The organism is Arthrobacter sp. 10L424, from assembly GCF_056395325.1.
The window spans coordinates 113169-170120 of the sequence record NZ_JBFTJH010000008.1; the positions used below are offsets into that span (position 1 = coordinate 113169).

Sequence of the window (56952 nt, forward strand, 5' to 3'; positions counted from 1 at the left end):
CGTGGCCCTGGCCGATGCCATCCGCTTTGCCCGCGAAAACAAGATGATCGCCCGCAACGCCCAGCCCCTGACCGACACGATCGCCGCCGTCTCCGTCGGCATCATCGACGGCGTCCCGATGCTGGACCTGCCGTACGTCGAAGACGTCCGCGCCGAGACCGACATGAACGTCGTTGTCACCGGATCCGGCAAGTTCGTCGAGGTCCAGGGCACCGCCGAAGGCGCCCCCTTCGACCGGGACGAGCTCAACAAACTCCTCGATCTCGCCCTGATGGGCACCGAGCAGCTCGCCGCGATCCAGCGCGAGACCCTGGCGGAAGCCCCGTGACAGGGGGCACAGCGCCGCGGCTGGTGCTCGCCACCCACAACAAGGGCAAACTCCGGGAGCTCCGCGAACTGCTGCGCGGGCAGGTGCCCGGCCTCGACGTCGACACCCAGGTGGTGGACGCGGGGGCCGTGGGTGCCCCCGACGTCGCCGAGACCGGCGTGACGTTTGCCGAGAACTCGCTGCTCAAGGCCCGCGCGGTGGCGATGGCCACCGGGCTCGTGGCCATCGCCGACGATTCCGGGCTCGCCGTCGATGTGCTCGGCGGGGCACCCGGGATCTTCTCGGCCCGCTGGGCCGGCCGGCACGGGGACGACGCCGCCAACCTGCAGCTGCTTCTGGACCAGCTGGCCGACGTGCCGGATGAGTTCCGGGGCGCCGCCTTTGTCTGCGCCGCGGCGCTAGCCGTACCCTCTTCCGGCGCAGGTGCGACCCCGGAGGAGGGCCGGGAAGTCGTGGAATACGGGCAGCTGGAGGGTACGCTGCTGCGCGCACCGCGCGGGACCGGGGGATTCGGCTACGACCCGGTGCTTCAGCCCACCGGGCTGGACCGCAGCTGCGCCGAGCTCAGTCCCGAGGAGAAGAACGCCATCAGCCACCGCGGGCACGCCTTCCGGGCGCTCCTCCCGGCGATCATCGAGGCCCTGTCCGGAAGGTAGCCGGCAGCCGCACTGACAGTTAACAAAGGAAGGCGCCCCACGACGTGGGGCGCCTTCCTTTGGCTTGTCCGTCCGGGCTGCTGTCCGGACTGCCGCCCGGAACGGGAGCTACGGCGTCTTGCGTTCCTCTTCGGGCTCGTGCTCCTCGATGAACTCCTCGACGACGTCGGTGCCGTACTTTTCGGCCTGGCGCTTGGCGATGAAGCCGCGGGCGACCTCAATGCCGATCGGGATCACCGAGACCAGGACGATGATGATGAAGATGATGTCCAGGTTGTCGCGGACCCACGGGAACGTGTCGCCCAGCAGGTAGCCCAGCAGGGTCACGCCGCCGCCCCACAGCACCGCGCCGATGACGTTGAACAGGAAGAATTTGCGCTTGTCCATCTGGGCGACGCCCACAATCACCGGGACAAAGGTCCGGATGATCGGCACGAAACGGGCCAGGATGAGGGCCTTGCCGCCGTGCTTCTCGAAGAAAGCGTGGGCGCTTTCGACGTTTTCGCGCTTGAAGAGCCTGGAATTGGGCTTGTTGAAGATGGCCGGGCCGGCCTTGGACCCGATCAGGTAGCCGACCTGGTTCCCGATGATCGCCGCGGCGATGATCAGCGCAATGAAGGCCCAGATGTTGACCTTGATGGTCCCGGTGGCAACCAGCAGCCCGGCCGTGAACAGCAGTGAGTCGCCCGGCAGGAAGAAGCCGACCAGGAGGCCGGTTTCCGCGAAGATGATGCCGCAGACCAGCAGCACCACCCACGGTGCGAGGGCGGGGTCGGCCAGGAAGATCTGGGGGTTCAGCCAGTCGGGCAGGAAGGAGGCCAGCTGTGGCTGGACCGGTCCTGCACCGCCGATCGTGGACACGGCAAAGTCATTCAAAGCTAGAAGGTTCACTTGTTAAGGGTACTTGACGGCCGGCGCGCCAGCCTTCCTTCCCGGGTCCACGGCGCGCGAAGGTGGCAGTCCGGTGCGGGCCGGCCCGGATTCGGGCGGTAAAGTTTGGGGCGTGGGTTTGGACTTTACGGCGATCGACTTTGAGACGGCGAACGGCTTCCGGGGTTCACCCTGCGCTGTTGGCCTCAGCAAAGTCCGCGGCGGCGTCGTCGTGGAGGAGGCGTCCTGGCTGATGCGCCCGCCGGAAAACCACGACCGCTTTGACCACCACAACGTCCGGATCCACGGCATCCGGCCCGAACAGGTGGCCGGGCTGCCGCGCTTCGGCGAGCTGTTCCCGGAGATCGGCGCCTTCATCGGCGGCGACATCCTGGCCGCCCACAATGCCGCCTTCGATCTCGGGGTGATCCGCTCCGGCCTCGAGGTCTCCGGCCTCGCCGGCCCGGCCTACGACTACGTCTGCACGGTGATGCTGGCACGCCGCTGCTACTCACTGGTGTCCAATTCCCTGCCGTATGCTGCCGAGGAAGCCGGTGTCCCGCTGGTCAACCACCACGACGCCGCCGAGGACGCTCGGGCGTGTGCCGGGATCCTGATTGACATTGCCGCGCGCAACGGCGCGGGCAGCATCGCCGAGCTCTACCTGTCCCTGGGCCTGGCGGTGTCCCGCCAGCCGGCGTTCGACCCGCGGCGCGACCCGCTCTCCAAGGCCAGCCAATCAGCAGTGGAGGCACTCGCCGGCGGAGCTGGCGCGGCCGTCCCGGTCCGGGACTACCGGCCGGGCTGGCCCGAGGAGGGCGCCAACCCGCTGCCCAACGCCTTCGCCGATCCCGGACACCCCCTGTTCGGCCAGACCGTCGTGTTCACCGGTGAACTCGCCATGCCGCGGCCCGAGGCCAAGATCCGTTCCGCCGAGTTCGGCGCCAGTCCGGAAAGCCGGGTCACGGCCCGCACCACGGTCCTGGTGGTGGGCGACGGCTTTGTGGCCGCCGATCTGCGCTCCGGCCGCCTCACCGGCAAGGCCCGGCGCGTACTGGAGCTGCACGAGCGGGGCCGGCGGATCGAGGTCCTGTCCGAAGGCGAATTCCTGCAGATGGTGGGCGGCCACGTCGCTTCGGCCGCGATCGCCTGAACGCCCGTTCGGACATGCGAGGCGCACAGCACGACGGGAGCCGGGCGCGCCAGGGGTCATACGGAGCAACAAACATTCCGCCCGGGCGGGCCCGCTCCTAGCCTTGGACGATGAGCAAACCCACCTCGGCGCCCTCCGGGATTCCGGCACCCGCAACCGCCCGGAAGAGCGGAATCGACTGGCGGGCGGTCTTCGCGTTTCCGAACCCGGTCAATGAGTATGCCGCCCGCATCACGGCCGGACTCGTGGTGATCCTGTCCGTGGTGACGCTGCTGACCGGCTTCGGCTGGGGCCTTGGCGTCATTGCCGCCGGGTTCTGGCTGCGCGTCCTGTTCGGCCCGCGGATCTCGCCGCTCGCCCAACTGTCCGTCAAGGTCCTGACGCCGCGGCTGGGGAAAACCCGGCTCGTCCCGGGCCCGCCGAAGCGGTTCGCGCAGGGCATCGGTGCCGCGATGTCCACCGCCGCCGCCGTCCTGCTGGCCGTGGGACTGGCGCCGGCCGCCTGGATCCTGCTCGCGGTCCTCATTGTTGCCGCGTCCCTCGAAGCGTTCGCCGGCTTCTGCCTGGGCTGCGCCATCTTCGGTTTCCTCCAGCGCCGCGGCCTGATCCCCGAGGACGTGTGCGAGGCCTGCAACAACATCACCCTCCGCAGCGCCTAGGTGTCCGGGGCGTCCGGCACTTGGGCGCGGACTTAGGAGCCGGTGACCGCCGCCAGCTGTGAGGCCATGCCCCGGATGAGCTCCGGGGCCTCGAGGACGTCGAGCCACTCCGCCGGCAGGCAGGCCTCGCCGTAGAACGTGCCCAGGATGTTGCCCGCAATCGACGCGGTGGAGTCACTGTCGCCGCTGTGGTTCACGGCAACGGCGATGGCCGCACGGAAGTGGGCCTCCGGGTGGCCGGCAGCCGCCGTCGGATCCTGTGCCGTAGCCAGCACCGCGTAGAGCGCGACGGCGAGTGCCTCCTCCGCCACCCATCCCTCGCCGAGTTCCCGGACCAGTTCCTCAGGGTCGAGCACTGCGCCGGCGGCGCCCAGCCGGAGGGCTGTCTTGAGCCGGGCGACAAGATCGGCGTCGGGCTTTTCACCCTTGCGCTGGTGCCCCGCGCCGAGTTCTCCGAGCGCGAATTCCGCAGCCTCACGCAGTCCGCGGCCGGCGGCCAGGGCGTGGATGAGGAGGCTGAAGACGCCGGAGCTCTGCCGCGCCGCAGGATGCCCGTGTGTGAGCGATGCCGCATCGGCGCTGAGCTTGTAGACGGCTTCGGCCGGGATGTAGGGGACCAGGCCGAAGGGGGCAGAACGCATAACGGTGCCGCAGCCCTTGGAGTCCGGATTGACTGGCCGGTAGAACGTTCCCATCTCTCCGGTGGCCAGTCCGCTCAGGCAGGCGTTTCCCGGAGCGCGGCGGTGCTTCAGGACGCCGTGGGAATCGATCCAGCGGGGCGGCTGGAACGGTGCCGCGTCCGGTACCGGCACACCCTGGGTGGCGAGCCAGCGCAGGTACGCGAGCCACAGGCACGCGTTGGTGTCCGCGGCCACGCCCGAATTGGCCCATTCGAGCGCCTCGAGCAACCCGTCAACGGTGTAGAGCGTGAGTTGCGTGTCGTCGGAGAAGTGGCTGCCGCCGTCGAGCGCTGAAAAGTCCTGCAGCCCGTCCGGGCCGTACGTCGAACGGATCGTGGAGATGTCGTCGAATTCGACGGCGTACCCCAGCGAATCACCGAGGGCGCCGCCCAGCAGGCACCCGTGGATCCGGGATTCGCGGGACGGTGTTGACGGCAGTGCGGGGGTGATGACGGGCTCATTGCTCATGACTTAGAATTTTACCCCGGCCCCCAGTCGGAGCCGGTGCCACAAGTCAACAGCGGACAGCAGGCGACGAATGCGCGAACCAGCATGGCGGAAGACCGGATCCACCCCCGACTACCGGTTCTCGCTCGCCAACGAAACGACGTTCCTGGCCTGGATCCGGACTTCGCTGGCCCTGATTGTGGGGGCCCTGGGCATCGATCAGCTGTTCCCGGAGATTGCCCCCGCCCCGCTGCGGATCGCCATGTGCGTTGCTTTGGCGTTCATCGGTGCCGTCCTCGCCGTCCTGGCCTACCGCCGCTGGGGGCAGATGGAAGAAGCCATGCGCAACAACCGTGAGCTGCCGTTTTCCGGTGTGATGCTCGTGATGACGGTAGGGGTGGCGGCGGCCGCGTTTGTGCTGGCCGTGCTGCTCGTGGTGGCCCGGTGAGCGCCGCCGCCGTGCGGGACCCCGGATTGCAGCCGGAGCGGACCGAGCTGTCCTGGGGCCGGACGCTGCTGGCCATCCTCGCCGCGGACCTGCTGATTTGGCGCAGCTGGGCGGTCGCGGCGTCGCAGCCCGTCCCCGCCCCGGACCCGGCCTCCAACTACATCAGGTGGGCAGGGGCCGCAACCACTGACTTTCTCGGGGTTTGTGCCCTGGCAGCGATGGTCGCCACCGTGGTGCTGTGCCTCTGTGTGCTGGTCCGGGTGCGGCAACTCCGGCACTCCTCCCACGCGCCGCCGGCCTCCCTGATACGCTGGGCCGCCGCCGGCGTCATTGTGCTGGGCGCCGCCGCCGTCGCCGCGATTGCGCTGGGCCGCTAAGCCGGGGTCCAGCGAACGTCCAGACTCCGCTGGCAGACTGCTCGCTGACCCCAAACAAAGGAATTCCTGAAATGACTACGCCCGCGACAGCCCACGTGCCTGCCGCCACTGATGATTCGCCGCGTACCGGGCTGCCGGGCCGGCTTTCCGCCGAGGCCCTCGGGACGTTCTTCGTGGTGGTCGCCGGCCTGGGCGTTCCGTTGTTCACGATTCCGCAGTCGAACCCGCTCTCCGCCTCCCTCGCGGCAGGCCTGGCGGTCACTGCCGCGATGCTGGCGTTCGGGTACATCTCCGGCGGCCACTTCAATCCCGCGGTGACGGCGGGACACGCCATTGCGGGCCGGATCCGGCTTGCTGACGCCGGAGCGTACGTGGGCGCGCAGCTGGTGGGCGCACTGCTTGGCGCCGTGGCGCTCTTCGGTATCCTGCGCACCGTCCCCAACATCGCCGACACCAGGGCGGCCTTCGACACGGTTTCCGCCGGGTTCGGCGAGAATTCCGTCATCCAGGTGCCCCTGGCCGGCGTGCTGCTCCTGGAGGTGCTGGGCGCAGCCCTGCTGGTGGCGGTATTCCTGAGCGCCACCTCGGCGCGGAACCCGTCGCGGCTGGCGGCGCCCTTCGCCGTCGGCCTGACCATGGCCGTCCTGCTGCAGTTCGGCCAGGCGCCCGGCAACATCCCCTTCAATCCCGCGCGCGCCACGGCGTCCGCGCTGTTCAGCAGCCCGGACGTCCTCGGGCAGCTGTGGCTCTTCTGGCTGGCCCCGCTGGTGGGCGCGGCCCTCGCCGGGCTGGTGTACCGCGGCTTCGCGCACGTCGCCCCGGCCGCGGCGGTGCCGGCCGCGGCAGTGCCGGCCGCTGCGGCGGGCGAAGAGGCGGACGGGGAGGAAGCCTTGTTGGCCGGGCCCGGCGAAGAGCCGGAGTCCGACGCCGGAACGCCGGCCGCAGCGACGCCGGCACCTGCCGAACGCCAGGCGGGCGGGGACGAGGCCCGCGATTTCTTCGACAAGCGCGGGCAGTAACCCGCACCCGGCATCGAGTCCGCACATCCAACGCGGGGTCACCCCCGGCCCATCCCGCCCGACGAGGCTTCTGGATGGGCTCGGAGTGACCCCGCGTTTGCCGTTCCGGAGCGGTGGCGCAATCCTGTCGGTGGCAGCCGATACCGTAGGAGCATGCGGTTATTGCACACCTCGGACTGGCATTTGGGCCGGTCGTTCCACGGCGTCGGGATGCTCGACGCCCAGCGCGCCTTCATCGACCAGCTCGTCTCTTTCGTGCGGGACGAGGCAGTCGACGTCGTCCTGATCGCCGGCGACGTCTACGACCGCGCCCTGCCGGGTGTCGACGTCGTCCGGTTGCTGGACGACGCGCTGGTGGGCCTGACCGGCGCCGGCGCCCAGGTGGTGCTCACCAGCGGCAACCACGACTCGGCCATCCGTCTCGGCTTTGCCTCCCGGCTGCTGGAGCGCGGGGGAGTGCACCTGCGCACGAGGCTCTCCGAGCTGGACCAGCCCGTTCTGTTCCCGCTCGACGCCGCCCGCCCGGACGCCGGGCCGGTGCTCGCAATCTATGGCATTCCCTGGCTGGAACCACGGCTCGTAGCCGAGCAGCTGGGGGTCGACACCGCCAGCCACTTCGAGGTAACCCGGGCGGCGACCGCGCGGATCCGGGAGGACCTGAGCCTCCGTTCCGCATCCCGGACCGTCCATTCCGTGGTCCTTGCCCACACCTTTGCCAGCGGCGGGATCAGCTCGGACAGCGAACGGGACCTCAGCATCGGCGGCGTCGGCGCTGTCCCGTTGGATCTCTTCGACGGCTTCGGCTACACGGCGCTGGGCCACCTGCACGGCCGGCAGGAGCTCTCGCCGTCCGTCCGCTACTCCGGTTCGCCGCTCGCGTACTCGTTCTCCGAGGCGCAGCACAAAAAGGGCAGCTGGCTGGTGGACGTCGACGCTGACGGCGTCGGCGCTGCCCGTGAAGTGCTGTGGGAAGCGCCCCGGACTCTGGCCGTGCTGCGCGGCAAACTCGAGGAGCTGCTTTCCGCCGAGGACCATGCCTGGGCTGAACCCGCCTATTGCCAGATCACCCTGACCGACGCGCAGCGTCCGGCCCAGGCCATGGAACGGCTGCGCGCGCGGTTCCCCGACACCCTGGTGCTGGGTTTTGATCCGGAAGGTGCCGGGACCGCGCCGAAGACCAGCTACAGCAGCCGGCTCGCCGAGGCCGAGGATGACCTGTCCATCTGCTGCGGCTTCCTGGAGCACGTCCGCGGCCGGGCAGCAGACGACCGCGAGGCAGCCGTCCTTGCCGAAGCCCTGGAAGCCGTGCGGCTGGAAGGAGTCTCACTGTGAGAATCCATCGCCTCGAGATCTCCGCCTTCGGGCCCTTCGCCGGCACCGAACACATCGATTTCGACCGTCTGAGCGCCCACGGGCTGTTCCTCCTCAACGGTCCCACGGGCGCCGGCAAAACCAGTGTCCTGGATGCCATCTGCTTCGCGCTTTACGGGTCGGTGCCCGGGGCGCGGCAGGACGGAAAGCGGCTGCGCAGTGACCACGCCGAGCCCGCGGCGGAGCCGCGGGTCACGTGCGAGTTCTCGGCGCGCGGGCGGCACTTCGAAGTCTCCCGCTCTCCCGCCTGGGACAAGCCCAGCGCCCGCGGGAAGAACGGCTTCACCGTGCAGCAGGCCAACACCCTGCTGCGGGAACGCGTCGACGGCGAATGGATCGAGAAGTCCGGCCGCAACGACGAGGCCGGCGCCGAGATTACCGATGTCCTCGGGATGAACCGGGAGCAATTCACCCGCGTCGTGATGCTGCCGCAGGGCGATTTCGCCGCCTTCCTGCGTTCCAAAGCCAGCGACCGCCTCGACCTGCTGCAGAGCCTCTTCGGCACCCAGCGTTTCGAGGCCGTGGAACAGGAACTTGGCCGGAAAGCGCAGGCTGCCCGCACCGAGGTCGCCAGCCTCAACGGCCAGCTTGAGCTCCTTCTCGCCCAGGCGGAAGCCGAAACTGCCGCGCTGGAGTTCGACCCGGCGGATGCCCCGGACCAGTCTGACCCTGACTCTTTCCTTGCCTGGCTGGAGACCAATGCCGCCACGGCTGCGGAGCAGCGCCGTGCGGCAGCGCTCGACGCCGATGGGCTGCGTGCCGGCCTCTTGTCCGCCAGGGACGCCGCAGCAGCGCGCGCCGCCCGCCAGGCCAAGCTGGCCGGAGCCGAACGCCGGCTTTCCGAGGCTGAGGCTGCCGCCCCCGCCATTGCCGCCAAGAGCGCTCAGCTGGGCCTGCACCGAAAGGCGGAAGTCCTCGGCGGGCAACTGCAGGCCGTGGACAGCGCCGGGACGGCGGAGGACCTGGCGGCGGCCGCCATGGCCGCTGCCGCAGAAAATGTGCGCACCGCTGCCCTCACCGATCCCGAACTTGCCGCTCTGCGGAACACGTCCGCGGGTGGCAGTCCGGACCTGCGGTTCGCCGACTCCAGGGGTAGCTCCGGTGTTGCGGACAGCCCCGCCCTGGACGGTGAAGCCTTGCGGTCCGCGCTGACAGGACTTCGCTCACTGCGCGCGGTGCTGGCGGAGCGGCTGCCTGATGAGGCCAGGCTGGCCGGCCTCCGGAGCCGCAGCACCCAGCTTCGCCTGGGCCTGGCGCAGCTGGAAGACGGGCGGGCGTCCGGCGCCGCGGCCCTGGTCGCCCTGCGAAATGAATCCGATGCACTGCTCGCCGCACTGCTTCCGCTCGAAGAACTCGCCGCGGAAGTCCAGCTTCGGACGAAGGAGGCCGCCGCGGCCGAGGAACTGCTGGTCCTGGTGCGGCGTTACGCTGCTGCCGAGCAGGCCCGCACAGCCATTGCGGAACACCATGCCGGCGCCCGGTCGGACTACCAGGACCGGCGCCAGCGCTGGCTCGATCTCCGCGAGGAACGGCTGGCCAACGCCTCGGCCGAGCTCGCTGCCCAGCTGCAGGCGGGCGTCCCCTGTCCGGTCTGCGGCAGCCCCGAGCATCCGGTCCCCGCCCCGGCCGCGGCGTCCGCCCTGGACGTGGCCGAGGCCGAACAATCCGCGCAGCACGCCTGCGAGGCGGCGGAGTCCGCCCTCGCGGCGCTCGAACGTGAACTCGCCGAGGCGCTGCAGGAGGTTGCCGTTCTGGCGGCACAGGGCGGGGACACCGCGCCCGAGGACGCCAGCCTGGACGCCGAACTGGCGGGGGAACGCGCCGCCGAAGCACGCCGTGCGGCGGCTGACCTCGACGTCAACCGCGCGCGGTACTCCGCACTGGGCGAAGAAATCGCCGGCGCGGAGGCGGCCCAGGCGGCCACGGCATCAAGCATCGCCCAGACCGAATCCACCCTCACTGAAGTCCTGGAGCAGGCCGATTCGCTCGAACTGGCCCTCGACAATCTTCGGGCGGGCCACCCCGTTCTGGCGGACCGGATCACGGCGCTGGACGGCACCGCGTCCGTGCTTGAACACGCCGACGCGGCACGGACCCGGCTGGAACAGGCCGTAGCCCGCTCGGCGGAGGCCCGGCAGCAACTGGAGCTGGCGCTCCCTGGCACTGGTTTCGACTCCGCGGAGGCGGCGCGGGCCGTCCTGCTCCCGGCAGCCGATTCCGCGGCCCTGGAAGCCGCCATTCGCGCCGGCCAGAACGAAACGGCCCGGATCGAGGAACTTTTCGCCAGCGAGGAACTCGTCCTGGCACTGCACGAGCTGGCAACGGAAGGCGGCCCCGTCGCCGGGGAGCTGGTGGAACAGCTCCGTGCAGACGCGGCCGCGGCCGAACGCTCCGCCCGGGACGCCGAACTCGCGGCCGGCCTCGCGGAAAAGTCCCTGCGGACCCTGGGCACGATCGCCGCGAACTATAAGCAGCTCGCGGCGGACGGACGGGAGCCGCGCGAACGGGCGCAGCTGCTGGCCGCCGTCGCCGACGCGGCCCGGGGCGGGGGAGACAACAACTACCGGATGAGCCTGAACAGCTATGTGCTCGCCGCCCGGCTCGAACAGGTGGCTGTCGCGGCCTCGGAACGGCTGATCGGCATGAGCGATGGCCGCTACACGCTGCAGCACACCGATGCCAAGGCGGTCCGCGGGCAGAAGTCCGGCCTCGGCCTGGAAGTGGTGGACCAGTGGACCGGTCAGCGGCGCGACACTGCCACCCTGTCCGGCGGTGAGTCCTTCATGGCCTCGCTGGCCCTGGCCCTCGGACTGGCGGACGTGGTGCAGCAGGAATCCGGCGGCGTGGACATCGAGACGCTGTTTGTGGATGAGGGCTTCGGCAGCCTCGACGAACAGGCCCTCGAGCAGGTCATGGATGCCCTCGAGGGGCTCCGGGACGGCGGGCGTGTGGTCGGTCTGGTGAGCCACGTGGGGGAAATGAAACAGCGCATCAGCACCCAGCTGCAGGTGGTCAAGGGACGCAACGGGTCCGTGCTGCACATCTCCGACGACGCCCGGGGCTGACACGCGTCTGCAGGCCCGGCCGCCCTCGGTTTCCGGGGAGGGCGGGGTGCCGGGCCTGCAGAGTTCCGGGCTGCCCTTACGGCCGCAGTTGCGGCTATAATTGGAGCGTTACCGGGTCGCGCGCATCGGGAGGAGGGACGATGCGCACCATTGAACGAACCCGGAATCATGACTCTCTCAACGACTTCCCAGGCGCCCGTTTCTTCCGCGCCGCATTTTCCTGACACCGCTGCCCTTGGGCCGGTCTCCCCGCCGGAACCCGCCGCCGCACCACAGCCGGCACTGCGCACTGGCGGGCGGTTCGCCCGTTTGCCCCTGCTTGCGGGGAAAACCTTCATCCCGATCGGGCTCTTCGCCCGGCTTCCGCTCGCCATGCTCACCGTCGGGGCGCTGACCCTGGCCACCGCCGTCACCGGCTCCTACGCCGTCGGCGGGGTGGTGGCCGGAGCTGTTGGCATCGGCTCCGCGCTCGGCGCCCCGGTCTTCGGCGCGCTGGCGGACCGGCTGGGCCAACGCCCGGTGCTGCTGTTCGCCGCCGTCTTCAACACTGTGGCCGTCATTGCCCTGATCCTCGCCGCCTACCTGGTCCCCGGCGGAGATGAGCTGGCCGCCGCTGTCCCGGTCCTGGCCGCCGCCTTCGTGGCCGGTGCGAGCTGCCCGCAGGTCGGCTCCCTGGCCCGGGTCCGCTGGATGGCATTGACCTCCCGCGGCGGACGCGACGCCAACCCGGCAGACCTCGACACGGCGCTGTCCTACGAAAGCACCGCCGACGAGCTGACCTTTGTCCTGGGACCGGCCCTGGTGGGCATCCTCGCGAGCCTCATCGCACCGTGGCTGCCGCTAGCCCTCGCAGCGGCCCTGACCATCACGCTCGTCCCGGCCTTCGCGGTGCACTCCACGCACCAGGCGGTGGTCCGGACACCGGCGCGGACAGCGGCCGGAGCGGCTCACCGGAAACAGCTCCGGGCAAACCTGACGGCCGGGCAGCGGGCAGGTGCCTTCGCAGCCGTCGGGCTCCCGGTGCTGGCCATGGTCTGTATGGGCACTTTCTTCGGCTCCACGCAGACGGCGCTGAGTTCCTTCTCCGCCAGCTTTGCCACGTCCGAGCTGGCGGGCCTGCTCTATGCGGTGATGGGGCTGAGCTCCGCGGCGGCGGCCTTGTCGGTGGCGTACTGGCCCCAGCGGTTCACGGTGAACGCCCGCTGGCTGGCCTGCGCCGCGCTCATGGCAGGCCTCGCACTGCTGCTGTTGCTGCCCTCGACGGCGCTTCCCATGATCCTCGTGCTCCTTGTCCTTGGCCTGCCGGTGGGCCCGCTGATGGTCACGGTCTTCGCGATCGGCGGTCAGGTGGCCCCTGCGGGCAAACTCGGCACGGTTATGACCGCGCTGGCCAGCGGCATTGTCGCCGGCACCGCGATCGGCTCGTCCATCGCGGGGCAGCTGGCGCAGCACCAGGGCTACTCCACGGCCTTCGTGGTCCCGGTGTGCGCCGCCGCGGCGCTGTTCCTGCTTGGTGCGGCAGCCGCCGTCGTGCTCCGGCGGAAGAAAGCCCCCGCCCCCACCAGTTGACGGTGACGGCCTTGGCGGCCACGGCATGCGGGGCCGCCGCCCAGCCCGTTGGGGCACCGCCCCCGGGGACCATTGACGGCGGTGGGGCTTCGGAGGACATTGAGGAATCCGGGACGTACGGGAACGGTCGCCACGAGGTATTCCGTCGGAGGACGGCCTGGCGTGCCGCTCAGGTGGCACGCGTTCCAAGGAGGTCGGCATGCCCAAAAAGCCCGGACTTATCGCGGCGGTTGCTGCATTGTTCTGCCTGGCCGGCGCCATGCCGGCCGGAGCATCCACGGAACCACACGGTACGCCGGGCAACGGGCCCATAGCCTTCGGCCGGGCCAATCCCCAGCTGGGAGGCGATGCGAAGAGCCTGTGGGTGGCGCGCGCCGATGGCTCGCATCAGCAGCAGCTCACCCGGGACGAGACGGGCTTCTCGGACTGGTCTCCGGACGGACGCCGGATCGCGTTCGACTTCGTCAGTGACACCGGGGTCCACATTGCCACCATGTCGCCCAACGGCAAGGGGCGCCGCTCCTTGACGTCCGCTCCGGGGGTTCAGGAAGGCCCCAAGTGGTCGCCGGACGGACGCCTGATCACCTACGACGCGTTTGCGGCCGGGCAGGATCCGTTCGCTGTTTCCATCTGGGTCATGCGTTCGGACGGTACCGACCCGCATGAACTCACGCAGGGCTTCATAGATGTGGAACCTGTCTTCTCGCCGGACGGAACAAGGATTGCGTTCGGCCGCATTACGGGAGACAGCCCGGAGGGTCAGCTGGAGGCCGTCTATGTTGTGAACGTGGACGGCACCAGGCTCCATCAGATCCTGGCTCCGCGGGCCGGTCTGGAGCATCCCGACTGGTCGCCGGACGGACGCTTCATCTCCTTCAATATTGCTCCGGAAAGCGGTTCGGCGCCGGACTCCGGAGCGATCATGGCAGTCCGCCCCGACGGGACCGGGCTTAAGGTCATCCGACCGCCGACTGACGAATTGCGGTTCTTCAAGCCCGTCTGGTCGCCCGATGGGCGCCAACTGCTAACAGGCTGCTTCGATACGACCGTAGGGAAAGACCGCATCTGCACGATCTCCGAGCAGGGTAAGGGAAAGATCCGCGTTGTCGTAGCGGGTGACACCCACGTCAACCTGCCGTCATGGGGTGCGCGGCGGAGCGGCTGAGTTCTGCACCCGCGGACATTCGGGCTGGACCGGTCTTAGCCCAGCTGGCTCTCGATGCGCTCGGCGCCTGCGGCCAGGGACGCGGCGACCTCTGCCGGATCCTGGGCAGCGCGGATATAGACGACGGCGAGAGCGGCCGGCCGTCCGCCCGGAACCCGGATCGGGACCGCGAGCGATGAGACGCCGGAGATGACCTCGTCATGGCTGGCGGCATAGCCCCGGCGGCGGGCCTCGGCCGCCTCGGCCCGGTAGGGGATGCCGGGTGCTGCGGCGGTCCATTCCTGTTCCGACATGGCCGACTGGATCGCGATGCCGGGGGCTCCGGCGCTGATCGGATGCCGGGAGCCGGGGTGCTGGACCACCGTGGCCCCGGTGTGCCGCGGATCCACGGTGACCAGGGTGACGCACTCCTCGTGGTCCCAGACGGCAACGAAGGCGCTCATCGTCAGCGCGTTGGCGAGCTGGGTGAGTTCGGGCAGGGCCGCCGTCTGCAGGTTCCGGGAAACTCCGCGGGCCAGGACGGCAAGGCCAGGTCCGGGCTGGACCCGGCCGCCGTCGTCGCGCACCAGCAGGGAGTGGTCCTCCAGCGTGCGGAGGATCCGGTAGGCGACGGAGCGGTGCACGCCCATCGCGTCGGCGAGTTCGGCGATGGTGAGCGGGTTCGGGGCGTCGGCCAGGATCTCCAGGGCGCGGATGCCGCGCGACAGCGTCTGGGACGGGGAGGCCTGCGTGCTGCCGGCGGTCGGGGTCATTGGTCCATCCTAAGTGCGGGCGGCGACGAATCCGGGATGCACCGGGCGGCCCTTGTGCTCCGACTCACGGTGCGCTAGCGTTCTATATAGGAACTATATGTTCGATTATAGAACACATACCGGACAAGTCCCAGAGCATAGCCCAGAACATTCGCCTTTGCAGTGCATGTGAAAGAGCCATCACCAGACGCAGGGATCAACGATGATTGCCAAGCCCCGCACGGAGCCTGTCCGGGTTGTTCCGGGCCGCACTGCCGCTGCGCGTGCCCACCGCTTCCGCGGCAGCCTGGGGCGGTTCGCCACCGGCGTCGCGATCGTGACCTTTGACGGCGCCACCAAGCGCCACGGCATCACCGTTAACTCCTTCACGTCGGTGTCCATGGATCCGCCCCTGGTGCTCGTGAGCATCGCCCGCGCCTCGAAGGCGCACGACGAGCTCGCCGGGCGGCCTTTCACTGTCAACATCCTTGGTGCCGAGCAGCGGCAGCTCGCGCTGCACTTCGCCGGGCGGCCCGGACCCGAGCCGCTCTGGGTCGAGGGCGAAAACGCGCCGCGGCTGTCCCGGGTGCTCGCCTATTTCGAATGCAGGCCCTGGGCGGCATACGACGGCGGCGACCACACGCTCTACGTCGGCGAGGTGACCGACTTCAACTACCGCAACGGTGATGCGCTGGCCTTCGCCAACAGCGCGTTCACCACCATTCCGGAAAGCCAGCTGGGCATGGAGGACCTGCTCTGACCCCCGCAACACGACGTGCCAACCCTGACGCTCAGTTCAACGACGACTGGAGAAACAACCATGGGTATCCGTACCGGACAGCAGTATCTGGACAAGCTCAACAACATGACGCCCCATGTGGTGATCGACGGCGAGGTTGTCAGCGAGAAGATCGCAGAGCACCCCGCGTTCCGCAACGTCGCGCGCTCCTACGCCAAACTCTTCGACATGCAGCATGACCCGCGGCACCAGGACGCGCTGACCTACACCTCGCCCACCACCGGAGACCTGGTGAATGCCTCCTTCCTGGTGCCGAAGACCGTCGAGGACCTTGAGCGCCGGCGCCGTGCCATCTCCACTTGGGCCGAATCCTCCAACGGCTTCCTGGGCCGCTCCGGCGACTACATGAACTCCTCGCTCACCGCCCTCAGCACAGCCGGGAAGTGGTTTTCCCAGGCCGACCCCAAGTTCGGCGAGAACATCCGCAACTACTACGAGTGGGCCCGGGAAAACGACATCCTCGCCACGCACACGCTGATCCCTCCTCAGGTCAACCGGTCCGTTTCCGGCTCCGAACAACTCGGCGGCCAGCTGTCGGCCCGGATTGTGGAGGAGCGCGAGGACGGCATCGTCATTACCGGTGCCCGCATGCTCGCCACCATCGCCCCGATCGCTGACGAGCTCCTGGTCTTCCCCTCCACGGTGCTCCGCGGCACGCCCGAGGATGCCCCCTACTCGTACGCCTTCGCCATCCCCAACGACACTCCGGGCCTCCGCTACCTGTGCCGCACCTCGCTGTACAACGGCGGCAGCACCCACGACGAGCCGCTGGCCTCCCGCTATGAGGAAATGGACGCCGTCGCCGTTTTTGACAACGTCTTTGTGCCCAACGAACGCATCTTTATGCTCGGCAACCCGCAGCTGTGCAACGCCTTCTACTCCGAAACCGGCGCGGGCGCCCTGATGACGCACCAGGTGGTCACCCGGACCATTGCCAAGAGCGAATTCTTCCTGGGCCTGGCCTCCGAACTCGCCGATTCGATCGGCATCGACGGTTTCCAGCACATCCAGGAGGACATCGCCGAACTGATCGTCGACGTCGAAATCGGCAAGGCGCTGGTTCGGGCCTCCGAGGCGGATGCGGAACTCAACGAGGCCGGCGTCATGCTGCCGAAGTGGTCTACGCTCAACGCCGCCCGCAACTGGTACCCCAAGGTCGCCCAGCGTTTTCCGCAGATCATCCGGAAGTTTTCCGCCTCCGGGCTGATGGCACTTCCCGGCGAAGCGGATGTCAACAGCGACGCCCGGGCAGACATCGAGATGTACCTGCAGGGCAAGTCGCTGACCGGCCCCGAGCGTGTCCGGCTGTTCAAGCTGGCCTTCGACGCCTCGGTCTCCGGCTTCTCCGGGAGGCAGTCGCTGTACGAGTATTTCTTCTTCGGCGATCCGGTCCGGATGGCCGGGGCAATGGTGAACGCCTACGACCGCGGGCCCGTCCGTGCCCGCGTCCGTGAGTTCCTGAACCGCACCGACTGACAGCCGCAATAAACTCGCCGTCCATTCTTGGCGCGGCGAGGCTTTTTCCCAGCATGTGTGCCCTATCACACATTTCATAGTATGATTCTGAATACTAACTGACCGTTCGATCAGTAAATCCAGAGGCATTCAGTTATTCACTTCGCAACCATCCCCGGGCAGGATTTCTGCCCCCAGCAACGGAGTTTCAATGACCGCAACTTCAAGTGTCGATTCTGAGGCGGGCCCCAGCAGCAAGCATGAGGAACGCAAGGTCCTCGCGGGCACGCTTGTCGGTACCACCATCGAGTGGTACGACTTCTTCATCTTTGCCCAGCTGACGGCAACGCTGCTGTCGCCGCTGTTCCTGGCTCCCCTGAACGCCTCCAACCCGGGGCTGGCGCAGATCCTGTCCTTTGCCCTCATCGGCATCAGCTTCCTGTTCCGCCCGCTCGGCGCCGTCGTCGCCGGCCACCTGGGTGACCGACTCGGCCGCAAGGCCATGCTGGTCTTCACCCTCATCATGATGGGTGCCGCCACGGCGCTGATCGGTATGCTGCCGACCTACGCCCAGATCGGTTTCTGGGCTCCGGTCCTGCTGATCCTGCTCCGTATCATCCAGGGCTTCTCCGCCGGCGGTGAATGGGGCGGCGCTGCCCTGATGGCAGTCGAACACGCTCCCAAGAGCAAGCGCGGCCTGTTCGGCGCGTACCCGCAGATCGGCGTTCCGGTCGGCATGATCCTCGCCACCGGTCTGCTGTACTTCCTCAACACGTCCATGTCCAAGGAAGACTTCGCGTCCTGGGGCTGGCGTGTGCCGTTCCTGCTCTCCATCGTGCTGATCGTCGTCGGCTACCTGATCCGCCGGGCGGTTGCCGAGAGCCCCGTCTTCAAGGAAATGCAGGAGCGCAAGGAAGAGAGCAAGGCTCCCCTCGGAGTGCTCTTCCGCAAGCACAAGAAGGCCGTCCTCTACTCGACGATGATCTTCATCGGCAACAACGCTGCCGGCTACTTGCTGATCGCGTTCTTCATCTCCTACGCCACCAAGTCCCTGAAGATGCCGACTCCGCAGATCCTGCTGGCCACCACGCTGGCGTCCTTCGGCTGGCTGATCTTCACCCTGGTAGGCGGCTGGCTGTCCGACAAGATCGGCCGCGTCAAAACCTTCCTGATCGGCTATGGCATTGTCTTCGCCTGGATGATTCCGATGTTCGCCCTGATCGACACCAAGAACATCTTCCTCTACGGCGTCGCGCTGTTCGTCCTGACCATCGGCCTGGGCCTCTCCTACGGCCCGATGTCGGCGATGTACGCGGAGATGTTCCCTGCGAACGTGCGCTACTCGGGGATCTCGATCGGCTACGCCTTCGGTGCCATCCTGGGCGGCGCGTTCGCTGCCACCATCGCGGAGGCCCTGCTCCAGGGCACCGGGTGGACCGGTTCCATCGGGATCTACATCATGATCCTCTGCGTCATCTCCGCGGTCGGCGTCCTGCTGGCCGGGGAGACCAAGGGCCGCGCGCTCGGCGCCAGCCACCACGCGCCGGCCGCCACGGCCAAGCACTAGTCACCAAACAGACAGAAGGGCACGGACCGCTCGGTCCGTGCCCTTCTGTCGTTAAGGCGACGCGTCGTTGCTGTTCACGCGGGCCGGGCACCCAGCAGCCGGACGACGTCGTCGTCCCCGACCTGCCGGAAGGCGCGGTAGTAGCTGCCGACGGCGCGGAACTGGCCGGGGATAAACAGGCTGAACACTGCGTCCGCGAGTTGCTGCAGTGACGACTGAGCCTCCAGGGACGCGACGGGAACCCCGACGACGACGGTTGCCGCACCGGCCGCCCGGACGGCCTCGACGGCGGCCCGCATCGTCGCCCCGGTGGCCAGACCGTCGTCGGCCACAATCACGGTTTTGCCGGTCAGGGGATGCCGCGGACCAAGATACGCTGCGGCGCGGCGCCCCAGCTCTGCCCGCTCTGCGCCTTCCACGGCGTCCAGCGCCGACTGGCGGACCCCGATGTCCAGGAGCCGGGCCACCAGGGGACGGTTCAGTACGCGCACCACCCCGCCGCCGGCCGAGGCCAGCGCGCCGAACGCCGTCTCGTCGAGGCCGGGTATCCCCAGTTTTCGGACCGGCAGCACGTCCCAGGGCAGCCGAAGCGATGCCGAGGCCGCGGCCGCCACAGGAACCCCGCCGCACGCGAGGCCCAGCAGCACTGTGTCCGGGCGTCCGCGGAACTGGGGGAGGGCAACGGCCAGAAGCCTGCCGGCCTGCTCGCGGTTTGTAAAGCGCATGCCCATGGCGACCCTCTCCCGGTTTCCGCCCACTCTGCTGCGGCCAGCCTACGTCCGCCGGGGAAAGAGCGCGAGGGAATGGCCGGCCGCGCCCCCGGAAACCAGCGCGGGTTCACTTGACGTCCGTCCGGGTCGATCGGATGGGCTTCAAGTGACCCCGCGTTGCAGGTGAACGGCCGGGAAGCTACACGCCCAGGAAGCTGACGGCCCCCTGCTTGAACGCGCGGCTGGTGATGGCGTTGGTGTGGTTGCGGCCCGGCAGGACCAGCTGCTCCACCATGGCCCCGGCTTTGGCGCCCAGCGCCGCAAGCTCCGGCATGGACACGGCCCGTTCGTCCTTCTCGCCGGCCACCAGCAGCATCGGCATGTGCGGCACGGCCTCGGCGGGATCGAACGGCTCGCTCTTGATCGCCTCCACGAGGGACAGCAGCGAGAAAATGTTGTTGCTGGGCAGCATCTGGGCCATCTTCAGGAGCCCGGCCGTGGACGCATCGGCAATCGGGGTGCCGTCGGCGAGGTAACGCTGCGCGGCAACGAGGTCGAAGTCGGCCAGCGGATCGGCGACGTTCGGCCCGCCCAGAACCAGCCGGTGCACCAGCTCGTGCTGGGTGGCGCCGAACTCCCAGGCAAGCCTCGAACCGAGCGAGTAACCGATCAGGTCGAGTCCGCTGGACGGGTCGCCGTCGCGCAGGGGACGGACACCCGAGTCGAACGCGATCTGCAGCAGGTCCGCGCGGATCCTGCTGGGGGCGTACGAGTCCATGTCCTCGGGGGCGCCGCTGCGGCCGTGGCCGGGCAGGTCCACCGTGATGACACGGCGGCCGGCCTCCAGTAAGGCGGCGATCCAGCCGGTGTCTTCCCAGTTGAGCTTGGACGAGGAGGAAAAGCCGTGCAGCAGCAGCACCGGGCGCAGTCCGGCGTCGGACGCGGGCTCGTGGACACCCACATACAGCTGGGGATCGGTGCCCTCCACGGTGTGGGAATGCAGTTCGCCGGTGTGCCTGCCGCTCATGCTCTCAGTCCTCATCAAGTACGGCGCTCAGGCGGACCCGGCGCTTCGGTGCCTCTTCCGTCGGGACCGTGCCCACGATGCCGGCGGTGTTGTCCGGCACCTCAAACACAATCAGGGGCTCGCCGACATTGATCTTGTCGCCGGGCCCGCCGTGGATACGCACCACCTTACCTGCCTGCGGGCTGGGCAATTCAACCGCCGACTTGGTGGTTTCCACCTCGACGAGCGGCTGGTTGCGCTCCACCTGGTCGCCGGGGGCCACGAGCCATTCCAGCACGGTGGCCTCGATCAGGCCCTCGCCGAGATCCGGGAGGGGGAATGAAATTTCAGCCACGTTTGTACTCCAATACTCGCTGGATCCCGAAGAGGATCCGGTCAATGTTCGGGATGTATTCGTCTTCCAGGTCCCCCGAGGGGTACGGGACGTCGAAGCCGGTGACGCGCTCCACGGGCGCCTTGAGCGTGTCGAAGCAGGACTGCGTGATCAGCTGCGCCACCTCGGCGCCCAGCCCGGAGGTCAGTGGAGCCTCATGGACGACGACGGCGCGGCGCGTCTTGCGCACGGAGGCGGCCAGCGCCTCGGCGTCGATCGGCTTGAGCCAGCGCAGGTCCAGGACCTCGACGTCAATCCCGTCCTCGGCGGCGAGCTCGGCCACCTGAAGGCAGCGCGAGACCATGGCGCCCCACGCGACCAGCGTAAGGTGGCGGCCCTCGCGCATGACCTTCGCTCCGGTGGGGGAGCCGCCGTCGGCGAGGTTCACCTCGCCCTTCTGCCAGTAACGGGACTTGGGCTCCATGAAGATCACCGGGTCCGGCCGTGTGGCGGCGTATTTGAGCAGGTGGTACGCCTCGTTCGGGTTCGACGGCGAGACCACCTTGAGCCCGGGTACGTGCGCGAAGAGGGCCTCGAGGCTCTCGCCATGGTGTTCGGGGGCGCGGATGCCGCCGAAGCTGGGAACACGCAGGGTGATGGGCATCGGCATGGTGCCGCGGCTGCGGTAGTTCATCCGGGCAATCTGGCAGACGATCTGGTTGATGGCCGGGTACGCGAAGCCGTCGAACTGGACCTCCGGGATGGGGTGGAAACCGGCCATCGCCAGGCCCACGGACATGCCGAGGATGCCGGACTCCGCCAGCGGGGTGTCAAAGACGCGCTGCTCGCCGTGCTTGGCCTGCAGCCCGTCGGTGATGCGGAAGACGCCGCCGAGCCGCCCGCAGTCCTCGCCGAAGATGACGGCCTTCGGGTTCTCGGCGAGCACCTCGTCGAGGGCACGGTTGAGGGCCTGCTGCATGGACATCACGGAGGTGGTCGCGGCGGCAGTGTTTTCCGGAGTGCCCCCGGCAATGGCGGGGGCGCTGCTCTCGCCTTCGAGAATCGAGTTAGACATGTTCGGACTCCTCGCGCCAGTTGGCGGCCTGGGCCTGCAGTGCAGGGGTGGTTTCCTGGAAGACCAGGTCAAACATTTCGGTGCCGGGGCGGGATCCGAGGGACTGGATGCCGGTGCGGATCTGTTCCTCCTCTGCCTTGGCCGCCGCGAGGGCCTCGGCGAAGAACGCCTCGTCGGCGATGCCGTCGGCGAGCAGCCGCTGCCGGAAACGCTCCAGCGGGTCGGTGCCGGCGCCGTCGCGCTCCTCGTCGAGCGAGCGGTAGCGGCCGGGATCATCGGAGGTCGAGTGCGGGCCGCGGCGGTAGGTCATCGCCTCGATGAGCACGGGGCCGTTGCCGGCCCGGGCGTGCGCAAAGGCGCGCCGGGTGGCCTCGACGACAGTGACTACGTCGTCGCCGTCGATCTGCAGGGCCGGCATGCCGTAACCGGCGGCGCGGGCAGCGACGGAGCCGCCGGCGACCTGGCGTTCGGTGGGGACCGAGATGGCCCAGCCGTTGTTCTGGACGAAGAACACCACGGGGGCCTTCATCACCGCGGCAAAGTTCAGGGCCTCGTGGACGTCGCCCTGGGAGGAGGCGCCGTCGCCGAAGTACGTCATCGCGACGCCGTTCATACGGTCCAGCGTCTGCCCGTGGGCCCATCCGACGGCGTGCAGCACCGAGCCGCCCACGACGGCCTGAATCGGGGCGAGCCGGGATTCCAGCGGGTTGTAGAGGCCGCCGTGCCAGGTGGCCTTGTGGGTGGACATGTACGCCACCATGTCCACGCCCATGGTGCGGGCGACGCCCATCTCGCGGTACGTGGGGAAGACGAAGTCCCGGGTGGTGTCAACGGCGTAGCCGCTGCCCACCTGGGCCGCCTCCTGGCCGAGCTCGGGCGCGTAGCCGGGGATGATGCCCTGGCGCTGCCAGGCGATGGCCGAGGTATCGAGGTGGCGGACGGCCACCATCAGTGAATAGAGCTCGCGGAGCTGGGCGGGAGTGAGCGGTTCGGCGGCGTCGCCGGAAGCCACGGGGAGTGTGTCCATGGCTGTGACCCTAGTCACCCGCCCGACGGTAGGCAAACAGCTGTTAAATCACTGACCAGACTGCACAAGAGTGCCAGTCCGAGGGGCGTCGGGCTTTGCAATCTGTGCAGTCTGGTCAGGTAGTGCGGCCGGGCTGGTTACTTCCCGGCGTCGGCGGTTTCGGCCCGCTCGGCCGGGGCCACGCTGCGGTTGCGGGTGATACGGGCGCCGATCCAGTACGCCGCGGCGATGCCGGCGACCAGGGCGATGGTGCTGAAAAGCTGCTTGCTGCTGTCCGGGCTGCTGAAGCCGACGGCGAAGATCAGGGCGAGGAGCACGAGCCCGAAGACCGTCAGCCCCGGGAAGCCCTTCATCCGCAGCGGGAGGACGGTGCCCTCCCGGTCCGCGCGGCGGCGGAGGATCAGCTGGGAGACGAGGGCGGAGCCCCAGACCATCAGGCACGTCGAGCCGACCAGCTGGAACAGCGCGGGAAGAATCTGCTCCGGGAAAAGCAGTTCCAGCACGGCGGCCAGGAAGCCGAACGCCACGGAGACGCCGACGGCGATCACCGGCACCCGTGACTTGTTGATCTTCGACAGGAACCGGGGGGCTTCGCCGCGTTCGGACAGCGAGAAGACCATCCGGGACGCGCCGTACAGGTTCGCGTTCAGGGCCGAGAGCAGCGCGACGACGGCGACCAGCGTGATGGCGGCGCCGGCGCCGGGGATGCCGGCCACGTCAAGGACGCCGGCGAACGGCGACGCAAGGGCCTCGGAGGTGTACGGGAGGACGGCAGCGATGACGAACACGGAGCCGATGTAGAAGACCAGGATCCGCCACACGACGGTGCGGATGGCCTGGCCCACGCTGTGCTGGGGGTTCTCGGTCTCGGCGGCGGCCACGCTGACGATCTCGGTGCCGCCGAACGCGAAGATCACCACGAAGAGCGCCGTGGCGATCCCACCCAGCCCCGCCGGGGCGAAGTCCGCGGTGAAGTTGGACAGGCCGGGGGATCCGACGTTCGGGAGCCAGCCGAGCAGCAGGGCGGTGCCGATGCCGAGGAATACCAGGATGGCGGCCACCTTGAGGATGGCGAACCAGAACTCGAACTCGCCGAAGTTCTTGACCCCGGCGAGGTTGATCGCCGTGAACACGACCATAAAGATCAGGGACAGGGCCCAAACCGGGATTACCGGCCACACGGTGAACAGCAGGGCGGCGGCACCGAGGGCCTCGGCTGCGATGACAACCACCAGCTGCAGCCACCAGAGCCAGCCCACGGTCGCACCGGCGGTCCGGCCCATGGCTTTCTCTGCGTAGACGGAAAACGCGCCGCTGTTGGGGTTGGCGGCGGCCATTTCGCCGAGGGCCCACATCACGAGGATGATCAGGGTTCCCGCGACCAGGTATGAGATCAGGACGGCGGGTCCGGCGGCTTGGACTCCGGCCCCCGAACCCAGGAACAGGCCGGCGCCGATGGCGCTGCCGAGTCCCATCATGGTGAGTTGGCGTGGCTTCATGCTGTGGCCCAATTTCAGGCCGGGGCGCTCCGCGGTGGACTTCATTGTCATGCTGGCGAACCTTCGTGTGGTGTGGATCTTGGAGTCCTTATGGGACCTATTGAATTTACCGTGTCTGGACGGGGCCGGCATGCCCCGGCCCGTGAGAGCATGGTGGCAGTTTGATGGCTGGGAACGAGTTTTCCGTGGCGGTTTGCCGCGCGGATGCTGCTGCAGGAGGAATATTCGATGGACGTAGATGCCCTGGACGCGAAAATTGTCCGATTCTTCACGGATGCGCCCCGGGCGTCAGTGCTGGAAGCCTCCCGCGTCCTCAAGGTTGCCCGCGCCACAGTGCAGTCGCGGCTGGACCGGATGCAGGACAACGGTGTCATCGGTTCCTGGGTGCCGCAGCCGGATCCGGCGCATTTTGGCTTCCCGGTGGTGGCGTTCTGCTCCCTGACGATCAACCAGGACCTGGGGCATGACGCGGTGGTCGAGGCGCTCGCGGCGATCCCGGAACTGATCGAAATCCACACCGTCTCCGGCAGTTCAGACCTGATGGCCCGCATTGCGGCCCGCTCCAACCCGGACCTGCAGCGCGTACTGGATGCCATGATCGCCACCCGGACGGTGCTGCGCTCGTCCTCGGTGATTGTGCTCAACACCCACTTCCAGGGCCGCACCCTCCCGCTGCTGGAAGCCGCCGCCAACGAAGGGTGAGCAGGCCGGGGCCGGGCGCGTGCGCGGCGGTCACCATGTGAGCTGAAACATTTTGCGCCCAGCCCGGACAGTCGTATCATTAGTTCTAGTCAATTTGACTATAACTACTCCGGCGGTCGGGCCGGAACCATCCGGGCCGTCCCCTCAGAGGCCGGCCTGAAGCCTGAGAATGCGGGGTGAACCACCGTGTACACAACAGCAGCCAACGTCTCCGAACGCCAGACCGCGCCGCCGACGCTGGCCATCTCCACAGTGATCTTCGCCCTGCGCCCCAGTGAGCGTTCCGGACGCCCCACGCTGTGGATCCCGCTGGTGCGCCGGATCCGCGAACCGTTCAAGGGACTGTGGGCACTGCCCGGCGGCCCGCTGACCCATTCCGAATCCCTGCCGGACGCCGCCTCGCGGAACCTGCAGGAGACCACCGGACTGGCGCCCAGCTACCTCGAGCAGCTCTACGCTTTCGGCGGCCTGCACCGCTCACCCACCCAGCGCGTCGTTTCGATTGTCTACTGGGCGCTGGTACAGCCCACCGAGGCCGCGCTCGCGGACGAATCCGAAAACGTCAAATGGTTCCGGGCCGACCGGCTCGGCGACCTGGCCTTCGACCACAACGCGATCATCGACTACGCCCTCTGGCGGCTGCGCAACAAGATGGCCTACGGCTCCATCGCGTACCACCTGCTGGGCGAGTACTTCACCCTGGCCCAGGTCCGGGAGGTCTACGAAGCCGTCCTGGACCGAGAACTGGACCCGGCCAACTTCCGCCGGCAGGTCAAGGCCACGCCGGAGATCGAAGAAACCGACCAGTACCTGCAGGGCGGCAAACACCGCCCGCCCCGCCTCTACCGCTTTACCGGCCGCCCTGGCCTTGACCCAGACAACAGGAGCACACCATGAGCAGCGTCAACACGGCAATCCAGCTGATCACGCGCGAACAGGCCACCAGCAGTGCCAACGGCAGGGCAACAGCCTCCACCTGCAGTCCGGCGCTCGCCCGCGGCCCCTGGGACTACGATCTCGCCGAGGCCCTCGCCGGTGTGCCCGCCTACGGCCCGGGCGCGTCCTCCGCCGACGCCGCCCCGGCCTCGACCCCCCGGCAGGGCCAGCTCCCGGAGGAGTACAAGCTCGCCGGCGCCGCCGAACTCGACGCCCGGATCCGGGCCGCCAAAGCGGCGCTGGGGGACCGCGCCGTCGTCCTGGGCCACTTCTACCAGCGCGACGAAGTCATTGAATACGCCGACTTCGTGGGCGACTCCTTCCAGCTGGCCAACGCCGCGCTGACCCGCCCGGATGCCGAGGCGATCATCTTCTGCGGTGTGCACTTCATGGCCGAAACCGCGGACATCCTGTCCCGGCCCGACCAGGCCGTGATCCTGCCCAATCTCGCCGCGGGCTGCTCCATGGCGGACATGGCGGACATCGACTCCGTGACCGAGTGCTGGGAGCAGCTGGAGGAACTGTTCGGCACCGAGCCCGACGCCGACGGCCGGGTCCCGGTCATCCCGGTCACCTACATGAATTCCTCCGCCGCACTCAAGGGCTTCTGCGGCGAGCACGGCGGCATCGTCTGCACGTCCTCGAACGCCTCCACGGTGCTGGAATGGGCGTTCGAGCGCGGCCAGCGCGTGCTGTTCTTCCCGGACCAGCACCTGGGCCGCAACACCGCCAAGGCCATGGGTGTGCCGCTGGAGCAGATGCCCATGTGGAATCCGCGCAAGGACCTCGGCGGCAATGACGAACAGGCCCTGCTCGATTCCCGCGTGATCCTGTGGCACGGCTTCTGCTCGGTCCACAAGCGCTTCAACGTGGGCCAGATCGAGAAGGCGCGCGCCGAGTTCCCGGGCGTGCAGGTGATCGTGCACCCGGAATGCCCCATGGAGGTGGTGGACGCCGCCGATTCCGCGGGCTCCACGGACTTCATCAAGAAGGCCATCGCCGCCGCCACCGAACCCACCACGTTCGCGATCGGCACTGAGATCAACATGGTCAACCGGCTTGCCGCGGAATACCCGCAGCACACCATTTTCTGCCTGGACCCGGTGATCTGCCCCTGCTCCACGATGTACCGCATCCACCCGGGCTACCTCGCCTGGGTCCTGGAAGCGCTGGTCCGGGGCGAGGTGGTCAACCGGATCACGGTGGCGGACGACGTCGCAGCGCCGGCCAAGGTTGCCCTCGAGCGGATGCTGGCGGCGCGGCCGTGACCAGGCGGCTGGTAGTGGTCGGCAGCGGCATCGCCGGTCTGTACGCCGCGCTGCTGGCGTCCGACGCCGTCCAGGACGGCGGGCCGGCCTGCGAGGTGGTGCTCCTGAGCAAGGGAACCCTCGAGCAGAGCAACACCTTTTACGCCCAGGGCGGCGTCTCGGCCGTGCTCACGCCGGGAGAGGCCGCGCCGGGCGATTCCGTGGCGGCCCACATCGCCGACACCCTCGCCGCCGGCGCCGGGCTCAACGACCCCGAGGCCGTGCGGGTGCTGTGCACCGAGGCCGTCCGGGACATCGCAGGCCTGCAGCGGTTCGGCGTGCACTTCGACGCCGGACCCTCCGGAGGCCCGGCGCTCGGCCTCGAGGCGGCACATTCCGCCGCCCGCATCCTGCACGCCGGCGGGGACGCGACCGGCGCCCGCATCACCCGCGCCCTCGTCGCCGCCGTCGTGGAGCGGACAGTCAACGGCCGGCTGCGCGTCGAGACCGGCGCGTTCGCCACCGCGTTGCTCACCGAACTCCCCGAAACGGGCCCGGCGGCGGGCGCCAGGGTGACCGGCGTCGCCTACCTGGCCGACGGTGAACCCCGGCAGCTGGACGCCGACGCGGTGCTCCTGGCCACCGGCGGTGCCGGACGGCTGTTCGCCCGGACCAGCAATCCGTCCGTCGCCACCGCAGACGGGCTGGCCCTGGCGTGGCGGGCGGGCGCGTCCGTCCGGGACCTGGAGTTCTTCCAGTTCCACCCCACCACGCTGGCGGCGGCGGAGATCCCGGGCGGTCCGCCGGCGCTGCTCATTTCCGAGGCGGTCCGCGGCGAAGGCGCCGTCCTGCTGGACGCCGCCGGTTACCGCTTTTTGCCGGACTACCACCCGGACGCCGAACTCGCCCCGCGCGACGTCGTCTCCCGCAGCATTGCCCTGCACCTTGCGGCCACGGGCGCGCCGGCGGACAGCCCCGTCTTCCTGGACGCACGGGGGATCGAGACCGCCCGCGGGCCGGGCTTCCTGGCCCGGCGTTTCCCCACTATCGACGCGGCCACCCGCGCCGCCGGCTACGACTGGACCAGCCAAACGCTCCCGGTGTCCCCGGCAGCCCACTACTGGATGGGCGGCGTGTCCACCGACCTCTGGGGACGCACGTCCGTGCCGGGGCTGTACGCCGCCGGCGAAGTCGCGTGCACCGGAGCGCAGGGCGCCAACCGGCTGGCCAGCAATTCACTGCTGGAGGGGCTGGTCTTCGGGCGCCGCGCCGTGGAGGCGTTCCTGGCTGGCTACCCGTCGCACGACGGCACCTCAGCCCCGCATGAAGCCCCGTCGCACGACCGCGCTGCTCCGCGTGCGCCCCACCATCGCCCTAACCTCGCAAGCTCGGCCAGGGAACCCGGATCGTGTGGGCCCACGGCCGAGGGCGGCCTCCCCTTGACGCACGCTTCCGCAGCGCTGTCGCGCGACGTCGCAGGGAAAGGAACTCCACCGGCGGCCCCCGAGGTTGGTGTTGCGGCGACTGAGGCTGGTCCCATCCCGTTCAGCCGCGAGGCTCTGCGGCGGTTGATGACTGCGGACGCCGGGGTGTTGCGCAGCGGGGAACAACTGCGGGAGGCGGAGGCCACCCTTGCGGCCTGGGCCGCCGTCGTACGCCCCGGGATCGTGACGGACGCAGCGAATCAGGGGGAGCACGAGGACCGGAACCTGCTGCTCGCCGCGCAGCTGCTGGTGGCCGCGGCCCGGCAGCGGGCCGGCTCCGTCGGCGCCCATTACCGTGCGGACGCAGACCCCGCCGCCACTGTCCCCGCCGTGCTCGCCGCGCCCGCCCGCTCCACCCCGCCGGCCGGCACGTACGGCCACCGCCACGCCGCCCTCTCACGTCCGAAACAAAGGATCTCCTCATGACAGCACCCGCCGCAGCCCGCCCCACCGTCTCCCCGGTAGCCGCGCTCGCCGGAACCCTGCCCGCCGCCGCAGTGGACGCCGTGCTGCGGGCCGCCCTGCTGGAGGACGCCCCCTACGGCGACATCACCTCGCAGACACTCATCCCCGCGGACGCGCGGGCGACGGCGGTCCTGGCCGCCCGCGTCCCCGGCGTGCTCAGCGGCGGGGAGGTGTTCGCCGCGGCGATGAAGCTTACGGACCCCGGGGCCGACGTCGAACTCCTCGTGGCCGACGGTGCCGCCTTTGCCGCCGGAACGGCGCTCGCGAGGGTCAACGGGAACGCCCGCGCCGTGCTGCTCGCCGAGCGCGTAGCACTCAACCTCGTGCAGAGGATGAGCGCGATCGCCACCAAGACGGCGGAGTTCGTCGCCCTCGTGGACGGCACCGGCGCGCGCATCACCGACACGCGGAAGACGACGCCGGGCCTGCGCGTGCTCGAACGGTACGCCGTCCGCTGCGGCGGCGGCGCCAACCACCGCTTCGGACTCTCCGACGCCGTGCTGGCCAAGGACAACCACCTGGCCGTCCTGACCGGGGGAGACCCGGCGAAACTCACCGCCGTGCTGCGGGAGGCCAAAGCGCGGCTGGGGCACACCACCCACTTTGAGGTGGAAGTGGACAACATGGACCAGATCGAACCGGTGCTGGCGGCCGGGTTGGACACCATCATGCTGGACAACTTCACGCTGGCTGACCTCGCCGCCGGGGTCGCCCTGGTGGGCGGCCGCGCCCGGGTCGAGGCCAGTGGGAACGTCAACCTGGCCACAGTGGCCGGCATCGCCGCCACCGGCGTGGACGTCATCTCAATCGGCGGACTCACTCACAGCGTCGCGGCGCTGGACCTGGGCCTCGACCTTGAGCTGGGCCTCGACAGCGAACGGAACAGCGAACGGAACAGCGAACAGACCGCGGGCCAGGCGGCGCCATGATCTTCCTCGACGCCGCGGCCACCACACCGGTCCGCCGCGAGGTGCTCGAAGCGATGTGGCCGTACCTCAGCGGGGACTTCGGCAACCCCTCGAGCCACCATTCGCTCGGCGACTCGGCTGCCGCGGCGCTCGCCGGGGCACGGGCAGCGACGGCCGCGGCGCTGGGCTGCCGAGCGGGCGAGGTGGTCTTCACCTCCGGGGGCACGGAGGCGGACAACCTGGCCGTCAAAGGCATTGCACTGGCCCGGCGCGCGGCGGACCCGCGGCTGGACCGGGTGGTGATCAGCGCCGTCGAACATCCCGCGGTGGAGGAGTCCGCCCGCTACCTGGAACGGGTGCACGGCTTCGCCGTCGACGTGGTGCCTGTCGACTCCTATGGACGCGTTACCGAAGTGGCCCTTGCCGCCGCGCTCCGGCCGGAGACCGCGCTGGTCAGCATTATGTACGCCAACAATGAGGTGGGCACCGTCCAGCCGATAGCCCGGCTGGCGTCGCTGGCCCGCGCGCAGGGCATTCCGTTCCACATCGACGCGGTGCAGGCCGCCGGGTGGCTGCCGCTCGACACCGCAGCACTGGGCGTGGACGCCCTGAGCATTTCCGGCCACAAACTCGGCGCCCCGAAAGGAAGCGGTGCCCTCTTCGTTCGGAGCCGGACCCGGCTGGAACCCGTGATCCATGGCGGCGGGCAGGAACGCGGTCGCCGGTCGGGGACCGAGAACGTGGCCGGTGCCGTGGCCCTCGCGACGGCGCTCACGCTCGCCCGGACCTCGCAGGGGGAACGTGCGGCGCACGTCGCCGTCCTGCGTGATGACTTCATCCGCTCGGTGCTGGCCGGCGTTACCGGCGCGGCGCTCACCGGCCATCCGGGCGAGCGGCTGCCCTCCGTGGCGTCGTTCTGCTTCCCGGGGACCAGCGGCGAATCCGTTCTGCTGGAACTCGAACGGCTGGGGGTCATCTGCTCCAGCGGTTCGGCCTGCGCGGCGCGCTCGGACGAGCCGTCCCCGGTGCTGCTGGCGATGGGTATAGCCACAGAGGCCGCCCAGACCGCGGTCCGCTTCAGCTTCGACTCCACGATCACGGCCGCCGAGCTGCAGGAGGCGGCGGCCGCGGTCCGCACCGCCGTCGGCAGTGTCCAGGCCCTCGGCACGCCCTGACCCCGGGTTGCCCTGTCACTTAATGCTGCTCCGGGGCCCGCAGAGGGACGATTTCTGACAGCGCAAACCGGGTTTTAGCGGTGACGGGCGCGGCGGAAGATCCAGTGCCGCAGCAGCGTAAACCGCACCGCCGTGGCCGCGAAGCCGGAGAGCGTGGTGGTCCAGAGCTCGTCGGCCACCGTGGCGTCGGGGTTGATCCAGTGCAGGACGCCGAGGCTGGCGCCGGTGATCAGCAGCGCTACAAGGATCACGATCAGCCCGTTGAGGTGGTCGCGCTTGAGCCGGTGCCGGTCGGTGATCTTGAAGGTCAGCCGCCGGTTCAGCGCCGTGTTCATCAGCGACGTGAGGATGAGGGCTGCCGCGTTGGCCGGCTGCGAGCCGAGATACGGCCGGAGGAAGGCGTACAGCGCCAGCGACGTTGCCGTGCAGACAATCCCGACGGCGGTGAACCTCAGCAGTTGCCGGACCAGGGGGTAGCGCAGGACGCCGCGGTGCCGGCGGCGGACCGGAGAGCCGGCAGGGGCAGGGTGGACGGCGACGGCGGGGGCGGGCGCAGGGGAGCGCTGCTCGAGCTGGGCATCCATCCGCTCAGTACAGTTCGCCGACGGGGATTTCCACGGCGAGGCGGTTCGACGGGCCGGCGAGGGGACATGCCCACGCCTCGTTGTACGCACAGGAGGCGTTGTAGGCGAAGTTGAAGTCCACCACGAACTCGGCGTCCGGGCCGGATCCCTGCACGCCGTGGAAGGCGCCCTTGATGGTGTCCAGCAGGTAGCGGCCCGCACCGTAGGTACCCCCGGGCTGCCCGGCCGTCGCATCGCGGAACGGAACAAAAATGCCGCCGCCGTAGCCGTGGAGCTTCCACACGGCGAGCTGGCCCATCTCCGGCAGATCGAACGTACCCAGCCGGACAAAACGGACCAGGCCGTCGGTCCCGGTCTCCACGTTCATTTCCCGCCCGGCACCCTCGCCCGTCAGCGGAATGTGGAAGCGGTAGATCGGGTCGTAGTCCGCCGTTTTCAGCCCGCCGAAGGTGGACTTGGCAGCCGCCGTGAGGGGCGACGCGGGGTGGGTGCCGAACATCCGGTCCCGCTCCTGGCGCCAGTATGAATGCGCCTCGGCCGGATCCTCTGCCGCCAACTTCCGCACGTTGGCGTAGAGCGCGAAGGTCCGGAGCCGCCAGTCCGCGATGTCGACGGCGGAGATGCCCGCCACGCTGTCCTGGGCTCCGAAATCCGTGGAGCCAAAATCCTGATCCGCCATGTCCCCAGCGTATCCCGCTTTCCCGCCGGAGAATCGCGCCGCCGAAGTCCGGCCAAGGGTCCGGCCCGGCCGTAGACTTTCGCGCATGCAGACCACCACTGCGCGGGCCGTCGGCCGCGCCGCCGCCGCCCTGGCCGAACTGGTGCGGTTCCGCACCGTGTCCTCCCGGACTGCCAGCGAGGTGGACACCGGCGAGTTCGAAGCATTCATCGCCGCGCTGGCCCGGCTGTATCCCGCCGTCCACGCTGGCCTGGACCTCGAACGCGTCAACGGCCAGGCCCTGCTGTACCGCTGGCCGGGAACCGGTCCGGACCCTGCTGCGCGTCCGTCCGTGCTGATGGCCCATTACGACGTCGTCCCCGCCGGCGATCCGGAAGCGTGGACCCGGCCGCCGTTTTCGGGGCACAACGACGGCACCTATCTGTGGGGCCGCGGCACCCTCGATGACAAAGGCCAGCTGGTCGCCGTCATGGAGGCGGCCGAATCCCTGCTCGAAGCAGGGTTCGCCCCCGCCCATGACCTCTACTTCTCCTTCGGCAACAACGAGGAGACCGCCGGGGCCAGCGCGGCCGCCGCGGCGGAACTGCTGGCGGGGCGTGGAGTGAGGCCCTGGCTGGTGCTGGACGAGGGCGGCGCCGTGGCCGGCGGGGCGTTCCCCGGCGTGACCCGGCCGGCCGCCGTCGTCGGCGTGGCCGAAAAGGGGATCCTGGACGTGGAGCTGCTGACCCGGGACGCCGGCGGCCACGCTTCCACACCTCCCCGGATGGGCGCGACGGCGCGGCTGGCGCGCGCCATCACGCGGATCGAACGCCGCCCTTTCCCGCAGTCGCTGCCGGACGTGACCGTTGAGATGCTCCGGCGTTTCGGCCCGCACGCCCCGGCGCCGCTGCGGGCCGTGTTCGCCAGGTTGTCGCTGTTCCGCGCCCCGGTGACCCTGCTCTTCGGCCGGATGGGGGGCGAGACCAACGCCATGACCCGCACCACCGTAGCTATCACCACGCTGGAGGGCAGCACGGGGGCCAACGTCCTGGCCGCCACCGCCCGGGCGAACGCCAACATCCGGGTGGCCGTTGGGGAAACCGTCGAGGGGACCGTGGAGCGGCTGCGGAAGATCATCCGTGACCCCAGGGTGGAGCTGCGCGTGGTGGAAGGCAGCGACCCCTCCCCGGTGTCGCCGCACTCCGGGGCGCCATGGGACCTGCTGGAGGGCTGCATCACCGGAGTGTTCCCGGAGGCGCTCGTCACCCCGTACATCATGATGGGCGGCACGGATTCTCGCCGTTTCACCGGGATCTGCGGCGCCGTGTACCGCTTCGCCCCGTTCTCCATGGACGCCGAGGCGCGGGGCTCCATCCACGCCGTCGACGAGAAGATCGCGCTGGAGACGCTGGAGCGCGGCGTCAGCTTCTACGAAACGCTGATCCGGGAACTCTGAGCGGCCCCAAGTCCCGCTACGCTGGCACCATGACAGGGACGGACACCTTCCGGCGGGCCTCGGCCCGCCGCCTCCGAATCACCGCCGCGCTGGCGCTCGCCGCGGCCGCACTGTCGGGCTGCAGCAGCGACACAAAGGGCACCCCCGCCTGGACGGCCGGCAGCAGCCCGGGCGCAAGCGGGGCACCCTCGGCGGAACCGTCCGTGGGCGGCACCACCCCGGCCGCCTCGCCCGGATCCACCGCCCCCGGCTCAGCGGACGCCGGCTCGACGGCGTCGGCCTGGAAGGTTTTCACCGATCCGGCGAAGAACGTCAGTTTCGAGCTGCCGCAGGAATGGATCGCCCAGTCGGTGGCCCCAGCGGAGGGAACTATGCCCGGCGCTCTCAAGATTGAGGTCAAGGACGCCGACGGCGGCTACCTCGCCACCCTGCAGACCGGACTTCCGCCGCAGCCCGCCGCGGCCTGCGCGGACGACGCCGCGAAACCGTACGTCGTGGTCAGCAGCGTCCCGGTCGACCTGCCGCATCGCGGCGGGGAAGGCACCATAGACCCGCGTGTGGTTTTCCGGGTGACCCAGGGCTACAAGTATTTCGGGTCCTACGGCATCACCAACATCGTCGGTGGCACGGAAGGAAAGGCCTGCACGCTGCAGAACCTGGTGCGCGGCCCCGAGGGCAAGGGCGACTACTCCTTTGGTGACCTGACGGAGCTGAAGGCCTTTGCCCCCGACCAGAAGGTTGCCCCCGCCAAGGCGTTCGACACCCTCGACCAGGCAGCCAAATACGTCAACGAAGGCTCGCAATTCGCCAACGTCCAGCGGATGCTAATGTCTCTGAAGATCAAAAACTAGTCCGCACCGCCCGCACCGCCCGCACCCGGCCGGCCGACGGCGGCGGCGACGCCACCAGCCGTACCCTCACACCCCGGAGATACATGCAGCGCTCTGTAGCCGCCCGCCTGGCCTTCAAGACCGTGGCCGACACCAAGGTCGCCCTGGCCGTGTCCGTGGCTCGAAACCCCGGCTACAGCAGCTTCCTGGAGTCGCTGTCAGTGACGGCCGGCGGCGAGGATGTCCCGCTCACCGAGCTCTCCGACCACCACGGCGGTCGCTTCCACTACATGGAATTCGCTGAACCCACCGAGGTGCTCGTGGACTACGCGGCGAACGTTTCGGGGTTCGCGCTGCCGGAGGAACCACGGCTGATGGAACTCATCCGCTACGTCCGGCCCAGCCGCTATGCCGAGTCCGACCGGCTCCTGCCCACGGCCTACGCGGAATTCGGCGGACTGCAGGGCGAAGAGCTCGTCAACGCGGTGCGCAACTGGGTCTTCAGCGAGCTCCGCTACATCAGCGGATCCTCACGCGGGACCGACGGCGCCGTCGAGACGCTGCTGCACCGGCGCGGGGTCTGCCGCGACTTCGCCCACCTGGCCGTCTCGCTGCTGCGCGCCAAAAACGTTCCGGCCAGGCTTGCTGCCGTGTATGCCCCCGGACTGAGCCCTATGGACTTCCACGCGGTGGCCGAGGCCCACCTCGACGGTGCCTGGCACGTCATCGATCCCACGGGCCTGGCCCCGCGGGAGAGCATGCTGCGGATCACCGCCGGCCGGGATTCGTCGGATACCGCGTTCCTGTCGACCGTTGGCGGCAGCCTGTCGCTGACCCAGCTCCAGGTGACTGCCGTCGTCGACGGCGAACTGCCGGACGAGGATCCGGCGAAGCTCGTCACCCTCCACTAGGGTTTTCCGCTGGACAAGCTGCGCTCCCGATTGGGCATGATCACGGCTGGACGCGCTGGCGGTAGTGGCGCGGGGTCTCGCCTGCGTCGTTGAGGAAATGCCGGTTGAAATTGGACAAGTTCGAGAAGCCCACCTCGTAGCAAATGTCGGAAATGGCTTTGTCGCTGTGCTCCAGCAGGCGGCGCGCATGGGCGAGCCGAAGTTTGCGGACCAGGTCACTGAAGTTCTGGCCGGTGGCACGTTTGAAGTACTTCGAAAATGTCGGCTCCGACATTCCCACCAGCGCAGCGGCACCGGACATTTTGACGCTGCCGGCATGGTTGCTGAAGACGTACTCCAAGACAAGGTCCACCACGGCCGCGGCTTGGCTGTCCAGCTGCGGCCGGAACCATTCGTCGGCCAGATAGCGCCGGTCCTCCTGCGGCGCACGGGCAAGTATCGCCAACAGTTCGAAAAGATGGTGCAGCCGCTCCAGCCCAGTGGACGTACCCATCGCGTTGATGGCGGCGGCGGCAGCCTCGGCTGACGGCCCCAGGAACTCGATGCCGCGGGAGGACTGTTCCAGCAGGGGCCGGATCTCGGCCATTTCCGGAATGATTGATGCCGCCTGTTCAACCCATTTGCCGTCGAACTGGATGAGGGCGTCCCTGCCCTCGAGGATTTCCCCGGGCTCCAGGTCGCTGACCCAGTCGTGCGGCAGCCCCGACCCCACCAGTGCCACGTGTCCGGCCTCAAACGTGCCGATGTGGTCTCCCACGATGAACTTCCCGGTGCCCTTCCGGATCAGGTGCAGTTCGTATTCGGGATGGTAGTTCCAGCGTGCCACCGGACTGGGATAGTCGTGCTCATGCCACCGGACCGAATGGTTTGGGTCTTCCGGGATGACCTCACGGTTGGCGCGCATCCCCAGTAGCCGTTCTGCAAGCCTGGCCGCCGCACTGTCAATGGGGCCTGAGCCGGCGCCGGGGTCGGCTGCGTTCATCGTGGTTCTCCCTGCCTTCGGGTTATGAAATATGGACGGGCTCCGGGCCGCCTGCTCCCAGAGTAGCGCCTGCGCGGGCACCGCTCGGGAAAATTAGTATCAGAAAATGGCAACCATGGCGCTAGTTGTGCCCTGTCCCACAGGCCTAATCTTGAGGAACATCAGCGCGGCACCCCGGCTGCAAAGCCCGGTCCCGCATTCGGCGCCGCACCCCGACACAGCAGTCGGAGTGCAGGGCGCATTGCATCCCCCGAAGAACAAAGGAGTCCTTAATGCGCGCAAAAACACGCGTCGCCGCGTTGGCCGCAGGTGCCCTGTGCGTGGCGCTCAGCGCCTCGGCCTGTGCCGGTGCCGGCGGAGGAAATTCCGCTGGCGACCCGAACGCCATCAATGTCCTGATGGTGAACAACCCCCAGATGGAGGACCTGCAGCGGCTCACGGCCGATAACTTCACCAAGGAGACCGGCATCCGGGTCAACTACACCGTCCTGCCGGAAAACGACGTCCGTGCCAAGATCAGCCAGGAATTCTCGAGCCAGGCGGGCCAGTACGACGTGGCGTCGCTGTCCAACTACGAGATCCCGTTCTACTCCGCCAACGGCTGGCTGGCTCCTCTGGACCATGTGGCCGCGGATGCCGGGTTCGACCAGGCGGACATCCTGCCGGCCTACACGGCGTCGCTGACCGGCAAGGACGGCAAGCTCTACGGCGAACCGTTCTACGGGGAATCCTCCTTCCTGATGTACCGGAAGGACATCTTCGAGGAGAAGGGCCTGATCATGCCGGAGAAACCCACCTGGGACGAGGTCGCCGCCCTGGCCGCCCGGGTGGACGGCGCGGCCCCGGGCATGAAGGGGATCTGTCTGCGCGGCCAGCCTGGCTGGGGCCAGGTCTTCGCACCGTTGACGACTGTGGTGAACACCTTCGGCGGAACCTGGTTCGACAAGGACTGGAACGCACAGGTCAACAGCCCCGAATTCACCGCGGCGGTCGAGTTCTACACAAAGCTGGTCCGGGAACATGGTCCGGCGGGGGCCGCCCAGGCCGGGTTCACCGAGTGTCTGAACAACATGAGCCAGGGCAAGGTTGCCATGTGGTACGACGCCACCTCCGCGGCCGGCGCCCTGGAAGCCGAGGCCTCCCCGGTGAAGGGCAAGATCGGCTACGCCCAGGCCCCGGTGGAGGAAACCAAGTCCTCGGGCTGGCTGTGGACCTGGTCCTGGGCTGTGCAGGCGGCCTCCAAGAAGCAGGATGCCGCCGGGAAGTTCATCGCCTGGGCGAGCTCGAGGGAGTACGAGGAACTGGTTGCGTCCAAGCTCGGCTGGTCCAAGGTCCCGTCCGGCAAGCGCATCTCTACTTATGAGAACACCGAGTTCCAGCAGGCAGCACCGTTCTTCAAGGCCGAACGTTTCGCCATTGAGAACGCCGATCCAAAGAACCCCGGCGTCCAGCCGCGTCCGGCCGTGGGCATCCAGTTTGTCGGGATTCCCGAGTTCGCCGCCCTTGGCACCAGGGTCTCCCAGGGTGTCAGCTCCGCAATCGCCGGCCAGGGTACTGTCGCCGACGCGGTGGCCAAAGGCCAGGAAGCCGCACAAAAAGTCGGCGACAAGTACAAGAAGTAACAACCCAACCGCAGGAGAACATCATGACAAACGCAACGGCGCGCGTCTCCCGGCACGGGAGCAGCACAGCCAAACCTTCCAGGGACACCAAGGCGCGGGAACGGGCTGTGGCCTGGGTGCGGCGTGCACCGCTGCTGCCGGCCCTGATCTTCCTCATCATCGTCACCCAGCTCCCGTTCGTGGGGACCCTGGCCATCTCGTTCATGAACTGGAACAGCATGAGCCCGGACACCACCGGGTTTGCCGGGTTCGAGAACTACGTCCAGGTTCTCACCGACCCCTACTTTCAGCAGGCGATCATTACCACCATCGTCATGACCGTCTCGGTGGTCCTGGCCAGCCTGCTCCTCGGCCTCGGACTCGCTCTGCTCCTGGACAAAAAGTTCATCGGCCGCGGACTGGCCAGGACCCTGCTGATCGCACCCTTCCTCGTGGTGCCGGTGGCTGCGGCGCTCATCTGGAAGCACGCCATCCTCAACCCCGTCTACGGCCTGATCAACGGCACCCTCACCTGGGTCTGGTCACTGTTCGGCAGCGACAACCCGCCGCAGACTGACCTGCTGACCTCGGCGCCCCTGCTGGCCATCATCATCTCCCTGGTCTGGCAGTGGACCCCATTCATGATGCTCATCCTGCTCGCCGGCCTGCAGTCCCGTCCCATGGACACGGTCGAGGCCGCCCAAATGGACGGCGCCACTCCCTGGGCGATCTTCCACCACCTCACCCTGCCGCACCTGCGGCAGTACCTCGAACTCGGCGGGCTGCTCGGAGCCATCTACATCGTGCAGAATTTCGATGCCGTCTTCACCCTCACGTCGGGCGGCCTGGGCACGGCCAACCTGCCTTACGCCATTTACGAGACGTTCTACTACGCCAACGAATATGGGCTGGCGTCCGCCGCCGGCGTCGTGGTGGTCATCGGCACCATCATCGTGGCGACCTTCGCACTCCGCACCGTATTCTCGCTCTTCAAGAAGGAGGCAGCACGATGAGCACGCTCACCCCCACCGAGCCCCGGGCATCTGTCACGGGCCCCGCCCGCCCCACGGGTTCCCGGCGCCGTCGCAAGTCCCGAATGGATCCCACCCGGAACAACACGGCTGCCGGGGTCGCGGCCTGGCTGCTGGCCCTGATGTTCGCGGTACCGGTGCTCTGGATGATCCTGACGTCCTTCCACTCGGAGGCGGACGCCGCGACCAACCCGCCCTCCATCTTCGCCCCCCTGACGCTGGACGCCTACCAGGAGTTCTTCGGGGCAACATCCGGGGTCAGCCCGTGGCCGTCCCTGATCAACTCCGCCACCGCCTCGATCTTCTCCACCATCTTGGTGCTGCTGCTGGCCATCCCCGCCGCCTACGCGCTGTCCATCCGGCCGGTGAAGAAGTGGACCGACGTGATGTTCTTTTTCCTCTCCACGAAGATGATGCCCGTCGTTGCCGCGGTCCTGCCGCTCTACCTCGTCGCCAAGAACATCGGCGCGCTGGACAACATCTGGTTCCTGGTCCTGATGTATGTGTCGATGAACCTGCCCATCGCCGTGTGGATGATGCGCTCCTTCCTCGACGAAGTGCCGGTCGAAATGCTGGAGGCCGCCCAGATTGACGGTGCCGGCCTGCTGCTGACGCTCCGCAAGGTGGTCGCCCCCGTGGCGATGCCCGGCATTGCCGCAACCGCCCTGATCTGCTTCATTTTCAGCTGGAACGAATTGCTCCTGGCCCGGGTCCTCACCGGAGTCGTGGCCGGCACCGCCCCGGTCTTCCTCACCGGCTTCGTGTCAGGCCAGGGCCTGTTCCTCGCCAAGGTCTGCGCGGCCGCCGTCGTGGTCTCCCTGCCGGTGCTCTTCGCTGGCTTCGCCGCCCAGGACAAGCTCGTCCAGGGACTCTCCCTCGGCGCCGTCAAATAGCCAGCCCCCGCTTCTTCGATTCGTCCAGCATAAGGAATTCTTCGATGACAACCTCAACCGCACAGCCCCGCACCCCCGGACACCCGGAGGTCCCCGCCACGATGCGCGCCGCCGTCCTCAAACGCCAGGGCGAGATGGCTCTGGAAAACCTGGCCGTCCCGGACCTTGACGCGGACCAGGTCCTCGTCCAGGTCGCTGCCGTCGGCGTCTGCGGCAGCGACGTCCACTACTACGAGCACGGCCGGATCGGCGACTACGTCGTGGACCACCCGCTGATCCTCGGCCACGAGCTCTCCGGCCGGATCGCCGCCGTCGGCAGCGCCGTGGACACCGCCCGCATCGGCCAGCGGGTCGCCGTCGAACCCCAGCGGCCCTGCCGCACCTGCAAGCAGTGCAAAGCCGGCCGGTACAACCTGTGCCCCGACATCGAGTTCTACGCCACCCCGCCGATCGACGGCGCCTTCGCCGAATACGTCACCATCCAGAGCGACTTCGCCTACGACATCCCGGACAACGTCAGTGACGAGGCCGCAGCCCTCATCGAACCGCTCTCCGTCGGGCTCTGGGCCTGCGAACGCGCCCAGATCAAGCCCGGAAGCCGGGTCCTGATCGCGGGGGCCGGCCCCATCGGCATCATCGCCGCCCAGGCCGCCCGGGCATTCGGCGCCACCGAAATCTACATTTCGGACATCGCCGCGGACCGGTTGGCGTTTGCCCTCGAACACGGTGCCACCCATGCCCTGAACGCCAGGACGGACAGTGCTGAAGGGCTCGACGTCGATGCGTTCATCGACGCGTCCGGCGCCCCGCAGGCCGTCCGCTCCGGAATCAAGGCCGTTGGACCGGCCGGCCGGGTCATCCTGGTGGGGCTCGGGGCCGACGACGTCGAACTCCCCGTCTCGTATATCCAGAACCGGGAGATTTGGCTCTCTGGAGTATTCCGCTATACGAACACGTGGCCGCTGGCCATCCAGCTGATCGCGGACGGGAAGGTGGACCTGGACATCCTGGTCACCGGAAGGTTCGACCTCGCCGACTCCGAAGACGCGCTCAAAGCCGGCAGACAGGCCGGCCAGCTCAAAGCCGTCGTGTACCCGGGCCGCTAACGAACTCCACCCACTGCCAGGAAGCAGCCATGCCAGCACATGAATTGAGGGTGGTCGTTATCGGCGAGTCCCTAGTGGACATCATCAGCGACCCCCGCCGGCCTGAGGCGGTCCAGGTCCACCCGGGCGGCAGCCCCCTCAACGTGGCGGTGGGGGCTGCCCGCCTGGGCCTGCGGACGAGCCTGGTGACCCACTATGCCGATGACCGGCACGGCCTCCTGATCGAAGAACACCTGACTACAAACCGGGTCCAGGTGATCAACGGCGGAACCACGCCGACGTCGACGGCGCTCGCCACGCTGGGTCCCGACGGTGCCGCCGACTACACCTTTTCCATCAGCTGGGAAATCAACGGGAACGCCCTGCCTGCCCTGGCCGCCGTCGAAGGTTCCACCCACGTCCACACAGGATCGATTGCTGCTGTGCTGCCGCCGGGGGATCGGGGCACGCTCGCCCTCGTGCAGGCGGCCCGCGAGCACGCGACCGTCAGTTACGATCCCAACTGCCGGCCGGGCATCAGCCCCGATGCGGCCGTGGCGCGCCAGAAGGCTGAACTCTTCGTAGCGGCGAGCGACGTCGTCAAAGCCAGCGACGAAGACCTTAACTGGCTCTACCCGGACCGGACCCCGGAGGAAACCCTGGAAGCCTGGCTGGCGCTTGGCCCGGCGGTCGTAGCAGTGACGCGGGGTGCCGCGGGGCCGGTCATCCTGTCTCGGAACGGGCGGGTGGAGATGGTGGCCGAATCCACCACCGTGGCGGATACCGTGGGCGCCGGCGACTCCTTTATGGCAGGCCTCATCGCCGGACTCGCCCAACTGGGCGCCCTCGGGGCGGAGGGAGGCAGAACACGGCTGTGCAGCCTGACACCTGAGGACTTGAAGGCCTTGGTTGCTTATGCCAACCGCGCGGCAGCGATCACCTGCTCCAGGCGGGGTGCCAATCCGCCACGGAAGGACGAACTGGGTCCGTTGACGTGGCCTTCGACGGGCGGGGGTTCCAGGCCGGAACATCAGCGGCGGCACAGCTGACGCAGCTAGTGGGCGTGGAGGTAATCAGCGTTGAGGCACCCGAGGAAGCCGCGGCTCAGCGTGCCGCCACGGAGGCCCGCAGCTTCTCCGTCAGACGCAGCAGCTCCTGCTGCTCGGCCACGGTCAGCGCCGGAACCACCAGGGCGGCGATGTCCCGGACGTGCTCCCGGCCGATCTGCTTCTGCAGCTCCCAGCCCGCCTCGGTGAGCCTGACCAGGACGCCGCGCCCGTCGTCGGGGGAAGGCATCCGCTCCACCAGGCCGCGCTTTTCAAGCCGCTCCACCAGCCGGCTCAGGCTGGACTGGCTCAGCAGCACGTGGTCGTTGAGCTCGTTCTGACGGAGCCAGCCGGACGGACAGCGCGACAGCGTAAACAGCACGTCGTACTCGTTGATGGCAAGGCCCTTGAAGGCCGGGCCGGCCTGCAGCCTGCGCATCACCGCCACCTGGGCGCGGAACAGGGATTCCCAGGTTTCCGCGGCCAGGCGCACCGGTGATTCGGTCTTCGCGGACATCACGCGCTCGTAGTGCCGGCGGGGCCGGCGGATTCGCTGACGGACTGCGCGGCTGCGGCGAGTGAGGCTGCCACGCGTCCGGCGTGGGTGGGCGGTTCGGGGACGTGGGCGGGGGTCTTGTCGGCGTATTCCTTGCGGAGGACCGGCAGGACCTCTTCGCCGAACAGGTCCAGCTGCTCCAGCACGGTCTTCAGCGGCAGGCCGGCGTGATCGATCAGGAACAGCTGGCGCTGGTAGTCGCCGAAGTACTCGCGGAAGGTCAGGGTCTTTTCAATGACTTCCTGCGGGCTGCCGACGGTCAGCGGGGTCTGTGACGTGAAGTCCTCCAGCGACGGGCCGTGGCCGTAGACCGGGGCGTTGTCGAAGTAGGGGCGGAACTCCTTGACGGCGTCCTGCGAGTTCTTCCGCATGAAGAACTGGCCGCCGAGGCCCACAATGGCCTGGTCTGCCTTGCCGTGGCCGTAGTGCTCGTAGCGCTCGCGGTAGAGGCCGATCAGCTGCTGGTAGTGCTCCTTGGGCCAGAAGATGTTGTTCGCGAAGAAGCCGTCGCCGTAGTACGCGGCAACTTCGGCGATCTGAGGCGTGCGGATGGAGCCGTGCCAGACGAAGGGGGCGACGCCGTCGAGCGGGCGCGGGGTGGACGTGAAGTTCTGCAGCGGCGTGCGGTGCTTGCCGGACCAGTTGACCGTGTCCTCGTCCCAGAGCCGGCGCAGCAGGGAGTAGTTCTCGATCGCGAGTTCGATCCCGTCCTGGATGTTCTTGCCGAACCAGGGATAGACGGGGGCGGTGTTGCCCCGGCCCAGGACCAGGTCCACGCGTCCGTCCGAGAGGTGCTGGAGCATGGCGAAATCCTCGGCGATCTTCACCGGGTCATTCGTGGTGATCAGCGTGGTGGCCGTGGACAGGATGATGCGCTCCGTCTGGGCGGCGATGTAGGCCAGGGTGGTGGTGGGGGAGGAGGAGAAGAAGGGCCGGTTGTGGTGCTCGCCGATGGCGTAGACATCCATGCCGATTTCCTCGACCTTTTTGGCGATCGCCACGGACGCCTTGATGCGTTCGTGCTCCGTCGGGGTGCGGCCCGTGGTGGGGTCGGTGGTGATGTCGCTGACGCTGAATACGCCGATCTGCATGATGTGCCTTTCCGTGGCCGGAGACTTCCGGGAGCTGTTCCTACTATAACCGATTTACATGCATTTGCATCTATCGACCGGTACAACGCCCGCCACGGCCAAATATTCCCTTGGCTGTGCGGGGCGGGCCGGAGGCCACCAAATGAGGGACGGGAGCCGTTGCCACCCGGGCAAAGTCTTCCTCTGGAACGGTCTGGACGTTATCTTCGGGTATGGAGGATGTCCACATGATGAAAAGGCCCGGAACGGCTGCGGCCGCAGCCATCTTGCTCGCAATCAGTCTTGTGCTCTCTGGCTGCACTGCCTCGCGGCTGAATCCTGCCGGTGGTGCGGATCCGAGGGCGTTGCTGGCGGAGTTCAGCGGCCGGGGCATGATGGGCCATCTTGAGGCGCTGCAGCGGATTGCCGATGACAACGGCGGGAACCGCGCGGCGGGCACGTCCGGCTATGAGGCATCCGGCCGGTATGTTGAGGAGCAACTGCGCGCCGCCGGGTACACCCCGGTCCGGCAGACGTTCACGTACCGGGGTGACGGCAGGAACCGGAAGCAGGTGGAGAGTTTCAACATCCTGGCCGACACCGGCGGCAGTGCCGATCACACCGTGGTGGTGGGCGGGCACCTGGACTCCGTGGAAGAAGGCCCCGGGATCAACGACAACGGCAGCGGCGTCGCGGCCATCCTTGAGACGGCGAAGTGGATGAAGGAGAACGGGATCAGCCCGGCGAACCGGGTTCGGTTTGCGTTCTGGGGCGCCGAGGAGAATGACCTCGACGGTTCCCGGCATTACGTCAACGAGCTGAGCAAGGCCGAGAAGGACCAGACGGCGGCCTACCTGAACGTGGACATGGCAGCCTCGCCGAACGGTGTACGGTCCTTCCACGACGGCGACGGATCGGAGGTCGGGGATGCCGGGCCGAAGGGCTCCCAGGAGATCGAGGAGGTCTTTTTCCGGTTCTTCGAAAGCAACTCGCTGCCGGCGGAAACAACGCCCTTTGAGGACGGCGACTCCGATTACGACCCGTTCCTCAGGGCAGGCATTCCCGGCGGCGGGCTGTTCACCGGCGAGGAGGGGAAAAAGACCAAAGCCCAGGTGCAGGCCTACGGCGGGGTGGCCGGCAAGGTCCTCGATTCCTGCTACCACAAGGCCTGCGACACCACCAGCAACGCCAACGCCGACCTGCTCAAGGAAATGTCCGCCGCAATGGCCTATGCCACCGCCACCTACGCCCTGGCCCCACCCGGCTGACATCCAGCTCCAGCAGAACGGTTACAGCACCACGCCGCTTCGGCGGGCCCTCGTCGGTCTCGGCCCGGCTCACCCAGGTCCGCAGTGCCTCGGGATTCACGCCGAGCCGCTCGCCGATCCGGCGGAACGCACCGGTCCTGGTCGCAGGGTCTTTCCTTGCATCAATGGCCATGCGCATTGCGCGCTCACGCAGCTCATTTGGGTACTTCCGTTGTGCTGGCGCGGGAATCATCCTTCCTGGTAATCGATGTCTCCATCAAACCCGGTGCGATTCAGTAGTGCCCGAACCGACGTAGCGCTCGATGCTGACTGGGCAGTGGCCAAGCCCGCCGCCCTGCCCCCGGCGGCGGAAGTTGATGACCTGGCCGGTTCTGCCGCACCCGCAGGTGCCGGTCTCGACGTCGCCCATGTCGTCGGTGAGGAGGAAACCGGGGTAGCTGGTGCTGAGGGCGTCCAGTACGGCGATGGTGCCGGTCTCTCCCGGGGCGATCTCCTTGGCGCTTTGGGCAGGGTCCCGGATGGAGATGTAGCACCATGGCGGAACGTGTTTGCGATGCAGGTGGCATTCGACAGCGAGCATGTTCGACTCGATCATCCCGTACATGTCGCGCACGTTCACCGGAAGCACGCCGAGCAAGTCGTGGCACCGTTCCCGAAAACTCTCATTAGGGATGGCCTCGGCTGTGTGCCGCTTCCAGCCCCCGAGAGTGATGATCATGCTGAACGGGTCCAAGCGCACACTGATATCCTCCCGCTCAAGGAACCGGAGGAGCCGGTCGATGAGGAACGGCGGACTGACGATGTGGCGTGTCATATGTCCCTCCCAACGTCGCAGGTGCTCCAGCGCCTCCCCGGCGTCGAACGCCTGATCGGCAACGAGATATGCGTGGTGGTCGAAGACGCTGTTCAGGATGTTTAAGTCCTTGAGCAGTCCCATCTCCGAGGCTTCCGGGTCCGACGGGTTCAAGAAAAGTCCCGCGCCCCCGGACAGGTTGAAGAACTCCCGGTAGGTGCCGAGCATGGCGACCAGCGCCAGGGTCATTGTCTCGCTGTTGCGGGGGATGACGGAGGGGACACCGCGGGTTCCGCTGGAGCGGGTCTCGGTCTCGACGTCGGCCAGGGAGCAAGTAAGCAGCACCTTGGCGTCGGGACGCTTGAACATGCCGACCGGCAACAGTGGCAGGGATCGCAGGTCGTTGATGTCCTTGATCGCGGCGGGGTCGACTCCCAGGGCGTCACACTGGGCGCGGTAGAAGCCGTTTGCGGCCTGGTGGTAGATCGCGGCGTCCCGTAGGACGTCGGTGACCGACCCGGCCCAGTCCTCAGGGGACTGGACGTAGGCCTTGGACACATTCCCCAGCATCTGCGGTAGGGAGAGCATTGCGTCACTCCTCAGTGAGTGCGAATCGATGAATGCGGTCTGCGCCGCAGGGTCAGCCGTACCGACGCAACTCGGAAAAGAAATCCTCGACCACCCGGAGCTGGCCACTGCCGGCAAGTTCGTCGTAGACGTACTTGCCGACTGCCAAGTCGAGCACGCCCAGTCCGAACGGCGAGAACACAATAGGGCGGTCGTCCGTCAGCGAAACCCTGCCTTCCATGACGTCGGCCAAGGTGCCGTCCACGAAGTCCCTGTTGCCGACCTTCTGCTCCGCGAGGTGGGCCGACGTCCCGGCTTTCAGGCAGTGGTCGACGTCGTCGAGGATGTTGGTGGACGCCAGCAGGATCTCAGGGGCCAGATCGCGCAGGGACACGTGCAGCACCAGCGGGTTGTGCGCGAACCACGTCGTATCGTGTACGTGCGGCTGGCCCGCCACCGTGGCGAACACGACTAGGTCGCTGCTTCTGATCAGCTGCTCGGGGCCGTCGTGCACGGTCACCCGGGCACCTGTACCGCTGCGCTCGAGATAGCCCTTGAAACCCTCCTCACTCTCACCCGAGAGGTCGAACACCCCGATCTCGTCGAAAGACCAGCCGGCGGCCTTAAGGAAGGTGTGGATGTAGCGGGCAATGAGGCCAACGCCCAAGAACCCTATGCGCCGGGGACGTCCGCGTCCCCGGCTGAGCCAGTCGGCAGCAGCGGCGGCAGATGCAGCGGTCCTGGAGGCGCTGATGATGGAGCCCTCCATGCAAGCCAAGGGGTACCCCGTTGCCTGGTCGTTGAGGATCAACACCGCAGAGGCGCGCGGAATTCCAGATGCCACATTTTCCGGGAAGCTGGAGACCCATTTGATGCCGTCAACCTCTACTTGTCCGCCGACCGAGGCCGGCAGGGCGATGATGCGCGAGGTAGGCCGGTCCGGGAAGCGCAGGAAATAAGACGGGGGGTTCACCGAATCTCCGGCTGCATGCACGCGGTAGGTCTGCTCGACCAGCTCGATGACCTCCTTTTCTCGTCCCTGAAGCACCTGCTGCACCTGGGCCCCTGAGATGACCGCGAAGGGCGGAACCGTCTTCGGCTCTGCGGCCGCTGCGGCAGGGGAACTGGCAAGCTCTGTCATCGTGCACCGTCCTGGTTGTGGGTGTCGAGATCGAAAATGTTGCGCGGCTCGGCCATGCCGACAAGAATCTCCCGAGGCCCCTCATAGGCCTCGCGGCTATGCGCCATGCGGATGTTGTCGACCAGCATGAGGTCCCCCGTCTCCCAGGGGGTGCGGAGGGTATGGGCCTCATATACCTCGTTCAGGAGGGCAATGATTTCCTCACCGATCGGCTCTCCGTTGCCGAAACGGGTGTTGAACGGCAGCCCATCAGGACCGTAGACGTCCACCAGGTATTCCCGCACCTCGGGTGCGGTCGTCCATTCGCTCAGGAACGCAACCTGGTTGAACCAACAGGGTTGGCCAGTCGCCGGGTGCCGAACCACGGCAGGGCGCCGTTGCCGGGTGCGCAGCTCCCCATCGGGCTGCCACTCGAGCTCGATCTCGTGCGCCCGGCAGTAGCTCTCGACATCCGCGCGGTCTGAGACCCCGAACGCCTCCTCATAGGAGGCACCGATGTCCCCGTTGTAGCTGCGGGCGAGCAGCCACCCCTGGCTTTCGAACCGACGGACGATGTCAGGCGGCAGGGCATCGAGCACGGCACTGGCGTCCGCCACACCGGTCACCCCACCGACACTGGGTGCCTGAAGGCAGGCGAAGAGCATCAGGCCGGGGAACTCGAGCGCGTAGCTGAGCTCGTGGTGCATGCACATCGGCTGGTTCGCGGGCCATGCCAGGGATGAGTACACGCCGTCCAAGTAGGGCTGCCTGGCGGCGAAAGCCTCCCGGTCCGGCATGAGGCGGCCTGAAACCAGCCGGTGGAAGGCATCGGCCACTTCGGCTGGATCACGGAGGCCCAGACCGCGGACCAGGACGGCGCCGTGCTCATCCACCGCCGCACGCAGCGCCTCTCGGTTCTCTTCGGCCCACAGCACGGGCTCGTGGCCGTTCTCGACGATGAGCAGCGGCACCCGGCCGGCTTGGCGTTCCACGTCGAACTGGATCCTGGGTGTAGGAGACGACATCAGAGGTCCTTTCGTTTCATGGGTAGCGGGTGGGAGAGGCCAACCGGTCCTCCTGGCGGGGCCATGGAGTCGGGCTCCGCGACGGCTCCCGCCGTCCGCGGGGCCGGCGGAACGGCTGTGTCCGCAGGGGACGAGGCTTCGAGCAGGGTCGCCAGGTCTGCCAGGATGGGCGTCTGCATGATGTCCTTGATCGACACTGCGCGCTTGAGCAGTACCGCGAGCTTCACCGCGGACAGCGAGGTCCCGCCCAGTGCAAAGAACGAGTCCTGCCCGCCGATCCGGCCCATCGGCAGGCCGAGCACCGTCACCCATGCCTCCGCAAGCCGCTGCTCGGCCGCCGAGAGGGCTTCGGTGGCGGTGCCGGCCTCGGGAATGACCTCGCGCGCCATGCGGGTCAAAGCCTTCCGGTCGATCTTCCCGTTGCCGGTCAGGGGCAGGCTCTCCTGCCACCTGTACGTCGAAGGAACCATGTAGCCTGGTACCCGGGCAGCCATCTCGCTGCGGATTTCGTCGACCTCGAGCGGCCGGTTGCCGGAATAGAACGCCACCAGGAACTTGGACTGCCCGGCGCCCTCACCGACGACGACGGCGCCGTCGCGGACGGCGGGAACCCGCAGCAGCGCGTTTTCGATGTCGCCGATCTCGATGCGGAACCCGGAGATCTTGACTTGGTTGTCCCGCCGCCCCAGGTACTCCAGCTTGCCGTCCGGGGACCAACGGCCGTAGTCGCCGGCCCGGTAGAGTCGCGCGCCCTCCACGTAGGGGTCGGTGGAGTAGGCCAGCGCGGTGCGCTGCGGGTCGTTGATGTAGCCGCGGCCCACACACACCCCGGAGAAGGCGATCTCGCCCGGTGCTCCAAGCGGCACAAGGCGCTGCCGCTCGTCGAGGATGTGGATCCGGACGTTCGGGATTGGCGGGCCAAGTGGCACAGAGCCGCCCGGGGGCGCTGCACTCAAAACTTCGTGGTTCGTGTCGTCGGAGGTTTCCGTGAGCCCGTAAGCGTTGACCAGCTTGACGTCCGGCATCACGTCGAACCAGCGGCGGACCAGCTCGCGCTTTAGAGCCTCCCCTGTGGCCGAGACGCAGCGGAGGTGCGGCAGGGCGCGAGGCCTGCCGCCCAGGTACGCCACCACGGCGTCCAGATACGACGGAACGACTTGGAAGACCGCCACCGCGCCCCGTTCCACCGTGTCGATGAACCGCTCGACGTCGAGGATCCGGTCCTGCCCGACGATGAGTGTGCGGCCGCCGACGAGCAGCGCCGAGACCAGTTGCCACAGCGAGATGTCGAAGCACTGGGGTGCGGTCTGGGCGACGACGTCCCCGGGGCCGATCCCCAGGTCCTCGATCTTGGCGTACAGGTGGTTCACCATGCCGTCGTGCTCGCACATCGCGCCTTTCGGCTCGCCAGTGGACCCGGAGGTGAAATAGACGTAGGCGAGCTGATCGGGACGAATCTCCAGGCCGAGGTCGTCGGCGGGATGCCCCTCGGCCTCGATGTCCTCGAACAAGAGCTTCGTCACTGCAGGCACTCCTTCCAGCGCCTCATCGAGGGTGGTGGTGCTGCCGCCTTCGGTGAGCACCACCCGGGCCCCGGCCCGCGTGAGCGTTCTGGCGATTCGGTCGGCCGGAAAGTGCGGCTCGATCGGCAGATATGCGCCTCCGGCTTTGAAGATGCCGATCACAGCGGCCATCCACTCCAGATCCCGTTCGGCGACGACTGCCACGATGTCCTCCGCGCGCAGCCCGCGCGAGAGCAGACCACGGGCTATCCGGTTGGCGCGGGCGTTTAGCTCCGCGTACGTCCACTCCCGGGCGTCCTGAACGGCCGCGATTTGTTCGGGACGCTGCCGAACGCGCTCCTCGAACAGCTCGTGGAAGCGCCGCTGGGGCCGGGGCCGCTCGGGCCCGGCGAGCTGCTCAATCTGGAAGCGCCGCTCCTCCTGGCCGACTAGGTCGGTGTCCAAGGGATCCGCCCCCGGGTCCGCTACCACGCCACGGAGCGCGGCGAGGTAGTAGCTGGCGATGCGGCGGGCGGCATCTGCGTCGAGAACATCCCCGCGATACTTCAGGCGAAGCACCTCGCCGATGGTCGCGTGTCCGACCGAAATACCGAGCACGATGCCCTCCGGCAGCTCGGAATCGTCGTCCCGAAGACCGCCGAACACGACTTCGTAGCCCGGGGCGGCCGGCTCGTGACTAGCCTGCCCGGGGGTGGACTGTTCCGTACGGGGCCGGATCAGGCGGCCGTTCGCATCGGAGACGAGGGCCCGCCAGGACCGGTGCGCCAGATCAAGGGTGCACTGCCAGGTCCCGAACGCGTCCTTGCAACCGGTCGTGACCTCTGTTTCGCCGGACAACGCGTGGAGCACTCTCGAGTGTGCCGCCAGCCAGATCGAGGATGGAACCACCTGCAGGCTCTGGGCCAGCGTCCGCACGGCCTCGAACAGGTCCTGTGGCACAGCCACTTCGATCCGGCCCTGATCCGGCTGGCGCTCCTGCGTCCACCTGGGAATCACCGTCAGCGCGGCACCCGCGGGCGCGGTTCGGTCTTTGCCCGGGCCCGACGAGCCGCCAGCGGTGCGGCAGGTCAACGCAGAGGTGGTGGTCATGATCAGGCCCTTTCCAGCGCGAGGGGGGACATTGCGGCGTCTTGGGCCTCTTCGGCCGGGTTGCCGGCCCACAGGGATCCGCGGGTGAGAGTGGTCCCCTTCATGACGAAGGAGTCGGCGCCGACGACCGCGCCGTCTTCGACGGTAACGCCGTAGTGGACGAACGCGGAGACGCCGAGGGTGACATCGTCGCCAACAACGATGCGGTCCGACTTGAACATGCCGTCTTCCTGGGAATGGGATTGGAGGGTGGTGCCGGCGTTCAAGGTGCAACGGGAACCGATCGTGACCAAGGTCCGCTCGATAATGCCGCAGCCGTCATCGAAGACCCGGCTTCCGATCCGTACGCCGAGCAAACGCCAGACCAGCGGCTTGAACGGCGTCCCGTTGAGGAGGCTTGCGTATCGGCTCTGCAGCGACATCTTCCAGTACTGCTCGTGCCACCAGAAATAGGGGTTGTAGATGGAGCAGAGCTGGGGCTGAAGCGGTTTCAGTCCCCTCCCGAGATGCTCGATGCCGATGGGGACCAACAAGCCAACCACGAGCATCAGGACAAAGGCCGCGCTGAGGGCAAGGAAACTGAACTGATCGGACAATTCGAGGGCGGCGAACATGATGATCATGGCCAGTGAGATGTTGAGCCACCGCACCAGCATCAAGAGGGCCATCGTGCGCAGGTTGTACCTGTTCTTGGCTGCCAGGTTCCGACGGAAGTGCGCACGTTTTGAATACTCCTCGGGGAGGGCGTCCCGGAGGACCGAGCGGGGGATCTCGAACGGCGGTGACCCGAGCAGACCTACGTCGTGGCGCAACGGTCCGTCGAGGGGGACCATCACCTTGGTCGCGAGCAGGCAGTTGTCCCCGGTCCTGGCCCCGGCAGGGAAGAGCACGGCGTTGCCCAGGAAGTTGTGTGCGCCGATCGCCGCCCGGCTGACCTTGAACGACGTCGCCGAGAAATCGGTGTTCATAAACGACACCCCGTCGGCGATCATCGTGCCGCTGCCTATCGTCGAAAGGAACGGGCTGTCGTGTTTGAACCCCGTGCCCAGGTTCGAGCCGGTCTGCTGGACCTGCGGCTGCTTGTACCCGATGGCCCGCGCGTAGTGCACGACGTACGAGCTGTCGCCGAACAATCCCGTCAGCATGGGCCTGTTGGTCATTCTCAACACCGCCCGCTCCGCCGCGTGCCGCAGGCCGAACAGCGGGTACACCGTGTCCGGCTTGACGGCGCGTTGAACCACCCGCGGGACGGTGGTGACGATGAGCAACGATACGACCGTGCCACCGAAGACAGCAAGAGCGGCATAGGCAATGGCGTCGGCGTAGAAGACCCAGTTGGTGAACGCGAACGCCTGCGTCCCCAGGAGTGCCGCCACGTTGGGGTTCGCCATGACGACCAACACGACAATCTGGCTTAGCAGAATGCGGCCAAAGCCAATCGTGCTGATCAGCTGGGAGGTGGCGAACCATCCCCGGCGCCAGGGCGAGTAGGGCCTGGCCTCGACTCCGCCATAATCCACCTCAGTGCGCCTGCCGGGCGACCCGTGCCACCGTTCGCCGGCGGGCACGGACTGGCCGGTGTACAGGGTGGATCGGTGGCCCAACTGCGACCCATCTCCCAATGCGGTGCCGATATCCAAAACGCTCCCCTCGCCGACGATGACGTCCCGGCCCAGCGTCAGCGCGCCCAGCTGGATGACGCCGCCGTGGGCGCGGTAGCCGTTCAAAACCGCGTCCTTGCGGATGACCGTCCCTTCCCCGATCGTGAGGAGGTCGGTGCAGACCGGCAGGCGGTTGGTCATGATCGTCACGTTGCGGCCCACCTTGGCGCCCATGGCCCGCAGGTAGAAGGTGGTCAGCGGAGACCCCCTCAGTAGCACCAGCGGGGAAGTTCGCATCAGGGTCTTTACCAGCCAGAACCGGAAATAGGCCAAGCTCCACAGCCGGATTTCGCCGGGGCGGAAACGCCCAAGGATGATCCACTTTGCCGCCACGGGAAGGATGCACATCACCACGAACACTACCGCGGCATAGGCGGTCGACCGGAGGTAGATTACCCAGAATTCTGTCCCCTGGCCCGGCCCACCCTCCGGGTACACCCACTTGTACCAATTGACCGTGAGCAGTCCGGCGAGCACGCAGTAGCCGAGGTAGACGAGTACCTGCAGGGCGCCACAGATGACGTACTCCCAGGTCCGGGCGTCCATGGGCGCCGGAGCCTCCGGCACCGAAGCCACGGCCGGTGAGGGCTCCTGCAAGCGGTCCTGCTGCGGGGGAACCTGCAGGGCCGCGGCGAGGGCAGAGACGCTCGGGTTACCGTAGACATCCTTCATCGAGACCGTCGGTAGGTCCGGCTGCTTACGCATGCGGGCGCAGAACTTCGCCATGACCAGCGAGTCCGCGCCCAGGTCCTGGAAGAAGTCGGCGTCCATCGGGACCTGTTGCATGCCGAGTACGTCGGCGAGCACCTCGGCCAGCCGCTCCTGCACCTGAACCGTCGCCGACGCCTCCTCGGCCGGTACCAGGGCCGCGGCCAGCGCGGAGATTGTTGGGTTCTGGTAGATGTCCTTGATGGACACGGCAGGCAGGTCCGGCTGCTTGCGCACGCGGGCGCAGAACTGCGCCATGATCAGCGAATCCGCGCCCAGGTCCAGGAAGAAATCGGCCTCCACTGGCACATGCTCAATGTCCAGCACGCCGGACAGCACCTCTGCCAACCGGTCCTGCACCTGGATCTGAACCGTCACCGACGCCACTTCCGCCGGGGCCAGAGCTGCGGCCAGCGCCGAGATCGTTGGATTTTGGTAGATGTCCTTGATCGACACCGCTGGCAAGTCCGGTTGCTTGCGCACGCGGGCGCAGAACTGTGCCATCAGCAACGAATCCGCGCCCAGGTCGTAGAAGAAGTTGGCGTCCACGGGGACGTCGTCCTTCTTTACCACCGACGCCAGAAGATCCGCCAGCCGGCGCTCCAAGGCAACGGCCGTACCCTTGGCCGGAGCGGCCGGAGAGCCGTTCCCGGCCGGAGCCGCGGTTACATCAGGTATGGAGAGATCGATAGAAGATGTGGAGCGCGGAGCGCCCTGCAGGTTATCGAGACGCATTTTCACTGCACGAAATTCCTTAAGGCGGCGGTTGCGGCGTAACCGGCCACCGCTTCACGTGCCGGGTGCTGTGGCTCCGACACCGGGTCGGACCGTCGGCCCGGAGCCCCTGCCAAATCGTCGGCGGTTGCCAGCGCTTCGGCGCCGAAATGATCGTGCACCCAGTCGGGGTTGTAGACAGTGTCCAGGTAGGGCCGGCCCATGTCCGGGGAAATGGCAACCGTTGTCAGGTCCTGTGCGTCGTGTTCGGTGAGCCAAGACGCGGCGCCGTGGACCACGGTCCCGGTGGAGCCACCGAGCGTGAAGCCGGCAGCGGCGAGGCGGTGGCAGGCGCGCACCGTGTCCAGTTCTTCGACCATCACCACGTCATCGATCAAGGCCTCGTCGAGCTGCGGCGGCCGCACGCTCATGCCGAGTCCCGGGATCAGGCGGGGGGCGGGCTGGCCGCCGAACGAGACCGATCCTGCGGCATCGACCGCGACAATCCGGACATCCGGCCGGTGCTCACGGAAGTACCGCGCGCAACCCATCAAGGTCCCCGTTGTCCCTGCTCCCACGAACAGCACGTCCAAGTCGGGGAACTGATTGGAGATCTCGGGGGCAGTCCAGCGGTAGTGCGCTCCCCAATTGCCTGGATTGGTGTACTGGTTGAGCCAGATGTACCGCTCGTCGGACGCACACAGGTCCCGCACGTGGTTGAGCCGGGCTCCGAGGAAGCCGTCGACGGGATCCGGTTCGGTGACCAGGTCCACCTGCGCCCCGAGCGACTCCATGAGTTGCCGGGTTGGCGGGTTACAGCGCGGATCGATCACACACACGAAGCGGTACCCCTTGCTGGCAGCGATCATGCTGAGCGCGACGCCGAGGTTGCCCGATGAGGACTCCACGAGGATGGAGCCAGGGCCGATCAGACCCTCCCGCTCGGCGCGCTCGACCATCTCCCGCGCGGGCTTAAGCTTGATTGATCCGGCGAAATTGAACCCCTCAATCTTCAGAAAGAGGCGGCAGCCCAGCACCCCCTCCAGGTCGACGAACAGGCTCTGCTCGTTATACAGGTGCGGATCCCTGATGATCGGCATGATCTCCCTCGTTCCCTGTCATGAGCGTGGTCAGGGACGGGGGAGGCTCCTGCCAGCTTGTGTGTGACGGGTGGCGGACATCTTCGTCCGGACCCTTCTACTTTTCAAGGAATGCCGTGCAAAGCGGCACAAACGGAATACCGCGGCCGCCGCTATTTCCCCCAGCAGCAATACCTGGCTTCCCCACCGCGGATACTCCGAAATGCAGTTTGGGGCTTCAATCCTCTGTTTCGACAGTAGCCACGTTTAGTGGCCTACCGCAATGACTTCGAGCACCTGTATCCGCCCTCCCCGGGTACCTGTATCCAAGCCCCGAGTACCTGCTTCCAGCACTCGCGGCCCCGATAATACCTAGCGTAGGCGCCCGTTCCTCGTCCTCAGATGGCGAACCTCCCAGTCTGCCGCCCGCCTTCTCAGTGAGCCCTACCAGCGCTAAACCGGGAGAAGCAGTGAGGGGTACATGTTGATAGATCCATAAGCGCCCGGCGCATCGTGAGAGAAACCGCCATAGGTAATCGAAGGGCGGCGGGGGGAAGACGTCCGTCATCCTCGGGCCGGCCACCGGGCCTCGCTTGATCGGGAAGAAGGTCCTGGTCGCCGATCTGGCCTAGCTCCCCAAGCAAATGCAACTGATGAATATGGAACAGACGTCCGTGCTCCGCATTTGCCGCTTAAAACCGCGATGCAGGACTCAATAAGCAGCAAATCCCCCTTAGAAAACGAACATTAGGGGAGCGGTGGTCCTAACCGAGAAGTTCGTTTCCCACGCTCGCTACGTGGACGCAGCAAAGTGATGGCAGTTGAGAGAGAATCATCTCTATCCATGCGCCAACGTCAAGACGTCGTCGACGTCTTGACGTCCAGAGCCCTGGAGGCGGTTCCTCCGACTACTGCCGCTGACACTACGCGTTCTGAATTACCCGGCCCTGGTCCCCTGGCTGCGGCCCCAGGGTTCACGTTGGCCTGGCGTGCCACTGAACTGTCCTCCGCCGAGCGCACCGTGGCTGCTGACGAGATAGAAAGGTGGGCGTTCGGTGCCGGGGAGGGATGGCGGAAGCGCCAGGTATCTTTGAATCCTTTCGGCGCAAACAAATGCGCTCATGCTCCTAGCGCGTAAGACCCTTCTGAGCCTGTTTGGCAGTCCCAGGCACGCCGCTTGTCTTGCGCGCCTTGGGTGCCGCTTTCCACTGCTTCAACGTCACCGCTGCCGTCGGCGGAGTCGCTTGGCAATCCTGCCCGCGAGGTCGTGGTCCCGGCAGCCCGCTCCTAGCGCCCGGTGGATTTCCCCGGCGGACCCTGGCACCGCAGCTACGAAGCGGCCGCCGGAACCCCAAAGCCGGTCCACGGAGTCCACGGGAAGCCGCGGGCCGCGCACCGCCAACGCAAATCGGCCCTGACAGGATCCTAGAAGCGGGCCCGGGGGCCTACCGCGATCCTGTCGGCAGGCGTGCGTCCTCGGGAAGGTCGTCGGGGAAATCGTCGGGGATGGCCCCCGGGGCGGCCCGGCGGCCACGGGACGGAGCCGGAGCCGAGGCGGTCCCGGTGCCGTCGGCAGTTTTGGCCAGCGCCTTCCGTTCGCGGCGTCCCTCGACCAGCCGGTACAGCACCGGCACCAGGACCAGGGTCAGGGCAGTGGAGGAGATGAGGCCGCCGATCACCACGATGGCCAGCGGCTGCGAGATGAAGCCGCCGCCGCCGGTCAGGCCCAGCGCCATCGGAGTCAGTGCGAAAACTGTCGCCAGCGCGGTCATCAG

General features: G+C 67.9%; 51 protein-coding genes (2 of these 51 running past the window's edge). 29 read left to right on the forward strand and 22 right to left on the reverse strand.

Going from position 1 to position 56952, the window contains the following annotated elements; genetic code table 11:
* Positions 1-328: the final stretch of a ribonuclease PH gene (gene rph, locus AC1DC5_RS14425; RefSeq protein WP_441404681.1), read on the forward strand. The gene continues 431 nt to the left of window position 1, outside the view; the window shows 328 of its 759 coding nt (coding positions 432-759); the start codon falls outside the window, past its left edge; the stop codon is at positions 326-328.
* Positions 325-984 (forward strand): RdgB/HAM1 family non-canonical purine NTP pyrophosphatase, encoded by a 660-nt coding sequence (gene rdgB / locus AC1DC5_RS14430; protein WP_441404682.1) that lies wholly within the window; start codon positions 325-327, stop codon positions 982-984. The genes rph and rdgB overlap by 4 nt, the downstream gene beginning before the upstream one ends.
* Positions 985-1092: 108 nt before the next feature.
* Here the strand turns inward: rdgB and AC1DC5_RS14435 are convergent, their stop codons facing one another.
* A complete protein-coding gene (locus AC1DC5_RS14435) occupies positions 1093-1860 on the reverse strand; it encodes a VTT domain-containing protein (RefSeq protein WP_441404711.1) in 768 nt (255 codons plus the stop codon).
* A gap of 127 nt (positions 1861-1987) precedes the next feature.
* Here AC1DC5_RS14435 and AC1DC5_RS14440 point away from each other — a divergent pair, with 127 nt between their 5' ends.
* The gene (locus AC1DC5_RS14440) at positions 1988-3007 is read left to right on the forward strand and encodes a 3'-5' exonuclease (RefSeq protein ID WP_476865603.1); all 1020 of its coding nucleotides are present in this window, start codon (positions 1988-1990) and stop codon (positions 3005-3007) included.
* A gap of 110 nt (positions 3008-3117) precedes the next feature.
* The gene (locus AC1DC5_RS14445) at positions 3118-3666 is read left to right on the forward strand and encodes a DUF4395 domain-containing protein (protein WP_476865604.1); all 549 of its coding nucleotides are present in this window, start codon (positions 3118-3120) and stop codon (positions 3664-3666) included.
* A gap of 32 nt (positions 3667-3698) precedes the next feature.
* On the opposite strand, the gene AC1DC5_RS14450 is transcribed toward AC1DC5_RS14445, so the two are convergent.
* Entirely contained in the window at positions 3699-4814 is a 1116-nt protein-coding gene (locus AC1DC5_RS14450) for an ADP-ribosylglycohydrolase family protein (protein ID WP_476865605.1), read from the reverse strand.
* 70 nt (positions 4815-4884) lie between these two features.
* Here AC1DC5_RS14450 and AC1DC5_RS14455 point away from each other — a divergent pair, with 70 nt between their 5' ends.
* From AC1DC5_RS14455 to AC1DC5_RS14485, 7 genes are all read left to right on the forward strand, one after another.
* The gene (locus tag AC1DC5_RS14455) at positions 4885-5241 is read left to right on the forward strand and encodes a YidH family protein (protein ID WP_441404686.1); all 357 of its coding nucleotides are present in this window, start codon (positions 4885-4887) and stop codon (positions 5239-5241) included.
* Positions 5238-5618: a DUF202 domain-containing protein gene (locus AC1DC5_RS14460; protein WP_441404687.1), complete on the forward strand. Its 381-nt coding sequence runs from the start codon at positions 5238-5240 to the stop codon at positions 5616-5618. Before AC1DC5_RS14455 ends, AC1DC5_RS14460 begins: the two co-directional genes overlap by 4 nt.
* 71 nt (positions 5619-5689) lie before the next feature.
* Complete coding sequence (locus AC1DC5_RS14465; protein WP_441404688.1) at positions 5690-6637, forward strand: MIP/aquaporin family protein; 948 nt, start codon at positions 5690-5692, stop codon at positions 6635-6637.
* Between the two features lie 153 nt (positions 6638-6790).
* On the forward strand, positions 6791-7969 hold the full coding sequence (locus tag AC1DC5_RS14470) for an exonuclease SbcCD subunit D (RefSeq protein WP_476865606.1): 1179 nt from the start codon (positions 6791-6793) through the stop codon (positions 7967-7969).
* Positions 7966-11073 carry an AAA family ATPase gene (locus AC1DC5_RS14475; RefSeq protein WP_476865607.1) on the forward strand — a complete coding sequence of 1036 codons (3108 nt, stop codon included), beginning with the start codon at positions 7966-7968 and terminating at the stop codon, positions 11071-11073. Before AC1DC5_RS14470 ends, AC1DC5_RS14475 begins: the two co-directional genes overlap by 4 nt.
* A gap of 168 nt (positions 11074-11241) precedes the next feature.
* A complete protein-coding gene (locus tag AC1DC5_RS14480) occupies positions 11242-12642 on the forward strand; it encodes an MFS transporter (protein ID WP_476865608.1) in 1401 nt (466 codons plus the stop codon).
* Between the two features lie 199 nt (positions 12643-12841).
* Positions 12842-13807 carry a TolB family protein gene (locus tag AC1DC5_RS14485; protein WP_441404692.1) on the forward strand — a complete coding sequence of 322 codons (966 nt, stop codon included), beginning with the start codon at positions 12842-12844 and terminating at the stop codon, positions 13805-13807.
* Positions 13808-13842: 35 nt separating this feature from the next.
* Here AC1DC5_RS14485 and AC1DC5_RS14490 read toward each other — a convergent pair whose 3' ends face one another.
* Positions 13843-14559, reverse strand: coding sequence for an IclR family transcriptional regulator (locus tag AC1DC5_RS14490; RefSeq protein ID WP_441404693.1), 717 nt, complete (start codon positions 14557-14559; stop codon positions 13843-13845).
* A 202-nt stretch (positions 14560-14761) separates the two neighbouring features.
* On the opposite strand from AC1DC5_RS14490, the gene AC1DC5_RS14495 reads away from it, so the two are divergent.
* From AC1DC5_RS14495 to AC1DC5_RS14505, 3 genes are all read left to right on the forward strand, one after another.
* Positions 14762-15298, forward strand: coding sequence for a flavin reductase family protein (locus AC1DC5_RS14495; RefSeq protein WP_441404694.1), 537 nt, complete (start codon positions 14762-14764; stop codon positions 15296-15298).
* A gap of 60 nt (positions 15299-15358) precedes the next feature.
* The gene (gene hpaB / locus AC1DC5_RS14500) at positions 15359-16813 is read left to right on the forward strand and encodes a 4-hydroxyphenylacetate 3-monooxygenase, oxygenase component (RefSeq protein ID WP_441404695.1); all 1455 of its coding nucleotides are present in this window, start codon (positions 15359-15361) and stop codon (positions 16811-16813) included.
* Between the two features lie 190 nt (positions 16814-17003).
* Complete coding sequence (locus tag AC1DC5_RS14505; protein WP_441404696.1) at positions 17004-18359, forward strand: MFS transporter; 1356 nt, start codon at positions 17004-17006, stop codon at positions 18357-18359.
* Positions 18360-18433: 74 nt separating this feature from the next.
* Here the strand turns inward: AC1DC5_RS14505 and AC1DC5_RS14510 are convergent, their stop codons facing one another.
* The 6 genes from AC1DC5_RS14510 to AC1DC5_RS14535 all read right to left on the reverse strand — a co-directional run bounded on the left by AC1DC5_RS14510 (position 18434) and on the right by AC1DC5_RS14535 (position 24061).
* Positions 18434-19090 (reverse strand): phosphoribosyltransferase, encoded by a 657-nt coding sequence (locus AC1DC5_RS14510; RefSeq protein WP_441406729.1) that lies wholly within the window; start codon positions 19088-19090, stop codon positions 18434-18436.
* A 178-nt stretch (positions 19091-19268) separates the two neighbouring features.
* Positions 19269-20096: an alpha/beta fold hydrolase gene (locus tag AC1DC5_RS14515; RefSeq protein ID WP_476865609.1), complete on the reverse strand. Its 828-nt coding sequence runs from the start codon at positions 20094-20096 to the stop codon at positions 19269-19271.
* 4 nt (positions 20097-20100) lie between these two features.
* Entirely contained in the window at positions 20101-20430 is a 330-nt protein-coding gene (locus tag AC1DC5_RS14520; RefSeq protein ID WP_445154014.1) for a biotin/lipoyl-containing protein, read from the reverse strand.
* On the reverse strand, positions 20423-21484 hold the full coding sequence (locus AC1DC5_RS14525; protein WP_476865610.1) for an alpha-ketoacid dehydrogenase subunit beta: 1062 nt from the start codon (positions 21482-21484) through the stop codon (positions 20423-20425). The genes AC1DC5_RS14520 and AC1DC5_RS14525 overlap by 8 nt, the downstream gene beginning before the upstream one ends.
* Positions 21477-22511, reverse strand: a complete 1035-nt coding sequence (locus AC1DC5_RS14530) for a thiamine pyrophosphate-dependent enzyme (protein ID WP_476865611.1) — start codon at positions 22509-22511, stop codon at positions 21477-21479. Before AC1DC5_RS14530 ends, AC1DC5_RS14525 begins: the two co-directional genes overlap by 8 nt.
* A gap of 137 nt (positions 22512-22648) precedes the next feature.
* Entirely contained in the window at positions 22649-24061 is a 1413-nt protein-coding gene (locus tag AC1DC5_RS14535; RefSeq protein ID WP_476865612.1) for an amino acid permease, read from the reverse strand.
* A gap of 177 nt (positions 24062-24238) precedes the next feature.
* Here AC1DC5_RS14535 and AC1DC5_RS14540 point away from each other — a divergent pair, with 177 nt between their 5' ends.
* The 6 genes from AC1DC5_RS14540 (at position 24239) to AC1DC5_RS14565 (ending at position 30927) form a co-directional block, all read left to right on the forward strand.
* The gene (locus tag AC1DC5_RS14540; RefSeq protein ID WP_441406734.1) at positions 24239-24712 is read left to right on the forward strand and encodes an Lrp/AsnC family transcriptional regulator; all 474 of its coding nucleotides are present in this window, start codon (positions 24239-24241) and stop codon (positions 24710-24712) included.
* A 186-nt stretch (positions 24713-24898) separates the two neighbouring features.
* Complete coding sequence (locus AC1DC5_RS14545) at positions 24899-25609, forward strand: NUDIX hydrolase (protein WP_476865613.1); 711 nt, start codon at positions 24899-24901, stop codon at positions 25607-25609.
* Entirely contained in the window at positions 25606-26916 is a 1311-nt protein-coding gene (gene nadA / locus AC1DC5_RS14550; RefSeq protein ID WP_476865614.1) for a quinolinate synthase NadA, read from the forward strand. The genes AC1DC5_RS14545 and nadA overlap by 4 nt, the downstream gene beginning before the upstream one ends.
* Positions 26913-28805, forward strand: coding sequence for an L-aspartate oxidase (locus tag AC1DC5_RS14555; RefSeq protein ID WP_476865615.1), 1893 nt, complete (start codon positions 26913-26915; stop codon positions 28803-28805). Before nadA ends, AC1DC5_RS14555 begins: the two co-directional genes overlap by 4 nt.
* Entirely contained in the window at positions 28802-29773 is a 972-nt protein-coding gene (gene nadC, locus AC1DC5_RS14560) for a carboxylating nicotinate-nucleotide diphosphorylase (RefSeq protein ID WP_476865616.1), read from the forward strand. The genes AC1DC5_RS14555 and nadC overlap by 4 nt, the downstream gene beginning before the upstream one ends.
* A complete protein-coding gene (locus AC1DC5_RS14565; protein WP_476865617.1) occupies positions 29770-30927 on the forward strand; it encodes a cysteine desulfurase family protein in 1158 nt (385 codons plus the stop codon). The genes nadC and AC1DC5_RS14565 overlap by 4 nt, the downstream gene beginning before the upstream one ends.
* A 74-nt stretch (positions 30928-31001) precedes the next feature.
* Here the strand turns inward: AC1DC5_RS14565 and AC1DC5_RS14570 are convergent, their stop codons facing one another.
* Positions 31002-31511: a GtrA family protein gene (locus tag AC1DC5_RS14570; RefSeq protein ID WP_476865618.1), complete on the reverse strand. Its 510-nt coding sequence runs from the start codon at positions 31509-31511 to the stop codon at positions 31002-31004.
* Between the two features lie 4 nt (positions 31512-31515).
* Positions 31516-32190 (reverse strand): DUF1684 domain-containing protein, encoded by a 675-nt coding sequence (locus AC1DC5_RS14575; RefSeq protein WP_476865619.1) that lies wholly within the window; start codon positions 32188-32190, stop codon positions 31516-31518.
* Between the two features lie 85 nt (positions 32191-32275).
* On the opposite strand from AC1DC5_RS14575, the gene AC1DC5_RS14580 reads away from it, so the two are divergent.
* From AC1DC5_RS14580 to AC1DC5_RS14590, 3 genes are all read left to right on the forward strand, one after another.
* Positions 32276-33625 carry a M20/M25/M40 family metallo-hydrolase gene (locus AC1DC5_RS14580; protein WP_476865620.1) on the forward strand — a complete coding sequence of 450 codons (1350 nt, stop codon included), beginning with the start codon at positions 32276-32278 and terminating at the stop codon, positions 33623-33625.
* Positions 33626-33654: 29 nt separating this feature from the next.
* Positions 33655-34476: a hypothetical protein gene (locus tag AC1DC5_RS14585; protein WP_441406743.1), complete on the forward strand. Its 822-nt coding sequence runs from the start codon at positions 33655-33657 to the stop codon at positions 34474-34476.
* Positions 34477-34559: 83 nt separating this feature from the next.
* A complete protein-coding gene (locus AC1DC5_RS14590; RefSeq protein WP_476865621.1) occupies positions 34560-35366 on the forward strand; it encodes a transglutaminase-like domain-containing protein in 807 nt (268 codons plus the stop codon).
* A gap of 40 nt (positions 35367-35406) precedes the next feature.
* On the opposite strand, the gene AC1DC5_RS14595 is transcribed toward AC1DC5_RS14590, so the two are convergent.
* Positions 35407-36348, reverse strand: a complete 942-nt coding sequence (locus AC1DC5_RS14595) for an AraC family transcriptional regulator (protein ID WP_441406745.1) — start codon at positions 36346-36348, stop codon at positions 35407-35409.
* A gap of 272 nt (positions 36349-36620) precedes the next feature.
* Here AC1DC5_RS14595 and AC1DC5_RS14600 point away from each other — a divergent pair, with 272 nt between their 5' ends.
* From AC1DC5_RS14600 to AC1DC5_RS14620, 5 genes are read left to right on the forward strand one after another with little or no spacing between them, the layout of a single operon-like run.
* A complete protein-coding gene (locus tag AC1DC5_RS14600; protein WP_441406746.1) occupies positions 36621-37970 on the forward strand; it encodes an ABC transporter substrate-binding protein in 1350 nt (449 codons plus the stop codon).
* 23 nt (positions 37971-37993) lie between these two features.
* Positions 37994-38962: a carbohydrate ABC transporter permease gene (locus tag AC1DC5_RS14605; protein ID WP_441406747.1), complete on the forward strand. Its 969-nt coding sequence runs from the start codon at positions 37994-37996 to the stop codon at positions 38960-38962.
* Entirely contained in the window at positions 38959-39873 is a 915-nt protein-coding gene (locus tag AC1DC5_RS14610; protein WP_441406748.1) for a carbohydrate ABC transporter permease, read from the forward strand. The genes AC1DC5_RS14605 and AC1DC5_RS14610 overlap by 4 nt, the downstream gene beginning before the upstream one ends.
* A 44-nt stretch (positions 39874-39917) precedes the next feature.
* On the forward strand, positions 39918-40979 hold the full coding sequence (locus AC1DC5_RS14615; protein ID WP_441406749.1) for an NAD(P)-dependent alcohol dehydrogenase: 1062 nt from the start codon (positions 39918-39920) through the stop codon (positions 40977-40979).
* 29 nt (positions 40980-41008) lie between these two features.
* Positions 41009-42007, forward strand: a complete 999-nt coding sequence (locus tag AC1DC5_RS14620) for a carbohydrate kinase family protein (protein WP_476865622.1) — start codon at positions 41009-41011, stop codon at positions 42005-42007.
* Between the two features lie 55 nt (positions 42008-42062).
* On the opposite strand, the gene AC1DC5_RS14625 is transcribed toward AC1DC5_RS14620, so the two are convergent.
* Complete coding sequence (locus AC1DC5_RS14625; RefSeq protein ID WP_441406751.1) at positions 42063-42521, reverse strand: MarR family winged helix-turn-helix transcriptional regulator; 459 nt, start codon at positions 42519-42521, stop codon at positions 42063-42065.
* Positions 42521-43651: an LLM class flavin-dependent oxidoreductase gene (locus AC1DC5_RS14630; protein WP_476865623.1), complete on the reverse strand. Its 1131-nt coding sequence runs from the start codon at positions 43649-43651 to the stop codon at positions 42521-42523. The genes AC1DC5_RS14625 and AC1DC5_RS14630 overlap by 1 nt, the downstream gene beginning before the upstream one ends.
* Positions 43652-43878: 227 nt before the next feature.
* Here AC1DC5_RS14630 and AC1DC5_RS14635 point away from each other — a divergent pair, with 227 nt between their 5' ends.
* Positions 43879-44898 (forward strand): M20/M25/M40 family metallo-hydrolase, encoded by a 1020-nt coding sequence (locus AC1DC5_RS14635; RefSeq protein ID WP_476865624.1) that lies wholly within the window; start codon positions 43879-43881, stop codon positions 44896-44898.
* On the opposite strand, the gene AC1DC5_RS14640 is transcribed toward AC1DC5_RS14635, so the two are convergent.
* From AC1DC5_RS14640 to AC1DC5_RS14675, 8 genes are all read right to left on the reverse strand, one after another.
* Complete coding sequence (locus AC1DC5_RS14640; RefSeq protein ID WP_476865625.1) at positions 44834-45130, reverse strand: transposase; 297 nt, start codon at positions 45128-45130, stop codon at positions 44834-44836. The genes AC1DC5_RS14635 and AC1DC5_RS14640 overlap by 65 nt on opposite strands.
* A 24-nt stretch (positions 45131-45154) precedes the next feature.
* Positions 45155-46279 (reverse strand): LuxE/PaaK family acyltransferase, encoded by a 1125-nt coding sequence (locus tag AC1DC5_RS14645; protein ID WP_476865626.1) that lies wholly within the window; start codon positions 46277-46279, stop codon positions 45155-45157.
* A 52-nt stretch (positions 46280-46331) separates the two neighbouring features.
* Positions 46332-47399: a 2,3-diaminopropionate biosynthesis protein SbnB gene (gene sbnB, locus AC1DC5_RS14650; RefSeq protein WP_476865627.1), complete on the reverse strand. Its 1068-nt coding sequence runs from the start codon at positions 47397-47399 to the stop codon at positions 46332-46334.
* Positions 47396-48403 (reverse strand): TauD/TfdA family dioxygenase, encoded by a 1008-nt coding sequence (locus AC1DC5_RS14655; RefSeq protein WP_476865628.1) that lies wholly within the window; start codon positions 48401-48403, stop codon positions 47396-47398. Before AC1DC5_RS14655 ends, sbnB begins: the two co-directional genes overlap by 4 nt.
* A complete protein-coding gene (locus AC1DC5_RS14660) occupies positions 48403-51015 on the reverse strand; it encodes a non-ribosomal peptide synthetase (protein WP_476865629.1) in 2613 nt (870 codons plus the stop codon). Before AC1DC5_RS14660 ends, AC1DC5_RS14655 begins: the two co-directional genes overlap by 1 nt.
* A gap of 2 nt (positions 51016-51017) precedes the next feature.
* Positions 51018-54119, reverse strand: a complete 3102-nt coding sequence (locus AC1DC5_RS14665) for a Pls/PosA family non-ribosomal peptide synthetase (protein WP_476865642.1) — start codon at positions 54117-54119, stop codon at positions 51018-51020.
* 2 nt (positions 54120-54121) lie between these two features.
* Positions 54122-55198: a 2,3-diaminopropionate biosynthesis protein SbnA gene (gene sbnA / locus AC1DC5_RS14670; protein WP_476865630.1), complete on the reverse strand. Its 1077-nt coding sequence runs from the start codon at positions 55196-55198 to the stop codon at positions 54122-54124.
* Positions 55199-56622: 1424 nt separating this feature from the next.
* Positions 56623-56952: the end of an efflux RND transporter permease subunit gene (locus tag AC1DC5_RS14675; protein WP_476865631.1), read on the reverse strand. It continues 2925 nt past the right edge of the window; only the last 330 of its 3255 coding nucleotides appear in the window; its start codon lies beyond the right edge, outside the window; its stop codon occupies positions 56623-56625.

Coding starts and splice junctions, on each gene's coding strand:
- AC1DC5_RS14610 (WP_441406748.1), top strand. CDS start 38,959: ATGAGCACGCTCACCCCCACCGAGCCCCGGGCATCTGTCACGGGCCCC.
- AC1DC5_RS14665 (WP_476865642.1), bottom strand. CDS start 54,119: ATGCGTCTCGATAACCTGCAGGGCGCTCCGCGCTCCACATCTTCTATC.
- AC1DC5_RS14655 (WP_476865628.1), bottom strand. CDS start 48,403: ATGTCGTCTCCTACACCCAGGATCCAGTTCGACGTGGAACGCCAAGCC.
- AC1DC5_RS14645 (WP_476865626.1), bottom strand. CDS start 46,279: ATGCTCTCCCTACCGCAGATGCTGGGGAATGTGTCCAAGGCCTACGTC.
- nadC (WP_476865616.1), top strand. CDS start 28,802: ATGACAGCACCCGCCGCAGCCCGCCCCACCGTCTCCCCGGTAGCCGCG.
- AC1DC5_RS14450 (WP_476865605.1), bottom strand. CDS start 4,814: ATGAGCAATGAGCCCGTCATCACCCCCGCACTGCCGTCAACACCGTCC.
- AC1DC5_RS14590 (WP_476865621.1), top strand. CDS start 34,560: ATGCAGCGCTCTGTAGCCGCCCGCCTGGCCTTCAAGACCGTGGCCGAC.
- sbnA (WP_476865630.1), bottom strand. CDS start 55,198: ATGCCGATCATCAGGGATCCGCACCTGTATAACGAGCAGAGCCTGTTC.
- AC1DC5_RS14510 (WP_441406729.1), bottom strand. CDS start 19,090: ATGGGCATGCGCTTTACAAACCGCGAGCAGGCCGGCAGGCTTCTGGCC.
- AC1DC5_RS14565 (WP_476865617.1), top strand. CDS start 29,770: ATGATCTTCCTCGACGCCGCGGCCACCACACCGGTCCGCCGCGAGGTG.
- AC1DC5_RS14515 (WP_476865609.1), bottom strand. CDS start 20,096: ATGAGCGGCAGGCACACCGGCGAACTGCATTCCCACACCGTGGAGGGC.
- AC1DC5_RS14530 (WP_476865611.1), bottom strand. CDS start 22,511: ATGGACACACTCCCCGTGGCTTCCGGCGACGCCGCCGAACCGCTCACT.
- AC1DC5_RS14570 (WP_476865618.1), bottom strand. CDS start 31,511: ATGGATGCCCAGCTCGAGCAGCGCTCCCCTGCGCCCGCCCCCGCCGTC.
- AC1DC5_RS14635 (WP_476865624.1), top strand. CDS start 43,879: ATGATGAAAAGGCCCGGAACGGCTGCGGCCGCAGCCATCTTGCTCGCA.
- AC1DC5_RS14535 (WP_476865612.1), bottom strand. CDS start 24,061: ATGACAATGAAGTCCACCGCGGAGCGCCCCGGCCTGAAATTGGGCCAC.
- AC1DC5_RS14585 (WP_441406743.1), top strand. CDS start 33,655: ATGACAGGGACGGACACCTTCCGGCGGGCCTCGGCCCGCCGCCTCCGA.
- AC1DC5_RS14625 (WP_441406751.1), bottom strand. CDS start 42,521: ATGTCCGCGAAGACCGAATCACCGGTGCGCCTGGCCGCGGAAACCTGG.
- AC1DC5_RS14660 (WP_476865629.1), bottom strand. CDS start 51,015: ATGACCACCACCTCTGCGTTGACCTGCCGCACCGCTGGCGGCTCGTCG.
- AC1DC5_RS14595 (WP_441406745.1), bottom strand. CDS start 36,348: ATGAACGCAGCCGACCCCGGCGCCGGCTCAGGCCCCATTGACAGTGCG.
- AC1DC5_RS14490 (WP_441404693.1), bottom strand. CDS start 14,559: ATGACCCCGACCGCCGGCAGCACGCAGGCCTCCCCGTCCCAGACGCTG.
- AC1DC5_RS14480 (WP_476865608.1), top strand. CDS start 11,242: ATGACTCTCTCAACGACTTCCCAGGCGCCCGTTTCTTCCGCGCCGCAT.
- hpaB (WP_441404695.1), top strand. CDS start 15,359: ATGGGTATCCGTACCGGACAGCAGTATCTGGACAAGCTCAACAACATG.
- AC1DC5_RS14525 (WP_476865610.1), bottom strand. CDS start 21,484: ATGTCTAACTCGATTCTCGAAGGCGAGAGCAGCGCCCCCGCCATTGCC.
- AC1DC5_RS14620 (WP_476865622.1), top strand. CDS start 41,009: ATGCCAGCACATGAATTGAGGGTGGTCGTTATCGGCGAGTCCCTAGTG.
- AC1DC5_RS14465 (WP_441404688.1), top strand. CDS start 5,690: ATGACTACGCCCGCGACAGCCCACGTGCCTGCCGCCACTGATGATTCG.
- AC1DC5_RS14485 (WP_441404692.1), top strand. CDS start 12,842: ATGCCCAAAAAGCCCGGACTTATCGCGGCGGTTGCTGCATTGTTCTGC.
- AC1DC5_RS14575 (WP_476865619.1), bottom strand. CDS start 32,190: ATGGCGGATCAGGATTTTGGCTCCACGGATTTCGGAGCCCAGGACAGC.
- sbnB (WP_476865627.1), bottom strand. CDS start 47,399: ATGACAGAGCTTGCCAGTTCCCCTGCCGCAGCGGCCGCAGAGCCGAAG.
- AC1DC5_RS14540 (WP_441406734.1), top strand. CDS start 24,239: ATGGACGTAGATGCCCTGGACGCGAAAATTGTCCGATTCTTCACGGAT.
- AC1DC5_RS14630 (WP_476865623.1), bottom strand. CDS start 43,651: ATGCAGATCGGCGTATTCAGCGTCAGCGACATCACCACCGACCCCACC.
- AC1DC5_RS14455 (WP_441404686.1), top strand. CDS start 4,885: ATGCGCGAACCAGCATGGCGGAAGACCGGATCCACCCCCGACTACCGG.
- AC1DC5_RS14505 (WP_441404696.1), top strand. CDS start 17,004: ATGACCGCAACTTCAAGTGTCGATTCTGAGGCGGGCCCCAGCAGCAAG.
- AC1DC5_RS14470 (WP_476865606.1), top strand. CDS start 6,791: ATGCGGTTATTGCACACCTCGGACTGGCATTTGGGCCGGTCGTTCCAC.
- AC1DC5_RS14640 (WP_476865625.1), bottom strand. CDS start 45,130: ATGATTCCCGCGCCAGCACAACGGAAGTACCCAAATGAGCTGCGTGAG.
- AC1DC5_RS14600 (WP_441406746.1), top strand. CDS start 36,621: ATGCGCGCAAAAACACGCGTCGCCGCGTTGGCCGCAGGTGCCCTGTGC.
- AC1DC5_RS14605 (WP_441406747.1), top strand. CDS start 37,994: ATGACAAACGCAACGGCGCGCGTCTCCCGGCACGGGAGCAGCACAGCC.
- nadA (WP_476865614.1), top strand. CDS start 25,606: ATGAGCAGCGTCAACACGGCAATCCAGCTGATCACGCGCGAACAGGCC.
- AC1DC5_RS14615 (WP_441406749.1), top strand. CDS start 39,918: ATGACAACCTCAACCGCACAGCCCCGCACCCCCGGACACCCGGAGGTC.
- AC1DC5_RS14495 (WP_441404694.1), top strand. CDS start 14,762: ATGATTGCCAAGCCCCGCACGGAGCCTGTCCGGGTTGTTCCGGGCCGC.
- AC1DC5_RS14580 (WP_476865620.1), top strand. CDS start 32,276: ATGCAGACCACCACTGCGCGGGCCGTCGGCCGCGCCGCCGCCGCCCTG.
- AC1DC5_RS14445 (WP_476865604.1), top strand. CDS start 3,118: ATGAGCAAACCCACCTCGGCGCCCTCCGGGATTCCGGCACCCGCAACC.